Genomic DNA, 46,026 nt, shown 5'->3' on the forward strand with positions numbered 1-46,026 from the left:
GTAACTTTAGAGTAGATTACCATAGATAGATTTTTAGATTAATGAATTGAATTTCAACACTTTAATTTACTGAAAATCTATCTTTTTTGTTGCATAATAATCAAATATTATTAATCGAACTCAGGTTGTGAGTTCAACCATAGATCTATCGAATTATAGTATTGAGGGGAATGGACTTTTAGTGATTTCACCTAACTCTACAGTGTTTGAGAATGTTTATGGGGTAGTACCAGATATTTCAGTTGGTACAAACTCACCGGCAGATTCAAACGGCGATGATAACATCGCATTGGTAGACCCCTTTGAAACTATAACCGATATATTCGGTATAATAGGAGAGGATGGTAGTGGAACGAATCATGAGTTTGAAGATGGTAGGGCAATTAGGGCTATAGAGGTTGTAAATGGAAATTCTATATTTACGGCAAGTGAATGGTTTATATATAATGATACAGGTGATGCAGGCACTGTATATCAACCTCAAAATGCACCATCAGACTATACGCCAGGTGAAAGGTAATTTTAAGTTGATTTTTGAGAAGAAATTATTCTATTAATGGCACTTTCTGTTAAAGGTTTGACGATGTAATCTTTAACTAATTTATAGTCTTTCGCTTTTTCAATTAGGTCTGGGCTTATAAATGAACTGACAATATAAATCTGAATATGTTTAATTTTTTCTTCTGGAAATTCTTCAAATTCTTTTAAGAATGACCACCCGTCTCTTTTGGGCATATTTAGGTCTAGAAAAATTATTGTAGGTAGTGCTACATTTTCTACCAGTAGCCCTACTAAGCCATCAAGAGCTTCTTGCCCGCCTGTGTAGTATAAAATGTTGTCACTAAAGTCAACTTGTTTTAAAATTATTTTACTGCTTATAGAAAAAAATTCATCATCGTCAATGATACAACAACTAGAAAATACACCCATTTGAAAATAATTTTTTATTAGCCCTGCCTTTGTTTCAGATTTTATCAAATAAAGGATAAACACTATGACAAGATAACAAAATACTTACATTTTTGAGCTTGATTTAAAACGACTTACTATGTATTTATTCAAAACTATATTTCGATTGTGTGATTACATTAGGATGTTTGCAAGAAATTAAAGTTTTGTCAAAACTAAAAAGTACGGGTTATACCTTAGTTTCTCTTAAGATCTTTGCAAGGTCGCCTGGTGTTATAGGTTTTAATATATAGTCATCTACTTGCTTATAATTTTTGACTCGTTCTAAATCTCTTGGATCAACCGATGAGCTAATGATATATATAATTGTCTTTTTCGATTTATCATGTCGGCAATTTTTATATTCATCTAAAAATTCCCAACCGTTCATGATGGGCATGTTCAAATCTAAAAATATCACATCAGGTAAAAGTCCTTGCTCTTTAATGATTTCTTTAAGTCCGTCAACTGCCTCTTGACCATTATTATAAACAATAACCTTTTTTGCAAAATCAACTTCCTTTATAATTCTTTTCGTGCCATATATGAAAATGGGGTCGTCATCTATAATGCAGCAAACTTTTACGTTCTTCATAAGTTGTATTGGTTTTAGCTTTGTTTTAGTTCTATAAATATGGTAGTGCCTTGGTTTACAATACTTTCTATTCTGATATTTCCGCTCATAGCTTCAATTTGGTTTTTTGTAATGAAAAGGCCAATTCCTTTAGCGTCTTTATGCTGATGAAAAGTTTTATACATGCCAAATATTTTATCACCATGGCGTTTTAAGTCAATACCCTGTCCATTATCGGAAAATGTAATAAGTATGTTTTCCTTCTTTACTTTTGATTTTATTTCAATAACTGGGGTTCTGTCTTTAGCACTATATTTTAAAGCATTCGTAAGAATATTTAAAAATATACTTTCCAAATACGCCGGAACCGCACTTACAAAATGAGATTTTGGTACATCAATTTTTAAAATAGCATTTTGTTCATCTAGCAAGCCTTCAATACTTTTTTGTATTTGACGAAGGGTGTTCAATACACTTATTCTTTTTAGGTTTTCTAAAGTACCTGTTTTCACCTGTACTACATCATTTAAATGTGCAATAGTTTCTGCTAAACTTTCGGCAGCATTGGTAATCATACCGTTAATGTTTTTACGCTCATTTTCATCCTCTTCAACCGTTAAAAATTTGCTTAACATGGTCATATTGGTCGAATGCGAACGCAGGTTATGTGAAACAATGTGTGCAAAATTCATAAGGCTTTCATTTTGGCTTTTAGTGACTTCTAGTAATGAATTTAATTTTTTTTCAGTTTCAATTCTAGCCGTAATATCCACAGCCTGAGCTATAAAATGTGAAATACCCCCATTAATCGCTCTAACTACCGTAACCGTCAATATAACATGAACTAATTGACCTTTTTTATGAAAAAACCGCTTCTCTAATTGATAGCTTTCTCTTTTACCTTCAACTACCTCATTTAAAAGTTCTAAATCCGTATAAAGATCGTTTGGATGGGTTAATTCTTGAAACGTTAATTTTAAAATTTCTTTTTCAGTATATCCTAGACTTTTACACAAACTATTATTTGCTTTTATCCAAGCGCCATTTAAAGCTACTAATGCCATACCGATTGTAGCGTTGTCAAAAGTTTCTGTAAATGAATCCCTACTTCTTTCCAATCTAAGTTCAGTGCTTCGCAATTCAGTAATATCCCAATTCGCACCTGTCATTTTAACGGCTTCGCCATTTAAATTTTCAATGGTTTTAGATAAACCTTTAATATGCCTAATACTACCATCTTGTAATTTAATTCTAAACTCTTCATCAAAGTCTTTCACTCCATTAATGGCATCATTCGTAGCTATTAATGCTCTCTCTTTATCGTCGGGATGTAATGTTGATTCCCAAGCTTCAAAAATTCCAGAAATTTCATTTTTATTAATTCCAAATATTTTATACATCTCATCATCCCAAACTAGGTTGTTCTTTTTTAAATCGTATTCCCATATTCCTATTTGGGTGGTTTGTGTCGCAATTTTTAGTCTTTGAGATATTTCTTTATGTGCTAATTCTAACTTTTTTCGTTGATCGATATCTTGAAAAGTCCCAATAATACGAATTACATTATCATTCATCGTTTCTATCTCACCTTTGGCCCGTACCCAAATTTCGTTGCCTTTGGCAGTTTGGATAATTAATTCGGTATCGAATGGTTTGCCCTCTTCAATTGCTGAGCCAACCAATCTTGTTATTTTTTCTCGATGAATCCCCTCTTTATAAAAATTCAAGCCCTGTGATAAATCGGGAATAAAGTCTTCATCAACCTCATGTATATCTTTTGTAGTTTGAGTCCAGTAAAGTGTATTTTTTTGGAGGTCAACTTCCCAACCACCTACTCTTGAAACAGATTCCATTTTATGAAGTAATTCGATTTCCTTTTTGTCAACGGTGATATCTTCTAAGAAAATCATCAAACCACTTAAAGTGTTTTCATCATTTTTCCATGGTGAAATTTTCCATTTTAGCCATTGAACTTTTCCGCTTGGTAATATAAATTTCTGTCCATCATTGCTATTTTCTTTGCCATCTAAACCAGATTGAATCGCTTTATCGAAAAGAATGGGTCTTTCGGAAATGATATTAAAAAGCTGCTCACCTATTAAATTTATTTTGCTTGAGGTGAAATTTATTTGCCACTGGGTTGAATAGTTAATAAAGTTTAACTTAGTATCCACTAATGCGATTGCAGAGGGTGTTTCTTTTAAAAGAAAGTCTATACTTAATGTCTTCAATGGTAATCTTTTTTATTTTAAAGGTACATATTTCCTGTAAAGTAGGAAAAACAGATAGTAAGTAAGAAAATACATAATAATGAAACATATGTAATTTTCAATATTCCACAACGTATTTAATAAGATTAATAATTTGGATTATGAACGAATTCTTTTTTAAAGCAATTAGAGAAGGTAATTTCAACGAGGTAAGGGCTATGTCTGAAAAAAATCCTGTGCTTATAAATAGTAAAGATTTGCGCGGGTCAACACCTTTAATACTTGCGACCTATTATGATGAAATGGAAATAGCAATACTATTACTTGATAATGGTGCGAAAATTGATGCGGTTGATGCCTCTGGAAATACAGCTTTAATGGGGGTTTGTTTTAAAGGATTTACAGATATAGCCAAGCTGTTAATAGAAAAAGAGGCGCAATTAAATGGAAGAAATGCGATGGGGGCAACTTGTCTTATTTATTCTGCTCAATTTAATCGACTTGAAATAGCTAAATTGTTAATTGCCAATGGCGCAGATAAAACTATTAAAGATAATAGAGGTAGTTCAGCCTTAGATCATGCAAAGATTCAAGGGTTAAGTGCTTTTATAGATTTGTTAGAATAGTACACTATGATAAAGGATAATATTCGCCTTAAAATAGCATTGATTCAGTCTTCATTGCATTGGGAAAATCCCATTGCGAATAGGGCGATGTTTAGTTCGAAATTAGAGCAGATTGCTGCGGATATTGATGTAATTGTTCTGCCTGAAATGTTCACTACGGGGTTCACGATGTCGCCAGAACAAATTAGTGAAGAAGAAGGTTTACTTACGTTAGAATGGATGAAAGAAATCGCTAGTAATAAAGATTGCGCGATTTTTGGAAGCACCGTTTATAAAGAACAAGACTTTTTTTATAACCGTCTGTTTTTTGTCAAACCCGATGGGGAATATTTCACCTACGACAAGAGACATACTTTTACACTGGCGGGAGAGCATAAAAATTATAAATCTGGTTCTGAAAGATTAGTTGTTGAATATAAGGGATTTAAATTTTGCCCTTTAATATGTTACGATCTTCGATTTCCAGTTTGGAGCAGAAATACAGAGAACATAGATCTTTTGCTTTTTGTTGCAAACTGGCCAGCCCCAAGAATAAATGCTTGGGATACGCTATTGAAGGCACGAGCTATTGAAAACATGGTGTATTGTATTGGAGTGAATCGAATTGGTGTTGATAAGCAAGGACATCACTACCCAGGTCACTCAAGCGTATATGATTCACTTGGAAAATTACTTGTGCATTCAAAACAAGAAGAGATCTTAATAGTTGAGGTTACAAAAAATAGTATTGACGAAACACGCACTAAACTTCCGTTTTTAGAAGATAGGGATCAGTTTAATCTATTAAATTAAAAGTTTCTATTTTTTCCCAATTAGCTCTTAGCTCTATTAGTGTAGGGTAATAACTTACCCGTTCTGGCTGTACTTTCTTCAATAAATTTCCTGTATCCCATTTGTGATTACCATTCATATCAAAGATTACCCTAGCCATATATTTACCGGGATTTAAATTATTAAATGCAAAAGTCTGGGATTCAGTGGCGTAAATTTCCCTTTGTACATCACCCTTTTCGTTGGTCAGTTGCAGGAGTATCGGGTAGGTGATGTTAGTACCGTTAAGGTTGAGTGTGAGATTACCGTAATCAGTTTTGTCTTTTGTTCTTAAATTGTACGTAATTGTATCATTGGTGTTCTCGAAAAAATCGGTTATTGCACCTGGTAGAAGATTAAGCGCATAATTTTGACTTGGGGTAACATCGAAATCAAAATTCAACAGGTTTTTAATAGAGTCTAACACTATTGTGTGAGCTACGAATAACGAGTCTTTATCTCTTAATTGTATTTTAGTGCTATCAAAACGCATTAATGGGGTATTTATGAATAGATTGATAGGCTTGCCAAATTCAATAGTACCTTTCTGGTTCATAGATAGTTGTAAGGAATCGAAGCCTACTTTCCTGCTTTTTACATTAAAAGTGTCAGAAGTTTTTAAATTTTCATTAGTGATGGCAAAAAGAATAGAGTCCATTTTAAAAGGAGTGAACCAGAAATTTAAGGTATCCTTTTCTCTTTCTTTTACAACTACCGATTTTACGGTATCAGGCAATACGGTAATCGTCTCAATGGTCACAGATGAACCATCGCCATAATACCCAAAACTTATTTTATTATTAGCCACCATACTAGGTACAGCAACACCATAATCGGGTATTTCCTTAAAAAGGTTTAATAAATAAATAGAATCTGTAGGTAGATATATAGTGTCTTCAACAAACCCAATTTTATCTGTTTTTTGATCAAATATATTATTGCTCGCAACATCTTTAAGACCAAATAATGCGTACATGCCTTCTTTTAAATTTTTAAGCTTAAATATTACGGCACTATCAAGTGTATTCGTGATATAATTTGGAGGTCTTTTGTAAAGTGTTGAATCGGTATAACTACTATCAATTTTATACAACATCACACTTATAAATTCATCCGCTTTTTTATTAAAGGCGTCAGTAACAACCCCTGCCAATTCCAGGGAGTCTATATAATCACCTGTAGAAAATACATAGGTGAAAAAGGGTATAGCATTTTCTTCATTATTATCAACGATACCTCGTCCAAAATTCAGAGTATAAGTTGTGTTGGGGTCTAAGGTATCCTTAATTGTAATTTCCACAAATTTATTGGCATTGCCTAGTGGGGAAAGTATGGGAGCGTATTTTAAGGGAGGGGATATAATAAGCTGTTTTTGAATGTCTTTTAATTTAACCAGTTCATTAAAATACAGCCTTATCTTTTTTTCTTTAAAATTGGTTGTCATGTTAGCAGGTTCTGCCTTTAACAACTTTGGAGGGGTAACATCTTTTGGCCCACCAGTAGGGGTGCCTCTTTGGGCACATTGATATGAAACCAATAGAATGATAAAGACAAATATAAATCCAAGAAATTTTCTACTCATAAGTGCGATTATCAACCACAAAGAAACAACATATTTTATAGAAAACTATGCCTTTGGTACAACAGCCATACTAGTAATATATATGTTGACGCCTTGAATATTTTTAAAGGTATTGGCGCAAATCTCCATCGTTGCTCCTGTGGTAATAACATCATCAACCAACAATATATTTTTGTTCTCAAGTAACTTACTATTTTTTATTTCATATAATGACCGGTTATCATGCCATCTGCTTAATCTATTCTTTTTGGTTTGGGTTTTTGTATTTGCTGTTTTTATAAGCATATCATCTGCATAATCGGCATTGATGTGAAAAGCAATCTGCTTGGCGAAAAGAGCTACTTGGTTATAACCACGATGCCTTAGCTTTTTTCGATGTAAGGGAACTGGAATAACATAATCAATTAGTGCTAAGTGGCTATCGTTCTTTAAAATCTGTCCATGCCAATCACCCAAAAACTGTCCGATTTCCTCTTGGTTCTTGTATTTTAAATAGTGAATTATGTTTTTCACAATTCCAAAATCGGTGAAGAACATGAAGGAATTAGCCTTTTTAATGTTAATTCGACCATAAAAAATACGGTCAACTGCATTTTCATCGTTAAAGTTGTACTCGGTGAGTGGTAATTGATGTCGGCATGATGTACAAAGCATAACCTCTCCTCTATATAATCGTGCATTACATCCAAAACATGATATGGGTAGGAGTATGTTAATTACATCCTTTAGTATATTTGAAATTATGTTTTGCATCAAATTTTACAGATTAAATTAACCTACAGCCCGTTTTTTAAATGGATAGTCAAGATAACAAATTCAATTATAAAATACTCCTTGCCGCATTTGTGGCTGTAATCATGGCGCTATTAATTGCCTTTTATTACAGTTATGAACAGTCAGGAGCACAAATAGACTTTTTGGAACAAGAAAAGTCCATCTTAATAAAAGATCTTACCATCATGAAAGCAGATGTAGACCGTTTGTCTGCCAAGAATGAAATGAACGAAATTGAATTACAAGGTTCTAAATTTAAAGTGCAAGAGCTTTTAGATTCTGTTGGTAGATTACATTTTACAGTGCAGAAATTAAGAGAATTCAAAACTGAACTACGTAGATTAGAATCTAAGAATGATAGCTTAATTTTAAAGAACAATTTTTTACGTTATAATAATATGCTCCTTACTGATAAATATGATGAATCGGCTAAGCAGATTGAGCAATTAAGAGCTAATAGTAATTCTTTAGCAGAGGCAGAGGCTTTACAAAGAAGAAAAATACTTGAATTAAACCAAAAGTTAAAAACGAAGAGCTACTTAAAGATGGCCAATGCCGAAGGAAGTGGGTTTAGACTTATTCGAAATACAAAACCGACTAAGACCAACAAGGCTTCGACTATCGAGAAATTAAGAGGATGTGTTACTATTTTGGCTGATCAAAGTGAAGCAAATACCGATAAGGTTATTTATCTACAATTTTTAGATCCCAATAAGCAAATAATAGAGGATAATGCCAGGACTATTACGGTAAACGGAAACGTTTATAGTAAAAGGATTGAATTTGTTTTTACTGGAATGGATACCTATGTCTGTGAAGCCATTAGCATACCAGAAGGTTCTTTGTTAGGAGGCAACTACACATTAAACGTTTTTGAAGATGAACGTTTGATTACTTCTTCAGAATTTCAATTGAAATAATTATTCATATTTTTGCCGCATGGCAAAGCAAGAAGATGATTTTAAGCGTGTAATTTCTCACGCAAAGGAATACGGTTACGTATTTCAATCCAGTGAAATATATGATGGGTTAAGTGCTGTGTATGACTACGGTCAGAATGGTACTGAACTAAAAAAGAATATTCGCGAATATTGGTGGAAAGCCATGGTACAGCTCAATGATAATATTGTTGGGTTGGATGCTGCCATCCTTATGCATCCCACTACGTGGGAAGCTTCTGGGCATATTAATGCATTCAATGATCCATTAATAGACAATAAGGATTCTAAAAAAAGATATAGGGCAGATGTTTTGGTAGAAGATTACGTTGCCAAAATAGATTCGAAGATTGAAAAAGAGGTGAACAAGGCTGAAAAACGTTTTGGCGATTCTTTTAACAAGGAAAAATTCTTGGAAACGAATCAAAGGGTAGTAGACTATCAACTACAGGGAAAAACTATCTTGACTAGATTAGGTAAATCATTGCAGAATGAAGATTTGGCAGATGTTAAAGCCCTTATTGAGGAATTGGATATAGCATGCCCAATGTCTGGTTCTAAAAACTGGACAGAAGTAAAGCAATTCAACCTTATGTTTGGCACAAAGTTAGGTGCAAATGCAGAGAGCGCAATGGACCTTTTTCTTAGGCCCGAAACCGCACAAGGAATTTTTGTTAACTTTTTAAATGTTCAGAAATCTGGTCGTATGAAAATTCCTTTTGGAATTGCACAGACCGGTAAAGCGTTTAGAAATGAAATTGTAGCAAGACAATTCATTTTTAGAATGCGTGAGTTTGAGCAGATGGAAATGCAATTTTTTATTCAGCCAGGCACTCAAAAAGAATGGTACGAAGTTTGGAAAGAAAAAAGGATGAAATGGCACCTGTCTCTAGGTTTGGGACAGGAGAATTACCGTTTTCATGACCATGAGAAATTGGCGCATTACGCAGATGCTGCAGCAGATATAGAGTTTCGTTTTCCTTTTGGCTTCAAAGAATTGGAGGGAATACATTCCCGTACCGATTTTGATTTAAGTAGTCATGAGAAATTTTCTGGGAAGAAATTGCAATATTTCGACCATGAAGTTAACAAAAACTACGTTCCTTATGTTTTAGAAACGTCTATTGGTTTGGATAGAATGTTCTTGGCCGTATTCTCTAACTCCCTAAAAGAGGAAGAATTGGATAATAATACCACCAGAATAGTTCTTAAGTTGCCTGCCGTGTTAGCGCCAATTAAAGCAGCTATTCTACCATTGGTGAAGAAAGATGGTTTACCAGAGATTGCGCAAAGTATCGTAGATGACCTTAAGTGGGATTTTAATGTCACTTATGACGAAAAAGATGCCGTAGGTAGGCGTTATAGAAGACAGGATGCCAATGGTACGCCATTTTGTATTACAGTTGATCACCAAACGTTGGAAGATCAAACGGTAACTATTAGGCATAGAGATTCTATGGAGCAGGAACGAGTAGCTATTTCAGCATTAAATGGAATCATTCATGAAGCTGTAGATATGAAGACCTGGTTAAAAAAAATGGAATAGATTAAAGCGTATAGCTTAATTTTATACTACCAAAATAGTTTGTATTGTTCCCAGGGTAGAAGTACCTTGGGGCATTACCACCAAAACTACTTGCATTGATTAAAACGGATTGTGCGTATGTAGTATCCGTTAGGTTATTAATACCAAAATCCAGACCAAGTAGTAATTTTTCGAAGACCTGTTTATTGTATCCTAGTTTAATGTTCAGTAAGTTGAAAGATTCACTGTAGAGCGTGTTTGCATCAGTTAATGGAATTTCGTCTATAAATTGATGCGTGATATTTGCATACAGTCCGTTTCCGAAATTAGTTTGAAGTCCGGTATTTAATTTATGTTTGGGAACACCTGTTAAAGGATTTCCAGAATAATCTTCATTTGCTTCTTCATCAATAAAGTCTATAAATGAATGATTATTATATGTGTAGCTGATATAGGGTGTAAGTACTATTTTTTGTGATGCGTTAAACTTATAGCTCCAATCTAAATCCATCCCTTGATGTCTTGTCTTCCCTGCATTTCTTCCAATATATTGATCATCTCCAATCCTTTTCGCAACTAAAAGGTTATTTATGGGCATCAAATAAATTGCGATATCCAATTTCAAACGATTGTCCTCGCTCTTATGTTGAATACCAAGTTCATAATTTGTTCCTGTTTCTTGAATTATATCTGGATTAATTATTCCTTCTGGCGTTAATGTTTCCTCTAGGCTAGGATTTGAAAAACCGCGACTAATATTAGCATAGAGCTGACTATTGTTTGTAATGGAATAGTTTACATCTAAACTAGGTAAGAATAGTGTTTTAAAATCTCTATCTGCACTAGTATTTGTAGCTTCAGAATTATATAAATCCCTAAAATCATATTGCGTTTTATTGATGTTCATGCCCAATTGCGCTGTAAGTCTTTTAGTAAATGGATACGCTACGGTAGCAAAACTGTTTATTTGGCTTCTAAATTCTTTGTTTTGAGATAATTTGTCCCCTTGTAAACTTCCATTACCATCATTTTCCTTATAAAGGTTGTCAAAAGTTCCCCATGAATATTCGTCTTTATACAGTTCACCACCTACTGTGTAAGAAAGCGTATTGTCTGAAACAGTAAGATTGCCTGAGAATAAAGATCTAAGCCCAAACCCGTTGGTGTATTCATCTAAAATATTGAACGGACGAGGTTCATAATGGTCTAAATAGGTATAAAATAAACTAGTCGTATTTTTCAAATTAGTAGAGGCTTTATACATGTGCGATAGACCTACTAGACTATAGTTGTTGTCCTCATAACCCTTAGAAGCTTTCCATGTAAATGCAGCTTGTGTTGGGTCTTCATTAAAGTCTGCTTGGTTTATAGAACTTGCTATTTGAGCCGAATAGTCAATATGATTTACTAATAGACCTAATTCACTTTTTTCGGATAGTTTGAAAATGGAATTTAGGAGAAATCCATCACGCTCAAATCTATTATTTTCTCGGTACCCATCAATTTCCATATGTCCATATTGCAATGTCATATAAAAATCATCTTGGGTATGGGTAAATCCGAAGTTGTTTTTTAACAGGCCATAGGAGCCTATAGTTGTATTGTTTGTGAATTTGGTTGGTTGGTTACTAAGCTGTTTTGTGTTTAAAATAATTGCCCCGCCCAAATTTGTTCCAAAACCTGTACCCTTCGGCCCTTTGATGATCTCTACAGAGGTAAGGTTTTCTAGGTCATATGCTTCAATTGTGGAAAACCCTGTACCATTAGTTACCGGAATATTATTGTAGTAGAGCCTTAATTTGTCAGTTCCAAAAGGTGTTCTTGAACCCACACCTCTAATGGTAATTCTATTTGTATTTAATGCACCTGATAACGCATAGACCCCTGAAACCTGATTAATAGAGCCGATAAAATCTACCGGACTATAATTATCAAAAACGGTTGCTCCGATTATTTGCGAGGGTACTATTCCAATCGCATTTTTGGCAGTGAGCGTATCTATTACAATAACCTCATTAAGAACAGTAATACTATCTTTTACTGTTTTGGTTTGAGCGCATAAGCCTAGTGTGAAAACTAAAAAAAGAAAGGATAGGGTTGATTTTTTCATAGGGAATTAAAGTCCAAAAATACATATTATAAACGAAATCCTATGGATAGTCCGGCCTTGAACATAAAGTCATTTTGAAAATCTTCAGGATTAATATTTCGGCCTATACCTCCATTTATTTCAAGGATAAATCGCTGACTTCTAGTGGTCCATTTTGAACCGGCACCTAAACCAATGGCAGTTGTTGAGTAATCATAATTTCTACTACCCAAGCTTTTCGAAACTTCATCATCTTCTCCAGTATAGTATAAACCAAAGACTTCGGCAAAAAAACCACTACGAGGCGCATAGCCAAAATAAGCTCGTAGATTCGGGCCAATTCCAAAATTCCCATTATAGTCTGTTCCATCCCCATTAAAATATATAGTTCCGCCGATGCTAGTATCATCGTTTAAATAGTATTCATATGCCCCTTCAACCGCAGAAGTAACCAAAAACTGACCAATATTAAATTTTATTTCATGATTATTTAAGCTATTGGGATAGGCTTGTGCAAATGAATACGTTGAAAACGATATTAGTAGAACCGAAAAAACAATCTTGTTCATGAGAATAATTTTAGTAATCATAATTGCTATATAAATTTTGTTCCAAAGTTGTGAAATTAGGATTTTAATAGATTGTACACGCCTATAATCTATTACTCTTTTCTATTTTTGGTTCAAAATGATAAAAAATGAAAATCATATCGTATAATGTAAATGGAATCAGAGCCGCGCTAAAAAAAGGTTTTTTAGACTGGTTAGCTACGGTTTCACCCGACGTAGTTTGTCTGCAAGAAATAAAAGCAAATGAAGATCAATTAGACCTTTCTTTATTTGAAGAAGCTGGGTACACCTATAATTACTGGTACAGTGCTCAAAAGAAAGGGTATAGTGGTGTTGCGATACTTTCTAAATCTAAACCCGATGCCGTTGTATTTGGTACAGGTATTGAGCATATGGATTTTGAGGGTAGAAATATTAGGGCAGATTTCGGGGATCTTTCTATTATGAGTTTATACCTTCCATCTGGCACAAATATACAGCGCCTGGATCATAAGCTAATGTATATGGCAGATTTTCAAGAGTATATTAAAGAGTTACAAAAGACTAATCCAAACCTTATTATATTGGGAGATTATAATATTTGTCATGAAGCTATAGATATTCATAATCCTGTTGGATTAAAAAACACATCAGGATTTTTACCTGTTGAACGCGAATGGATAGGAGATTTTATCGGTAGTGGTTTTATAGACAGTTTTAGAGAGTTTAATTCTGAACCTGATAATTATACGTGGTGGAGTTATAGGGCAAATGCAAGAAATAACAATAAGGGATGGCGTTTAGATTATGCGATGGTAGCAGATCCTTTAAAAGACCGATTAAAGCGTTCAGTAATCTTGGCCGAAGCAAAGCATAGTGATCATTGTCCTATATTGATTGAGATAGATAGTTAGTTAATATGACCAATTTTGTTTCTAAGATGGTATTGTCTTTAATTATTGTTCTCACAATAATGCTGGGTCTTTATGGTTTTAAAGGTCCTACTATAGAAAACCTTGCTTTATCTGAATTTCGTGCTAATGAGTATGATAAGGGACAAGAGCTGGCAGCCATTTATTGTTCATCATGTCATCTACTACCTGACCTATTATCATTGGATAAAGCAACGTGGGAAATAATGTTTTGCCAAATATGGGCAGAAGGTTAGGTCTCAAGATAAATGGAAAGATTTGGAGTAGTGAATTGAGCTCTATTGATAAGTCAATAGTTTCTAAAATGAATTTGTATTCAAATACACCCATAATTACCAATCGAGACTGGGATTTGATTATTACGTAGATAATGCACCATTAATTTTGCCATTACAAGATAAGAGTAGCGTAGAAATCAACACAAATTTTCCTTTCAAAATTCAGCCATTGTCTTTAGGGTCTTCCATACTGCCACAAGTTACTTTACTGAAATATAACAAAGAGTTGAAGAAACTGTTCATTGGTAACTATTTAACTCTTTATGCTTTGGATGTTTTTGGCACTTCAGATAAAACCTGGACTATTGAGAGTCCGGCCACTGATTTGATATATGAAAACAATAGTTCTTCACCCCTTGTATTAACTATAGGTAAAATAATTCCATCGGACCAGAAACTGGGTAAAATTCATAATTTAGGAACTAATATAGACGTAAAAGGGTTTTCAGAACTTAAAAGGCCTGTAGATTTTAATTTTCATGATTTAAACGGCGACGGTAAGAAAAATCTTATTCTTAGCCAATTTGGAAATTATGGTGGTAGGTTGTCTTGGTTTGATGAAGGTGATGCTGCAAAGGAGTTTGTGTTAAGTGAAAATCCGGGTATTAGAAAAACGGAAGCTTACGACTTAAACAATGATGGTAAACTAGATATTATTGCATTAATGGCGCAAGCTAAGGAGAGGATAACTTTATTTACCAACAATGGTGATAATAGTTTTTCTGAAAGAAAACTTCTTGAATTTTCGGCTATTAAGGGTGCAAATTATTTTGAACTTACCGATTTTAATACGGATGGGTTTTATGACCTACTGGTCACCAATGGTGATAACAGGGACTATTCAAATATAGACAAACCGTACCATGGCATCAGAATCTTTTTAAACAATGGAAAGAATGATTTTAAAGAAGATTTTTTTCCCCATGTACGATTGTAGTAAAGCAATGGCTAGGGATTTTGATAATGATGGAGATTTGGACATAATCGCAGCCTCACTATTTGGAAGTTACCAAGAAAATAAAAAACCTACTGAAAGTATTGTGTATTTAATGAACAATGGCAATATGGATTTTAGCGCGTCTTATATTCCAGAGGTCATGCATGGAAATTGGTTGACCATGGAGGTAGGAGATTTCAATAAAGACAACCTACTTGATGTCGTTTTAGGAACGTATGTTTTCGATGTTCAAGAGTTGATGAAAATCATTGAAGTCAATGGAAATGCAAAAATTCCTCAAGTGCTATTATTGACCCAGTTTTAAATAGGTATAACCTTTCAATACCTAATCATAAACCCTCATTCGAGATATTAATTAGTAGATTTACACTTAACATAGAATATCAGTATTAATGATTTATAGCAAGTTGCCACACACGGAAATTGAAGTAAGTAAAATATGTTTGGGAACCATGACTTGGGGCAATCAAAACACCCAGTCGGAAGGTCATGAACAGATAAATTATGCCGTAGATAAGGGTGTGAATTTCTTTGATACGGCAGAATTATATCCAATACCTGCGCACGAGGATAGATACGCAGATACCGAGAAAATTATTGGCAGTTGGTTCAAAAAGAATGGCAATAGGGAGAATATCGTTTTGGCTTCTAAAATGGCAGGAAAGGCAGAAATGTCTAAATTCATACGCACAACAGGTTTTAATAGAGAATCGATTATTGAAGCGGTTGAAGGAAGTTTAGAAAGATTACAAACCGATTATATTGATTTATACCAATTACATTGGCCAGACCGTAGCACTAATTATTTTGGACAAAGAGGCTATACACATGACATCTCTGATTATTGGGAGGATAATATCCATCAAGTGTTGGAAACTTTGCGTGATTTAATTCGAGAAGGTAAAATTAGACATGTAGGTATATCCAATGAAACACCTTGGGGTACAATGCGTTTTCTAGAGGAAAGTAAAGTTCATGGAGCATTACCGAGAACGATTACAATACAGAACCCTTATAGTCTGTTAAATAGATTATTTGAAGTTGGCATGGCAGAAATTTCTGTTAGGGAACAAGTTGGTTTGTTGGCATATTCCCCACTGGGGTTTGGTGTACTAAGTGGAAAGTATTTGGGCGACTGTATGCCTGAAGGGTCCCGTTTAAATCTTTTTCCTCAATACAGTAGGTATAATGGTACTACTGCTGTTGAGGCTACAAGAAAGTATTACGAACTGGCACAGGCAAATGGTCTTACCTTGGCACAGATGTCTCTGGCCTTTGTAAATTCCAGACCTTTTGTTACCAGTACAATTATAGGTGCGACCACAATGCGACAATTAGAAGAAAATATTGGAAGTATAGACGTGGAACTATCAGAAGAACTCTTCAAAGAAATAGAATCAATACATAATCTAATGCCTAATCCAGCACCATAACATGGGAAGTCTTATCTTTTTAAAAATAGGTTTTTGGCAAATAGTGGTAATACTAGCCGTAGTAATTATTATTATGGTCTTTGCAAGGATAATGAGGGATAAACGTTAACCGAAAAGGGTACGGGCAACTTCTTCAATTTTAGAGGCCAATAAAATTTTTATCTTAGTTGATTTGAGGCCTATCTTATTGTTTTTGGATACTATAATGGTGGTATAACCTAATTTTTCGGCTTCTATTATGCGTTGCTCGATACGTTGAACAGGTCTAATTTCACCAGCTAGACCAACTTCTGCGGCAAAACATATTCCTTTAGAAATAGGCATGTCTTCATTACTTGATAGTATGGCTGCTACCACTGCTAAATCAATAGCTGGGTCATCAACCGAAATTCCGCCGGTAATATTTAGGAACACATCTTTTGCGCCTAATTTGAAGCCTGCGCGTTTTTCGAGAACCGCTAATAGCATATTCAAGCGTTTCGCGTTATAACCGGTAGTAGATCGCTGCGGTGTACCATATACTGCAGTACTTACTAAAGCTTGAATTTCGATAAGTAGGGGGCGCATTCCTTCAACAGTTGAAGCAATTGCTGTGCCACTTAATCCGTCATCGTTTTTAGAAATCAGTACTTCAGATGGATTATTAACTTCTCTTAGCCCACTGCCTTGCATTTCATAAATACCAAGCTCAGCTGTTGAACCAAATCTATTCTTTAAAGACCTAAGAATTCTATACACATAATTACGGTCACCTTCAAATTGTAAGACGGTATCTACCATATGTTCCAAAATTTTAGGTCCTGCAATGGACCCGTCTTTGGTGATATGTCCAATGAGAATAACAGGGGTATTAGTTTCTTTGGCGAATTTTATGAGTTCGGCTGTACATTCTCGTACTTGAGAAATACTTCCGGCAGCAGATTCGATATAATCTGAATGGAGCGTTTGAATCGAATCAATGACTACAATATCTGGCTCGGTAGCTTCAATCTGTTTAAAAATATTTTGAGTCTTTGTTTCCGTTAGAATAAAGCACGTTTCACTATTCGGGTTAATTCTATCTGCCCGCATTTTGATTTGCTTTTGGCTTTCTTCCCCAGAAACATATAGCGTTTTATAGGGTAATTTTAGTGCAATTTGAAGTAAAAGCGTGCTTTTGCCGACACCAGGTTCACCTCCTAATAATACCAAAGCACCAGGCACTAAACCGCCACCTAAGACTCTGTTGAATTCAAGGTCGAATGTATTTAAACGAATTTCTTTTTCAATATTAATTTCATTTACCAACAGTGGCTGAGAAACTCTTTTTGCTGTCTGGGAAGGTAATTTCCAATTGGCTTTCTCCTGTTTTTGTACTACCTCTTCAACAACTGTATTCCATTGTTTACAGGCAGAACATTGTCCTACCCATTTAGCATACTGTGTTCCACAATTTTGACAAAAAAATGCAGTTTTTGTTTTGGCCATCCTTTACTTTTACCGTCTGGGCTAAAGGTAGTAAGAAGTTTGAAATGTGTGAATATTTGTAAGTAAATAAGAGTTAATTATCTCTGGATTTTTCTTTTTTGTGAGCACTAAAGGCTAAGAAAAATGACGCCCATGCCATAAATAGGGCAATACCACTGTAAGGTATAATAAACTCACCTTTCAAGCCAAAATAAGTGAACAGTACTCCAGAAAACACAAAGTACATTGAATTAATTTTTATCATAATAAGTAGGTTAGGCTAATTTGGGAACTAGCTGTTTTGAGAAATTAATATCCGAAATCGACTTTTAATGCATCCATTTTTTCGAGAGCCATCTCTTTGGTTAAAAAATCTATTTCTTCCATTTGAAAAGCTTTTTCAAACGTTTTAAGTGCTTTTTTTGGCTCGCCCAATTGCTCATAGTACTCACCTTCAAAATAAAACCCAAGCATAGTTTCTGGATATTCTTTTTTGCAAAGATCAGATAAGGATTTTAAAGATTCAAAATCTTCTTTTTTTCTAGACGCGGCATAAATAGCCATAATATCATTCAATTCTACAGGCTTACTAAAACCAAATATGTCGACAATGCCTTGGTATTTATTTTGTAAATAATCAAAAACGGGCTCTTCGCTAGTAAGTATTTGAGTTTTGTATTCTTTAGGACTAATAGGTTTGAACATGCCAAAAATATTATCAAATGCTTTACCGATACCATAAGTTACAATAGATATGTGGTCGGCATTTTTATACTCATCAAAAAAGTAATGCAATGATTCTTTTTTCAAAGCCTTTATACTTTGATTCATTTGCATAATACGTTGCGTGTCCTTGTTCGGCTCACCTTCAATGATTAGTTGATAGAATAGTTGATTTTCAAAAGTGTTAAGACGCATTGGTACTCTAGTTTCCATTTCTGGAGCTAATGTTGGCGAAATACTTATATAGGCATCAAAAATCGAATTATCTTTAAAGAGCCAATAATTTTCAAAATTTGCGGTAATGTCATAGCCAATGATCATTTTGAAAGGAGCAGTGCTGTAATTTAAATCTAAATAGGGGATGAGTTCCATACCTATAAATTCATAAAATTTTCTACCTTTTTCAGAGGGTAATCCATTTTCAGGATCAAAGGCACAATCTTCGTATCGGAGTTCATTTTCACTTTGATTGATGCCTATGACAATACTTTGCGGCATACCATGAAAACGACTATAAAACTTTGAATTGGCGACTACCTGTTCAAATAGATATTCTCCGTCAAGAACAATAATGAGTGGATACTTTTTATTCTCGTCCATGTTCTCAGGAAAATAGTAATGAACATCTCTCCTTTCTTGAAGTTTAAATGATTCAAATATTTCTTGTGTGACTTGAGAATAGGATATAACACTAAATAAAAGCGTAAATATTATTGATGCATGGCGCATATAACGAAAGTTGAAAATAGTACGGTTACTATTTGATTCTGTTTAATAACGGTAATAGAAGAAAAGATATTGCACCAAAAACAACTATCATTAAGGTCTGTGCAATCCATATTATCCAACCAAAGGCATCACCAGAGACAGCGCTTATGCCGAATAGAGTCAAAGCCCCGCTTACAGCGATTGGATATAGGCCAATGCCTCCGTTAGTCGTGGCCATAGCAAATGCACCTGCAACAAAGGCAACCAGTAGTTGACTTAAAGAAAGCGAAATCGTTTCTGGGACAGTAAATTTTATAACCCAAAGCATACCGATATAACATCCCCAAATAAAAAAAGTATGAAAAATAAAGAGCCATTTATGTTTCATTTTAAAGATGCTAAAAACTCCATCTAGGAGTCCTTTAAGGAAAGTTTTTATTTTGATTGCAAATGTGCTATTTGATTTTTTAAGTAGGAAAATAAACAAAAAGAGGAACACGATTACTGAACAAGTTAATATAAGAAGTCCATTTATATTGATGCCACGTTCTAGAAGGATGCCCATGATAACATCAGTTTGTAGTAAAAAAGCGATTAGAACTATCGAAAGTAGCATGATTACGTCAATCACCCTTTCTGTAACTATTGTTCCAAAGCCTTTTTCAAATGGTATATTTTCGTAGGTGGTAAGGGCTGTAGCCCTTAATACTTCACCTGTTCTGGGAATACCAAGGTTGGCAAAATAGGAGGTTAAAATTATAAGTACATTATTAAGTAACCGTGGCTTATAGCCTAATGGTTCTAACAGATAATTCCATCTAATAGCCCTAGAAACATGGCCTAAAACTCCTAATAAAACGGAAAGGAATACATAAAACGGATTGGCTTCCTTTATGTAAAAGAGTATTTCTTTTCTGTTTTCTGCCGTGGTTGAGTTATAAGAATACCAAACCAAAAAAACTCCCAATGCAATCGGGAGTATAATCTTTAGGTTTTTTTTAAGTTGACTAGTCAAGATTAAGTCAATAGATTGTTTTCTTCATTAGGAAAAACCAAGGATGGATTGAATTTTTTTGCTTCTTCAATATCCATTCTGGCATATGAAATTAAAATAAGTATATCACCTACGGCAACTTTTCTGGCTGCTGCGCCATTTAATGTTATTTCGCCACTTTTTCTGGGTCCTGGTATAATATAGGTTTCAAGACGTTCGCCGTTATTATTGTTGACAATCTGCACTTTTTCGCCTCTAATGAAGTTTGCGGCATCCATTAAGTCCTCATCAATAGTAATGCTACCTACATAATTGAGATCAGCACCAGTAACCTTTACGCGATGTATTTTTGATTTAACTACTTCTACTTGCATAATGCAATATTAATTAATTAAGGGCTAAGTTGTCGATAAGCCTTATTTTTTCGGTATAAGCTGCGATAAAAGCCCTATATTTTATAGTATTAATTTTATTTTTGGCCGGGGTTAAAGTTTCAACATCTGTAATTTCAAAATATTCAAGTTGAAAATCCTTATTTTTCTCAAATTCATTTGAGACCCAATCCTTAACATTTACAACACTTTCTGTGCCAAATTTTTGCTTGGCAGTTTTTAAGGTCTTATAAATGAAGGCAGCTTTAAGTCGCGTACCATTGCTTAATCTTTCATTTCTTGAACTCATGGCAAGGCCATGATTTTCACGTACGATTTCGCAACCAATAATTTCTACAGGAATTTGCTGTACTTCAGTTAGTTTTTGAATAATTCGCAATTGTTGAAAATCCTTTTGCCCAAAATAGGCTCTCTTAGGAGTAATTAGTCTAAAAAGCTCTTCAACAATTGTACCTACACCATTAAAATGATTGTCCCTAAACTTGCCTTCCATGACGTTGTCTAGACCTGCGAAGTCATAATTTTTATGAATCACATTCTTGTGGTAGATTTCATCAACTGAAGGTGCGAAGATTATAATATTTTCTGAAATAGCAGAAATTAAGCTAACGTCTGTTTCTAAAGTTTTAGGATATTTTTTTAGATCATCTGGGTTATTGAACTGGGTAGGGTTAACAAATATACTAACGACTACATTTTGATTCTCAGCTACCGCCTTTTTTATTAATGATACGTGCCCTAAGTGAAGGGCGCCCATGGTAGGTACCAGACCAAGGTCTGATGCCTCATCAAATTTATTTAGTTTATCCCTTAATTCATTTCTGGTCTTAACTACCAACATTGAAAAGTAAATTAGCGAGCAAACTTACTATAATTACTGCTAATCTCTATATTTTTTGTAATTTTGCACTTGCGTTCCTGTGAAAAATAAAATATAATCTCTATGAATGGTAAAAAGATATTGTTTGTATCTTCTGAATTAGTTCCTTATCTACCCGAAAACGAAGTTTCACTTATGTCTTATGAAGCACCTAGAATGGTCAACAGCAATGGTGGTCAAATTAGGATATTCATGCCTAAGTACGGGAATATCAATGAAAGAAGACATCAATTACACGAAGTAATACGTCTTTCTGGAATGAATTTAGTCATTAATGATATGGATATGCCATTAATCATTAAGGTTGCCTCTATCCCAAAAGAAAGAATTCAGGTTTATTTTATCGATAACGAAGAATACTTCAAAAGGAAGGCCACATTTACCGATAAACAAGGTGATTTATTCCCTGATAACGATGAACGTGCAATTTTCTTTGCCAAGGGTGTTATGGAAACTGTGAAAAAGTTGAATTGGTCTCCAGATATTATTCATGTTCATGGCTGGATGGCTAGTTTACTGCCTTTGTATCTTAAAAAATACTATGCAGACGAGCCTCTGTTTGCCGATAGTAAAATTGTTTTATCTGTATATGGAAAAACTTTTGAAGGCGCACTCGATAAGGGTATGATTAAAAAAATCGCTTTTGATGGTATTCCTGAAGAAGCAATCACATCTTTAGAGGAGCCTACCTATAATAATTTGTTAAAGGTGGCCGTAGATTATTCAGATGCCATTATTTTAGCTTCGGAAGATATTCCAGAGGAATTAGAAAACCATATATCCAACCAAGAAAAACCAGTGTTGCAATATGTTCCCGTTCAAGAATTTGAAGAGGCATATGCTAATTTTTATAACACCGAAGTTTTAAAATAATCTGAATGAATTTTTTCGATAAGTACGCAGTTTCCAAGTTTTTGGGAATGTTTTTGATATTGTCTTTTTTGGTTTCTTGTGAACAGGATTTAACAACCGTTGGAGCAGGGGTTGTTGGTAATGAGCCTTTTACAACAGGTCAAGAGGTATATGATGTTTTTGTTTATAATAAGAATATTGAAGCGGTTCAGTCCAATAAACTGCCCATATATCAATTAGGTACTTATAATGACCCCATTTTCGGTAAAATGCAGGCCGCTGTAACATCACAAGTGCTACTGTCCATTACAAATCCTACGTTTGGTGGCTTGGCTCAGGACAAAGAGAATAAGGCAGGGAACTCAGGTGAAGCGATTACAACTGTTCAAGAGAATGAAACAGTCAAAGAAGTTTTTCTTTATATTCCATTTTTGACAAAATCTATAGCCATTGATAGTGATGGCGATGGCGTTAGTGATCAGTTTGACACAGAACCTGAAAATAGTGAAAACGATAATGATGGGGATGGTGTTTCCAACAGAATTGAAACTGCATCAAATACAAATCCATTAGATGCTGGTAGTGTAGATGCAGATGTAGATGGACTTAATGATCCAGATGGTGCTGCACTTTTTACAAATAATTTCGCTAAAAAAGTAGGATTAGATAGCATATATGTTAACGGTGTCAATTATGATGATATTGATTCTGCGATTTTACCTTCGTTTAATTTGAAGGTTGAAAAATCTACTTTCTTTCTCAGAGACTTAGACCCCAATGCTAATTTTCAAGAATCACAAGAGTATTATTCTTCACAAGAAGTTTCACCTTCTTTCGTGTCAGATGTATTGTTCGAAGGTATTGTTGAAATTAATAATGAGGAAATTCTACTTCCGAATACTGATGATGCGTCTACCGAAGATGTGGACGAATCTTTGACTTTTACTAAATTGAGCCCTGGGATTCGAATTCCTTTAAATAATAATTTTTTTCAAACAAATATTCTAGATAAGGAAGGAAGTTCAGAATTGTTGAGTAAATCTAATTTTACTGAATTCCTTAGGGGTCTCCATTTTTCAATTACAGATGAAGAAGGTAATGATGTATTCCTTATGTTTGATTTAAAAGATTCTAATATTACCCTAACGTATAATTACAGCAGTTACGATACCAATGGTACTGCAGATGATACTAGTGATGATACTGCAAACGTCTTAAAGGAAAGGGATTATATTTTATCATTTTTATCACAAGTACAAAATGGACTTATAAATGGTAATGCGGTAAATTCTATTATTACAGAAAACTATAGTCCACAGATAACTCAATCATTAGATAGTGATGAGAATGCTTCTAGAATTTATTTAAAAGGTGGTCCTGGTACCTATGCTGAAATCAATTTGTTTGAAGAAAATGGTGGAGAAAATATAGTTGAGCAAATTAGAAGTGAAAATTGGGTCATTAATGAGGCTAATTTAGTTTTCTATGTAGATAGAGATCAATTGAATGCTAGTGGAAGTGAATTAGAGCCCCCTAGGCTATATTTATATAATGCGGAAAACAATTTCCCATTGATTAATCAATTAACTGAGCAGAGTAATCTTGAAACTGAACCATTATTTGGTCTCTACCTCAATTATGATGGTATTTTGGAAAAATCAAATGGAAAAGGTGTTAAGTATTCTGTGAAAATAACAGACCATATCAATAATCTGGTGGTAAGGGATTCTACTAATGCGACGTTGGGGTTGACATTATCCACAAATATTCAAAACTGGAATGTTGCCGAGGCTAAGATTAATAATGGCGCAAAACGAATCGCTACTACTTCTAATTTAACTCCTTTGGGGACCATTTTATACGGTAGTAATCTTCAGGTATCAGATCCTAATTTTGCTAAACGATTAAAGCTTGAAATATTTTATACAAAGGCTGATTAATTGAAAGGTAAAATATATTTCTAATAATATATTTTTACTCAGTATACCATTTTATTGATTATTCACGTTGTATACCCTAAATGGAATTAATTTTCTAGACGTACGTATAATTTCGTGTAAGAAAATTATCAAAAAATAGTATTATGTGTGGAATTGTTGGTTATATAGGTTATAGGGATGCTTTTCCCATTATAATAAAAGGTCTTCAGCGTTTAGAATATCGTGGTTACGATAGTGCTGGGATAGCATTGTTCGACGGGAGTCAAATAAATCTTTCCAAAACTAAAGGTAAGGTAGAAGACCTAAAGAACAAGGCTAAAGGGATTTCTCAAAAAGGGAGTATCGGTATTGGTCATACACGATGGGCTACCCATGGCGTTCCAAATGATGTGAACTCTCATCCACACTATTCGAATTCTGGCAAATTAGTTATTATCCACAATGGTATCATAGAGAATTATGAAGCTGTTAAGCAAGAATTAACTAAGCGTGGGTATACTTTTAAGTCAGATACAGATACTGAAGTTTTAGTAAATTTAATTGAGGAAGTAAAAAAAACTGAAGATGTAAAACTGGGTAAGGCAGTTCAAATTGCACTTAACCAAGTTGTTGGTGCTTATGCTATTGCAGTCTTTGATATAGAGAAACCAGATGAAATTGTAGTGGCCAAGTTAGGGAGTCCGTTAGCAATTGGTATAGGTGATAATGAGTTTTTTATAGCATCTGATGCTTCTCCGTTTATTGAATTCACTAATAATGCTGTTTACCTTGAAGATGAGGAAATGGCTATTATTAGGTTGGGTAAAGAAATAAAGCTTAGAAAGATTAAAGATGATTCAGTTGCATATCCTAGAATTTTAGAATTGCAAATGAACTTAGAGGAAATTGAAAAAGGTGGTTATGACCATTTTATGTTGAAAGAGATATATGAGCAACCTAGAGCTATTAAAGACACCTATAGAGGGCGTTTATTAGCAGATCAAGGATTGATTAGAATGGCAGGAATTGACCAGAATATGGAAAAATTCCTTAATGCAAATAGAATCATTATTGTTGCTTGTGGTACTTCATGGCACGCAGGTTTAGTGGCTGAGTATATTTTTGAAGATTTAGCAAGAATTCCTGTTGAAGTGGAGTATGCTTCTGAGTTTAGATATAGAAATCCTGTTATTACGGATAAAGATGTTGTAATTGCTATTTCCCAATCGGGTGAAACTGCAGATACGTTAGCTGCAATTAAATTGGCTAAGGAAAAAGGGGCTTTCGTCTTTGGAGTTTGTAATGTAGTTGGATCTACAATTGCAAGAGAGACAGATGCAGGTGCATATACGCATGCTGGGCCAGAAATTGGAGTTGCTTCAACAAAGGCATTTACTACACAAATAACAGTCCTTACGTTGATTGCCTTAAAATTGGCAAAGGCAAAAGGTGTTTTCTCCGAATCTAGATATCATGAGTATTTAACTGAGTTGGAAACTATTCCAAGTAAAGTTGAGAGATCTTTGGAATCAAATCCACTGATTGAAATCATTGCTGATGTGTACAAAGATTCAACGAATTGTCTTTATTTAGGGAGAGGGTATAATTTTCCGGTTGCATTGGAAGGTGCTCTTAAGCTAAAAGAAATAAGTTACATTCATGCAGAAGGATATCCAGCAGCAGAAATGAAGCATGGCCCAATAGCATTAATTGATGAACACATGCCGGTTTTCGTGATTGCGACCAAAAAAGGTCATTATGAAAAGGTGGTAAGTAACATTCAAGAAATAAAATCAAGAAAGGGTAAGATTATAGCCATCGTTACCGAAGGTGATGAGCAGGTTAGGGATTTGGCGGATCATGTAATTGAGGTGCCTGAAACTTTAGAAAGTTTAACCCCCTTGTTAACTACTATTCCTTTACAATTACTTTCTTATCATATTGCGGTTATGAGAGGTTGTAATGTCGATCAACCACGTAATCTTGCAAAATCTGTAACGGTGGAATAAGTAACGAGGTTCGTTTTTCTTACCCCAGAAAACTAATTGTAAGTTTCTGTATATCAGTAGACACAACACAACTATGGAACTCTAACTATACAGAGTATCAAGAGGTATTATTCTCTAAAATAAGGGGTTTGAAAGAGGACTTTCTTACCCCTTTAGGGTATAGAAAAATTTCTAAAATTCTAAACGGGGAAGGGTTAAAAACCCCTATGGGAAAAACGTTTTCTAATAACCATGTTTTCTCGATTTATCACAAAGGTTTAAAGAGATTGGAGAGGATTAACCGTCAGGATATTGTAGAAATATCAGATTTTAACCTCGATTATTTCGAAACTTTTAAAACTTTTCATCGTTCCTATCGTGATAGGAGTAATCTAGTTTACACCCACTTTTCATTTCACAGATACCCCTAATTTTCTTAAAACAATAATCCCTATTTAATCATTCATTATTGAACTCCTCGAGTTCAGAAATTAACGGGAAGTTCATTTGTTTACTACCCAATTCACCATTTCTAATTTAATTTTATCAATATCTTCTTTTAGTTCTATGAAATTATTCAGTCCTATTTTTTCTTGTCCTCGTATTTTTGAAAAAATATGTGTTTTATTTTTGTTTTCTGGATATCGGAGTAGTAGGTGATATTGATTTGGTGATGAATTATTCATCCTAAAAACCTCTTGAAATTGATTTGTAGTATCAATATATTTTTTAATGGGGGAAATTAATGAATCAGGTAGATTCATATCATTTGAAATTTCACTAAAAAGTTCGTTTAACTTATGAGTAGGTTTCAAGGACACACCCTCCTCTTGAAGTATTCCTTTTAGTAAAAGTTCCAAACCATGGTAGAAATTAAATAGTAGGGGTACACCTATGTTTAAATCATTCCATCTCGTTTTGGATTTATATTCATCCCATGATTCTTCATCACTTTGTTTATCGTCAAACTTTGAAGTGATATTAACTTTATTACCTTCTTTAATCATTTCAGTTATGGACTCCCTCACCAGTTGATGAAATTGATAACCCATTCCTATATAATTCTTCCTTTCCATTACCTGATATTTTTTATTAAATATCATCATTTCTTAACGTTTTCTGAAACTTTCCATACTTATACACGGTACTGGTATCCATCATAGGGTAATATACCAATCACCCTACCACCATCAACAACACGATTGAGTACAGGAGTAGGGTTAGACATCGGGTAGTAATCTGTGAGATTGAAATAATATCTATTTATAACGGATGAGGTTTCTCCGGTAGTACTAAAAATAGTTTTACTATAAATCAGATATGGGTGAGAACGAACTGGTCTGAGGAAATGTAAAATTGATATCAGATAGGAAGAGAACAAAATTCTCCGAAAGGGGATTCGTGTATTTAAATTACAATGAACAATGGAATTGAACAGATATGAAACGGTAGAGAGGGTAATAAAAAAACTAGATAATAAAATCAACAAACTTCTAAATGAAGATATATTAAAATCTAAAGAATTATCAATACTTATTGATTTGAGAGGTATATATATAAAGGAATACGAGGGATTGACACGTAGTAAAAACACCCACGAGATGTTTAAAAAGGAAAATGGATATGGAAAATAATCAAAGAATAACAAAACAAGAACTAGAAAAGATATATGGGGTTGATAGAACCACAATAGAAGTCTGGAGAAAGAGATACGGACTCCCAATTATAGAAATATCATCACATTCAAAATACATCAGGAGAGAGGATTTAATCGATTGGGAAGATAGGATGAAGACGAATTTGGAGGTTGAGGTATAAAAATGAAACACCATCAAATTTCCAGTTTGACATACTATCCTTTAAATCCTATCCAAAACTTCTTTGGAAAATTCTTCTCATTCGATAACCGAAGTTCCTCTAAATGTTTATCAGATATTCCTTTGGAATCCAGAACCTCAACCAGTTCTAAATTTCTGTTTTCAAGTCTTTGAATTTCAGATTCATCAACTATTCTATTTGATTTGGAAGAATTACATCCTTTATGAGTGTAAACAAGATTCCATAAATCATCAGAATACATAAAAGACCAAGGAATAACATGGTCTATTGATATATCTCCTTCAAAATCCTCCCCACATATAAAACATTTTTTATCAGATAGAGTAAGATACTTATGGAACTTGGATAGTGATTTCCTACGGATATTTCCTCTATCAGTAATCTTTATCTTTTGTGATATCCTTGGTGAGGAATTGAAATTTTCAAGGATTTGAGACCATCTGTAATTGATTATCTCAAAGAGTAAATCCGAATACTCCTTTAATATTTCAGGATTTGGTAATACAATGATTTCTTTCCCTTTATCCAATTCGTAAAGAGAAAATTCTTTTCTATCAACTTTAAGAAACCGATAACTTACATCCTTTTTTAACTGATTATTCAAGAACTTGATATCTAAATCGATTTCATCCTCCACTCGTTCAAACTTAATGGGTTTAAACCCATTCACCTTTTGAAATTCTTTAATTTTCTCTTTCACGTAGGTTACTAAAACTGGAGGTTTTTTTGGGTTCGGACTTTGTTGTAAATCGAAGAAAATTGTTTGGTTCCAGTAATATTTGAACATATTCTTTGAAATCCTATCAAAGGATATTATAGAATTGTTTCCACCCTCCAAACAACACTCTACAATGGACTTACTCCATCCCATTTTATAAGTGTTATCTATACTTCCATTCTTTATAACCGTGAACCAGTCTTTAAGGGTATTATCCAAGGTGATTTTTCATTTCTATCAATTCCTCTGAGTGTTCCAAGAACTTTTTTTCTACTTTTTGAATGACTGTAGTTATTTTGTTTAAAAACTTATTTACTTCCTTTCTTATTTCTTCATCAGACATCGATAGAATATCTTCAAAATTAAATTTTTCTTTTTTAGAATAATTTATTGTCCATGTCCTACTCTTTGTTTCCTTAAAACCATCTATTTCTAAAAGTATTTCCTCCAGTCTATTTCTATCATATTTATCATCAGTTCGGGAAATCACTGTTTTAAAATTTAAGTTATTTGAAGTCTCGTTCATTCGAATTTCAAAAAGAAAAGTTTCACCAAAGGTCCAACCATTCCGGATCCTTTTATTATAATAGACTAAATCTTTAGTTGTTTCAGTCAAAAACCTTACAAATTGTTTGTTTTGAGAACCCAAAATCCACCCTCTTTTAGTTACCTCTTCTCTCATGATTTCACCTAAATCATCAACCAATTCAGGTCTGTGTTCTATAATGAAATCGAAAAGTTCTTTATGATTATGATATATACGTTTTGATAGTTCGGTTAATTTGTCAGTACCCATTAATTCTCTCTTAATAATTGTTATATAATATTTTACCTGATCATTTATTGAATCTCCATAAACCGAAATTATCCTTTCAAGTGTTTCAACAATGAATTCATAAGAAATTGAGAAATATCTATCAGTTTCTTCAAGTGATGAGTCTCCGAAAGGGGTTAGGTAAACAAAGGTTTTTTTATGTTCCGGGAATTGTGAATTTACAATACCTAAGTACCTTGATAGTTGATTGGAATGTTCTTTGGAAAGGACTTTGTTTTCAACACAGACTATTACATCATTAAGTTTTATTAAAACATCGATATTTTTCCACTCCCTAAAGATTTCAACCTTGGTCAAATCCATTCCCTCAACATCCACTTGGTCTACATTATCAAACTTATCAGAAGAAAAAACTTCCCTTAAAAAACGTTTCAAAAATATATCCCCAAGTTTATGGGATTGATTGGGATTGAGTAACCATGATAAAAAGTTAGAGTGTCTAATCTCAGTTTTAGAAATTTTAAGAATGGAGAAAATATTTGGGTTTTTTAAACCTAAATCCAACTTATCAAATTCTTCATCTTTTAAGAGTCCATCATACTTTTCTTTTAATTCCTGTATTTCCAACACAATTATTTCTTTGAGTTATTCTCGATTAAATAAACTTTCTTGTCTTCAAGTTTAACCTTGTTCCGATATGAGATTCCTCCGTCTTTACTTTGAATATCACTAATATCTATACTTCTTTCCTTAAACTGTTCTCTGATTACACCTAGGTAGATACTCCTAACTACACCTCATCCTCTATTATCCACTTGTTCGTTAAACCTTTCTAAAAATTCTTGGTCATTTAATAAAGATAATCTCTTTGTGAACTTTAGATATTCTTCTTTCTGATCAATCATATTTTACCCTCTCAAATCTCTATTATATTCCTTGTACATACCCTCCAAAATCATAGGGAATACCTTTGGGTTCATTATCTTTTTATAGAACTCCAATCGATCTCCATAATATTCAGAAACCTCCCCACCGAGTTCTTTTTTGAACCAATCCTTTTTATCACTCTCAGAATTATCACCCATCATTACGGAAACAAGATCCTCATTGTTTTTTAATCTCTCCGTAACCTGTTTTAAATCCACCTTGTCTTCATCCGAGAGTTCAATACCGTAAACTTCATTGATACGTAAAATGATATGGGATAAAAGATCCAATTGTTCCTCTTTTGGGATACCACCCGTACCATCTGACATTGGGTCTATTTCCCCTCCTTTATCTTCTAAGGATAACCGAGATTCACCCATCATCTGGATCCGTAACGAACCTAAATCTATGGAATCCGTAATATCTATACGTTCAGATTCTCCCTTGGGTAGTTTCTTGTTTAAGAACCTAAGGAACACATATAGTTTTTCCCAACTGATCTCAGTAAAATTAATAATCTGTGAGATATAGGAATACAACCGAATAAAGGATTGGATTTTGGATTTAAAATCCTCTCGTTGTTCATCGTTCTCTAAGTTCTTCCAGTTATCAACCACCTCCCCAATAATGGGTTGTAAACGTTCATCGGTATCCGTGTACTTATAAAACTCCATACAGAACCTATCTATGTGATCATCCGTAAAAATGGTGAAGGATTCTATTTGGTTTTGTAGATCATAGAGTTTGTCTGGTTCTGTTTCTCCTGTTAAAACGGTTGAGGTATAAAAGGGTTGGAACGATTCAACGATATCCTCCGTATCATTTACAAAATCAAGAACGAACGTATCCGTTTTACCACTCTTGGTTCTATTCAATCGTGAAAGTGTTTGTACACATTGTACCCCACTTAATTTTTTATCCACATACATCGAGTGTACCAAGGGTTCATCAAACCCTGTTTGGAATTTGTTGGATACAATGAGTAACCTGAACCGTGGATCTTTCAATCCACTTGGAATATCAGATCCTTCCAATCCATTTTCCTTGTTCAAAGATTTTTCGGTGTATTCCGTTGGATTTCCCTCTATATTCACCGTACCACTAAAACCTACCAAACACGAGTACGATAATCCTCTTTGTTTCATCTGTTTTACCATCTCTTGAAAAAAGAGAACACAATGTATACGTGAACGTACCACCACCATTCCCCTTCCTCTACCATTTATCTTTTTGGAGGTAACAGAGGTAAAATGATTTAATATAATGGTTACTTTTTGGTTGATGGTAACCTCGTGAGAATCTACATAACGTATCAGTTGTTCCATCACTTTTCCTTGTGGAACTTCTTTATCTTCCCCTTCGTTCTGTTTTATTTTAAAGTACCGTTTGTAGGTGGTGTAATGTTCCAATACATCTAAAGTGAATCCTTCAAAAATGGATTGTTTCATCGAGTAGGAATGGAATGGTTCAAACTTTCCATCTTCATTCTTTCTACCGAACAACTCCATAGTTTTGTTCTTGGGTGTACCCGTGAACCCGAAGAAGGAAATATGGGATTGTTTTCCTCTTGATTCAATTTCCTTACGGATCATTTCCTCGTAATCTATTTCACCATCCTCATCCTCTATTACCTCAACGGAGAGGGATTTTTTAAGGTGTTTGGATGTTTCCCCACTTTGGGAGGAATGTACTTCATCTATGACTACCCCAAAGGTTTGTCCCTTTAATTGGGATATGGTTTCGGAAATAACAGGGAACTTCTGAATGGTGGTAACAATGATATCCTTTCCCCTTTCCAAAAACTCCTTTAATTGTTTGGAGTTGATATCCACAGGGTTCACCACCCCATCCGTTTGTTGTAGATCTTTAAGGGTTTTTTGTAATTGGTTATCCAACACTTTACGATCGGTAATTACCAAAATGGTATCGAACATTCTTTTGGTATCTTCCTTGGTTTTATAGAGAGAGGTTAACGTATGGGATAACCACCCAATACTAAAGGATTTTCCTGATCCCGTGGTATGTTGTACAAGGTAATTATGACCGACCCCTTCTTCTTTTATCTTGTTTCTAATGGAACGGATAACATCCAACTGATGGTATCTTGGAAAAATAAGTACCTCACTTTTTTCAATGACTACTTTTTGTAGTTTCTCGTTCCACTCCTTACTTTTTTCTATGGATACGAGAACAAAGTTCTCAATAATATCCAAGAGGGATTTGGGAACTAGAATTTCGTTCCATAAATACTCTGATCGGTAATCATCTGTAACGGGTGGGTTTTCTATTCCTTTATTATAGGGTAGGAACTTTGTTTTAACCCCTCCCAAACGAGTGGTCATAGATACGTTATCGTTATCTACACAGAAATGTACCAAACACCGTTTAAACTGTAACAGGGGTTCTCCTAATGGGTTTCTATCGTACTTGTATTGGTTCTCAGAGTTCCTAATATTCTGTCCTGTGAGTTGGTTCTTCAACTCCATTGTAATAATGGGAATACCGTTCAAGAACAACACGATATCAATGGAATTTTCATTCTTGTTGGAATAGTGGAGTTGACGAACGGAAATGAACCGATTTTTCTCGTAGTTGGATTGATGATCGGGGTTTAAACCACTCTTGGGTTCAAAGTAAACCAGATCAAAGGAACACCCTCTTGTATTTACTCCTTTACGGAGAACATCTATAACCCCTCTTTTGGAGATTTGATCGTTTACAATTTTACTCAGTTGTTTATCTGTAGAGGTATCAAACTGTTTGTACAGTTTATCGTATTCCTCTTGTTGGGTAGATTTAATGAACCCAATGAGTTCTTCTTGAAGTTGACATTGGTTCTTATCGTACTCGGTATATAAACGAGAGGTGTATCCGTGTTTTACAAGGGATTGTTCTATATGTTTTTCAAAACGTTCTTCGTTGGGTTTTCTCATACGGTTTGGGATTCTAAATTCAACGAATGATCTTCTTCACAAACTCGTATTTTACCCGTGACTACTTCTAAGATAAGGGATTGACGGTATTCTTTAAGGAGTTCTATTTTATTTTGTTCTAATTGGATAAGGGTATCTATCTCCTTTGTTTGTTCATCTAAATATTCAACGATTTGTTGTTGTTCTTTTATCGGAGGATAAATAATTTCAGTATTCATGATGATTTCAGGTGATACCCTGGGTAGTTTAACACCAGTTGATTGTGAATCCAATAAATCAATAATACCTTGATTAAAAAGTATATGATAAAAGTACTTATTAAGTAAATTTTCATTGGTTCTTAAAACTATCATTTCTCCTAATGAATATCCATCGTATTCAGTAAAAAGGATTTTCTTTAAGTACAACCTTAATTTATTTAGAAGTACATCTCCACTAATAAACTTCATTCCTTCACTTCCATGTTCTGAATAGAGATTAAAACAAACTCCTGTATTTGACTCAACATTTTCAGGTGAAATCTTAATATCTAATTTATCCGGTTGATCTTTCTCGGAAATATGATTTACTCCATATTTCATTTTAAAACAACCCCAATGACTCGGAATCTCCCCAATCCATTCCACACCAGAATCTTTCATTACCACATTGGGATCAAGACCTTTGGTTACCACGTGGTTTATTAAAGAGGTTCGTTTCTCTCTAAGGATTTCTATCTTCCTTTCTTTCTTTTGAAGTAGGGAATCTATCTTTTGAGTTTTATCATCTAAATAGGATACGATTTGTTGTTGTTCTTTTAGAGGGGGAACAACCAAACTTGAATTATATATATCAGAATTTGACAAGTGTTTTACGGTTGTATAATAAGTTAAATCATTGATGACTTGTAAATCGAATGGTAAAACATAGAACAAAAACCTTCTTGAAACTGAGTTAAATTCTTTTATAGAACAACATCTTTGATTAAGTAAAACATCATTATTATCCCACCAACGGATATTAAAATCACCATCCATTCCAATTAGAAGGTCTCCTCTTTTTACTACATATTCTTCTTTATATTCTCCCTTATAAAAAGTTTCAGAACTACCAGATGTTATATCCCTTATCCTGAGAATAGGAAAACCTTCTTCTTTATCAAATAATTCAGACTTAAATGGAAAACCACTTAAAACACTAGTATGAAACTTGTATTTAGTATTTAACCAATGATTCGGAATCTCTCCAATCCACTCCACACCAGAATCCTTATAAGAACTGTATTTATTCATTTACAATCTCTTTAAAGATTCCTTCACTTTCCTTTTCCAACTCCAATAAATCCTTTGTAATATCTCCCAAACTTCTCAGAGGTTTGTATTCATAGAAATATTTGGTAAAGTTTATTTCATATCCCACTTTATCCTTATCCCGATCCATCCAACTATTGGGTAAATGGGGTTTTACTTCTCTATTGTAGTATTCCTCAATATCCTCAGTAAGTGGAATACGTTCATTATCCCTTAGTTTGGTATTGGGTTTTGGATTTCCCTTTTTATCCTTCACCACTTTATCATTCTTCATTGTAGGTTGTTCTATGGTAACCTTGGTATACCCGAAGAACTCATTATCAAAAATCTTAGAGAACTCATTTTCCTTAAAGTTGTGATAGGTTTTTATGATTTCACCTGTTTGATTAGAGGATATTTCTTTTCGTTTACTCCCCAAAGATTTTTTCATCGGTTTATAAAAAGTAGAACCATCTATCAATTGAACTTTTCCTTTTCGGTTGTGTTTCTTTTTGTTGGTAACGATCCAAATATAGGTGGAGATACCCGTATTAAAAAAGAGTTGATCGGGTAGGGAAACCACACATTCCAACCAATCCTTTTCTATGATCCATCTTCGTATTTCAGATTCCCCACTACCACCATCACCAGTAAAGAGGGGAGAACCATTAAAAACGATCCCTATACGAGAACCATCATCCTTCATTTTAGAAACAAGGTGTTGTAAAAACAACAAAGAACCATCTGAAACCCTTGGTGTACCCACACTAAATCTACCATACGGGTTTTTGGATTCCTCTTCTACAAATTCTTTTTCAGATTTCCAACTTACCCCAAAAGGAGGATTGGTAATCATATAATCGAATTTTTTACCCTCAAAATGGTCGTTGGATAGGGAAGAACCCAATTTAATACTATCTGGATCCTCTCCCGAAATCAACATATCCGATTTACAAATGGAGTAGGTATAGGGGTTTAGTTCCTGTCCTTGTAGGTTTAACCGAACCTTGTTATCTATATTATTTTCAATCCATTCCTTCCCAATGGTTAACATACCACCCGTACCACAACACGGATCAAATATGGAACGTATGATTCCCTCTCCCTTTAAGTGATCATCACTTTCCGAAAACACAAGGGAAACCAATAATTTAACCACATCTCTTGGGGTGTAATGTTCCCCACTTGTTTCGTTGGACATTTCCGAGAATTTTCGGAGTAGTTCCTCAAAAACCTGTCCCATCATGTGGTTATCAACAACGTCTGGGTGTAAATCCACCTCGGTAAACTTATCGATCAACAAATAGAGTTTGTTGTTTTTAAGAAGTTTCTCAATGGGTTTATCCAATTGAAAATTCTCCAATATCTCAAATACGTTTTGAGAAAATCCGTTGATGTAATTTGGGAAGTTTACTTTGAGACCGTTCGGATCACCCTTTAACCGTTGTAGATCGTAATTGGAGTGGTTAAAGAATTTTAACCCCGTTTGTTTTTTAATAATGGGGGTTGGATCAACCTCGTCCTTTAGTTCGTTGTAGAGTTCAAGAACCTGTTCTTTTTTAGGTTCTATGATACAATCTAACCTACGTAGAACAACAAAAGGTAAGATTACATCTCCATACTCGTGTTGTTTGAATAATCCTCTCAGTACATCATCACATACATTCCAGATAAAAGAGGAAATTTCATTATGGTTGTTCATTCATTATTGGTTTAAGGACTAAAAATAGTCAAACCAAAGAGAATATTTTACGGAATCCCTTAATCTGATAAAAAGTAACGTTCAATTTCAATCATTTATCCATCCATTCGAACATTTCATCTCCCATCTCACCAATCCAACTTAAAACCATATCAGAGGGATGTTTTGATAAATCTCCACTTTGAAATTTTTCCACACCATCTTTATGAATTTGGTATCTCACGTAACCTTTATAAATTTCACGTAGGTTATCCCTTAGATATTTTTCATTTTTCTTTTCCCATTCTACTTCTTTAATACCTGTTTTAAGTAGTACAATAACATCTTCCTTACTACCTACATATAAATTCCTTACCCAACTTTTAGATTTAGGTTCAATTCTTATATAATATTTTTCGTAGTATTTTGGTTGTGGTGGGATAAACGGTGTTTTGTACTCATTCACTTTCATACCCTGTTTGAATTCTTCGAAACTTTTTGATGGGTTATTTACATTCTTTCCATCCTTACTACCATCACCATAACTAACATCTGATTTATAGTTTTTCCTCATCATATCTTGAAAACCCTTTTCTTGATGAACAAGAGTTTTAGATTTCCTTTTTCTCAGATTTACAGAACACCAAAACTCATACTCTTTAGATAGATATCCGATTTGAGAATATCCTTCCAACATTTTATCCTTCCACCCCTTACCATCATCACTTCCTTTGATTTGGAGTTCCTTATCCTTGATCTTCTTTTTCAATTTATCAATCTCTTTTTTCCAATCCAGAATTTGTTGTTCTCCTTGATGGATGTAACGATGGTTATCCCTGTATAATTTGTAGTTCTTTCGATTTTCAGTAGATAAGTTATCAAACACTTCTTGGGGTAGAAAATCAATAAAGAACCTGTTGTCCTTACTCTTATAATCTCTCTTTTTCATAACGAATAATTTGTAATCAGGTTAAACCTGAGAATTCCACAATAGAACTAAAAGTGGTGTTGACCATTGAAATTGAAAACCATACCACCACACTTAAAACGATATCCTAGTAGAGTAATTGTGGTGGTGATGAAAATTAGATAAATAAAGTGGTGTTGAAACTAAAAATTGAAAACTATACCACCACAGTTAAGTTCTCATATTGGTAAAGTAATTGAGTGAGAGATGAGAATAATAAAGAAGATAAATAAAGTGGTGTTGATAGGGTTAAAAAATAACGATACCACCACAGTTAAACGGGTAGGTTAGTAAGGTAATTGAGTGAGAGATGAGAATAATAAAGAAGATAAATAAAGTGGTGTTGATAGTAAGAATTAGGAACGATACCACCACAGTTAAACGGGTAGGTTAGTAAGGTAATTGAGTGAGAGATGAGAATAATAAAGAAGATAAATAAAGTGGTGTTGATAGTAAGAATTAGGAACGATACCACCACAGTTAAACGGGTAGGTTAGTAAGGTAATTGAGTGAGAGATGAGAATAATAAAGAAGATAAATAAAGTGGTGTTGATAGTAAGAATTAGGAACGATACCACCAGAGTTAAACGGGTAGGTTAGTAAGGTAATTGAAAGTTAATAATTAAAAAAAGTAAAAATATGTACGGATACGGAAGTCATTTTGATAAAAGATTAGAAGAAAGATTTGGTTGGGATTGGAAATTGTTGTTAGAGGAATCAAGAGGATTAAAATATGAGATGTTTAAAACATCAAAAGAGTTGGAAGATAAATACTCTGGTTTTGGTCAAATTATCAGAAACAACGAAACATCAATTCACATAGTGAGAGAACTTAATATTCTAATGATTAGAGTTGGGTTCGAGTGGAAAACTTGTTACCGAGTTTATTAATAATGAAAATCACCAAAAAAAGTATGAGTGATAATAACTAGTAAAAACAAAATTATGGAAACCTTTAAAATCAACATTATGGAAAACAAAAACGAAATAAATTTTTCTGAAATGGAAAGTTACAAACACCTAAATAACATCCTTTATGGAGTATGGGACGAAGATTTAGAAGAAGAAACTCTTTCCTTTTATTAAGTACAGGAATTAAGTAAGAAACCTCTGAAGGTAGGTAGAGAAACCTTCAATAGTTCTTTGACATAGTGGGAAGTAAGGGATGAGGACCACCTCTATAAAAAGGGATACCTACTTTCAAAAAATGGTAATCGGTGACAGAGATTATCGAATAAAATACAAGGTGTTAAAACCTAAATAAATGAATAGTAACAAATTAAATTTTTAAAACATGAAAACAATTGTAGTAAACTTTAAAGAACCAGTAGTAATAAACAAAGTAGTAAAAAATGGAAAATTAAAACTCTCCCTTAATTGGTACGGTATGGGAAAAGGTACTTCCATCATTAGTAAAACTTCAACCGGATATAATTATGAAGATGTCGGTTTTATTAAAAGAAACTTTAATGATATCGATAGGATGATATGGGAGTATGAATTACCTAAATCCTTAAAAATGGAAATAGAGAAACTCCCAATAACCAATAGAAGGTAAAAAATCAACAATAACAATGTAAATAAATGAATATAAAAAGTAAAAACAACATGAAGAATTTAAACAACGGTGTGGATATTCAAGGAATAGGAAACACAATCGATTTAGAAAAAGTAATGACCCTTTATACTTCCAGTTTTACGGAAGGATTTATGAAAGTATTGGAAAACTACAATACTCCCTTACAAGAGTTTGAAGAAGTTAACGAGGTAATTTCACCCGTTAAACAAGTGAAATCAAAACCAAAAACTAAACCAGTAAACGAAGGATTTAACAAATTAAAATACCCTTTGTTAAGAGAGAAATTGGAGAGTAGTGAAAGTGTAACATTTAATCCTAAATCACACATCAGAGTAAGAGATTTAAGATACAAATCAATTTATGATCTTGATTCTTTAAGTAAAAAGAAATGGGTTGAATATTTCTCGAAAGGTAAAGTTTACATTGACCAAGATGTAACTTCTTCAAAGATTTCACAGAGAATTCTATTTGATAAATCAATTAAGAAATTCTTTGGTAAGAAGGTAAGTACAAACCAATGAAGAGAAAAGTTTCATACTCCTCCAACCAAAAGAAAATATGTGGTTGGGGGTAGATATGGAAAGGTTAAGGGTTTCAATTTTTATCTTCAAAAGAATGAACGATTAAAACCTTTTGAGAGAAGGAAACTCCTCTCCGAAAGTGAAATTATGATTTCCAAATTGATAGATGAGGAAGTAAATAGAATGGGTTCGATTGAGAATATCGACTCTAATATTACCCTTTTAGATTCTTCCCATTCAGATCTTGAATTAATGGAAATATGGAACAACCTCTACCAAAACTATGGATATCGATTCGATAGATTTAAAGAAAAGTGGGAGAGGGATTCAATTGGTAAAATCAAAGATTTTGGAAATAAAAAAGATGAAACAAAATCGATCACTCCTTTGAAGATTGACTGGTTAGAGGAAAGAAAAAAGAAAATCAAGTTATATGATTTCGGTTAATAATTTCGGTTAATAATTTATAAAGATTAAGGGTAAAGGATTTCTCCCCCTATTGAAAGTGAGAACCAACAATTAAATAAAATTATGAGTTACAACAGAGGAAAAAATTGGAAAACGAATTCAAACACGAAAGTATTCGTAAACGGAATTGGTATGAATATGATTCATTACCCAAACGGGTTGAAATCTAATGAGGTTTTGAACAAGATGGTGGATAGAAATGAAACTATGTTCAAGGATTTAGAATTGAATACAAGGTTTGAAATTTCCCACTCGGATGGGTTATGGGAACTTACAATAAAAAACCCGAAACGTAATATTGGTATGGTATTGAAGGAAAACCAATATATGAAAAATCACCAAAAGGTATTTCTTTATCTAAGAAAGATTGATGGGGATGGTTGTCAATGGAAGGAAGATATAGAGTATGATATTCCAAACAATAAACTGGATAAGTTCATCTACGTATCATCTCAACAAATTAGTTAGGTTGATATAAGAAAATCAAGTTTTGTAATATGGTTTAACATTGAGGGTTAAGTGTTCTCCTCCTCTTTAAAGTGAGAACCAACAATTGAATAAAAATTATGAACGAAATAACATCAAGGAAGAAATTAGTAAATAAATTAGATAAACTTTTGTTAGAAAGGTTACCCGACTATGTCAGTGATGAATTAAAATGGATTAGAAAGGAATTTGGTGATGATGAGATATCTGAATTCTTATTAAGAGAAGATAACTATTACTTAAAAAATTCAGAACGGTTAAAACAATTAAATCTCATTGAAATTCATCACTAAAATGGACTGATTTTTTCGTCGAAACATTATACCGAATCCCACTCGTAATGAGTGGGAGTAAACGGTATTTTAATTAGTTAAACTAACTCATTTTGGGGTAGGTAAGATTTTCTAACCTTAACAATTGTTTTAGGAGATACTCCAAGTCTTCCTGAAATATCCCTAACGGATTTTCCCTTTTCCAAAAGAGAAATGATCTGTTTGGATTTTGGTTTGTTCAAAAATGTTTGAACGTTTTCGTTCGTTCCAACTTTTCTACCCAATTTACCTCCATTGATTACGTACATCTTCCTACCCATTTCGGTACGTTCCAAAATTTGTTCCCTCTCTAATTCATAAATGGAACTCATAACCGAGGTAATCAAATTCCAAATAGGGTTCTTCTTTCCGTTTACCTGTGATTGAAGATTTCCCATTCCCCTAACAACAACGTTCACTTCCTTTTCCTCTAACCAATGTAAAGTAGAAAGTACGTCTATGGTATTCCTTCCCAACCTTGAAAGTTCCTCAACAACTAATTCCTGAACCTTACCATCTTTGATCAAATCAGATAGTTGTTTTCCCTTCTCCCTATCATTGAACGGAACTTTTCCACTCACTCCCTTATCAAAAAGGACTAAATCATAATTATCCTTATCTAACTTAAATCTCTCTCCATCTTGGTTGATGGTGGATGTACGGTTGTATTTTACTCTCATGGTGTTTCCTTTTAATATTGAATATTAATTTACGGAAAATACCCGAGTCAAACAAGAATAATCAACTGTCTTACAGGGTTTTAGATGTGATACTTTTATTTACGGATAAAAGGGAATCGAGATTATCTCCTTAATTCTTAACCCATTTGCAAATCACAATTATTTGATTTATTTTTCCAATATGAAAGTTCTAATTTCCAAACTTAACCATCACCCTAAGAATAAAGAAATCTACAATCTTTCCTCAATTGAGGAATTGATGGATAGTATCTCTGAATTAGGACTATTACAACCGTTAGTAATTGATCAACATAACCAGATTATAAGTGGGAATAGAAGATTTGAATCCATCAAAAGACTAGGTTGGAAGGAAGTCACAGTTGAACTAAGAAACGTTAATGATGGTGAGGAAGAGATTTTATTGGTTCATTATAATAAACAGAGAGTAAAATCCTTTAGAGAAATTCTCAATGAATACCTTGTTTTGAAAAAACACTTCGAAGTTGGACAAGGTAAAAGAACAGATCTAACTTCTGTTCGTTCGAACAAAAGTTCAAATGGGAGGGATACTGTTTCAGAACAAATTGGAATATCGAGTTCTCAACTTGGAAAGTTATTATTCATACACAAACATCAACCCCATCATATTGAATTACTGGACAAAGGGATTCTAACGGTGAATCAATCCTATCTACAGGTAAGTAGGGAGGTTAAAGAATTTCAAAGTAGAAAGGAATCCAACATTTCAACTTCTAAGTCCCTTCCCAACACTTGGAGATTTTTTCATAAATCATCACATAATATGTGTGAAATAAAAGATGAAGAAATACAAACTATTTTTACGTCACCACCTTACTGGAACAAAAGAACATATTCAGAAAACAAAGGATTAGGGAATGAAAAAACATCGGAAGAATTTGTTGTTAACCTCTCTGAACACCTAAGAGACTGTAAACGAATCTTAAAAGGTACTGGAAGTTTCTTCTTAAACCTTGGAGATACTTTTTATAAAGGAAATCTTCAAAACATTCCACATAGAATCGTTTTAAACCTTCAAGAACAAGGGTGGATACTCAGAAATACAATCATTTGGTCTAAAACCAATCCCAAACCATCTTCCACTAAAACCAACCTGACTCCATCTTATGAGTTCATATTTCATTTAACTAAATCAATGGAGTATGATTATAATTCAACGTTAACTTCACTTAGTGAGAAAACAAAACCTTCATTACCTCCAAGACATCGTTCAACAAATGGGAATTATTCGGATTCGGTATCTCCATACATCCCAAGTTCTAAAGGGAAAAATATGGGAGATTTCTGGAATGATGAAATTGTAAGAACATCAGTGGCAAATCAAAAGTTGGACATCGATGGAGAACACCCTGCTCCATTCCCTGAACAAATAGTTTCATTACCAATTCTTCAAACTAGTAAGGAAGGGGAAACTATTCTTGATCCATTTTGTGGAAGTGGAACTGTTGGTAGAGTTTGTGATAAAATAAAAAGAAACTTTGTGGGATATGATACTCAAAAATTTATTTAACATTGAAATAAGACTTATCGATTGAATACGATTTTATCCTTTTATCTAAATCTGACTTTTTAGAATTAATAACGTCCTTTGTTATTCCTAAAGTAGAACTTATTTTAAAATTAATTTCTTCAATAGTTTCTTTAATTACTCTAGTGTTATGCCCATAATTCAGGTCTTTTTTATTATGTATTTCCATAATGTCACTAAGAGTAACTTCCTCAGTCGATGTCAATAAAAGTTTTATAATAGATACTCTAGTCTCATCAAGTGGTATAATTCTTTTGTTAAATATAAGTTTTCCTTTATCGATTATAATTTTATTTCTATTTCGATAATTACTTCTTAGTATTCTGTAAACAGGAATTGAAATAACAACTAGAAATAAAAACCCAATAAAATAATAAACTCTCTCATTATTGTAATAGACTGACCCTTCTCTGATTAATTTATCAAAAAAATCATCTTCACTGATTGTGATAAGTTTGATTTTGGTTTCATTATCATTCTCTGTTACAAAACAGTAAAAAACCCCGTCCATATAAAAAGAATGCATCGAGGACACTATTTTTTCCTGAATAGGTTTTTTCTCGTATGTTTTCAATTGATTGTTAACAACATCTAAAAGGTATAATGTATTACTTTCATCAATGAAAATCTGTTTATTTTTATAAGGGATAAAGTGCTCGAATTCTGGTAAATTAGATTCCAACGATCCTAAATTTTTCCAAGATTTCTTGTTCGATTCGAATTTCCATACCTCCTTGTTTTCTATAAAATTTAAAGGATTGAATTCATCTGTGGAAATACCTCCGTAAACATAAATAGTATTCTTATCAACAGTAATAATTGAACTATGTGATCCTTTTGGAAGTACATCACTACCCTTTGGTGGTATTATTCTCCAATCCTTAGTGGTTTTATTAAAATAGGTGAAAAAATTCCGATGTGACCAAAAACCATAACCACCATACCTATATATGGTATCATTATATGGGAAAATCGTGGAACTGATTTGCATCCTATGGTCATATGATTTATCTATCCTTGATATTTTATCATTCTTTAACCTAAAGACCAACCCTCCTAAAGGATGTAAAAAATAAACTTGGGAATCTATATTAATTATTGGAAATTTTAAATTAAAATCTTTTTTGGGGTAACTTATTTTAGATTTTGATTTTTCCTTTAATGTAGTTAAATCGATAATTGATAGACTATCGTTTGAATAAAAAACAAATAGTTCTTTATTTTTTTTATCCACAAAGGTGTTTTCCAATGTTTTCAGTTCACCTAAATCAATTGATTGAGAAAAGGAATTAAAACTCAAAATAAGAAACAGGAATAATATTTTTCTCATGTATTGAATTAGATAGATAAACAGATGGATATACTTCCGAATAACCATTATACTCTCCAATGAAGGGATATAATATAAAATTTAAAATAACCACCAAAATAAGAGTTTCTACTTTAAAATCATAGATAAATAGATGAGGTAATATTAGTTGCAATACGTTGTATCTAGTTTTTTAGTGTGAAAAACAACAATATTCGTTTTTTTACCCAAACCATTTTAAATATAACAAATATGAAATTAGTATTGAAAACAACTATGATTTTATTATTTATCACAATGATTACTTCCTGTAAGGACAATTCTACAAAAAAGGAAGACAAACCACTTCCATCACTTTGTGAATGTTTAACATCTAAAAAATCTAGTTTTAATCAAGGAACGGAATGTCGGGAAGTATATAAAAGGAAATACGGGACATCTTATCCGGATGCTCAACTAACAACTAATGATTATTTTGATTGTGGAGGAAACTAAATAATTTAAAATTATAATCTATTCCTTTATCTATTATCTGTCAAATTAAATAAAAAATAAATTTATGAAGAATTTAATAATCTTATCAGTATTAAGTTTTTGTCTAACATCCTGTATGTCGGACGAGTGTGAATTAGATGGTTGTGAAAGAAAATCAATTGGATGGGAAAACAGTTTTAGGTGTGCTGAACTAGGATACTCAGCTTGTAAAATATACGATTCAGGAGGATATTGTTCAAAAGCTCATGCATTAGAGGATTTATAAATCTTATTTTGTCTTAATTCCAAAATTGTAAATCAACAGATTCAATTAATACTAGAATTTACTATCATCAATCATAATAGTATATTCTAGATGAACTTGATTAAAAACGTGTTATGTAGTTCAAAAAATGTGAGGAAAAAGTTAATGAAATGACAACTTCCGAACAACGAGAATGGAATATAGAAGTTGTTAAATGTGTTAATCCTATTCCGAGATAATACGTATTATTTTAAAATGTTCTAAATATTTTTATATGGCAAAAGAAAAATGTCCGAACTGTGGTCAGTTCAAATTTGAGGAGTCAAGGGGATTTAGATTAGGATGTGGTGTTGTTCTCACATTCGTCGTTCCGTTTTTATTATTTCTCGCTCCTGGAAGTGCACAATCTCACGGTGGATACCTTGACGGGAGTGCTTTGCCAACACTTGTCATTGGTTCGGTTTCTATTGGGGTTATTTTAATTTCGTTATATTTTATTTTTCCTCCTAAAACTAGATTATTTAAATGTGAGAATTGTGACTTTCAACAACATTACGAGAAGTAATAATAGTTGATGAATAATGACCTTACATACTACTTAGTAAATGATTTATTTTATCATACGAAACAGTCTTATGAATAGTTTTAATTTTAATGGAATAGGAATTTTATTCACTTTTTAATCTTTATTCTGTTTAGGAGAAAGTGAATAATAACAGACAAAATGAAGTTAATCATAAATTGGGATTAATTGAATACATCATGTTTTTCTCTTAACGTAAGATATCTTTTATCCTTTTAATAAACATAATTTAATCAAAATGAAACATGTATTTTATTTTTTTAAATTAATTTTAATATCAACTCTTTTCTCATGTTCTAATCGTGATGATCATGATGAATATATATCAGAATTGAAAAACATTTTCAATTTAGAGTGGTCAAATTCGGGAGGAAATCAAAGTGGAAATTTGACAGTGTAGTCTTCCCCGTCTTAGGACACCTCTAAATTCGATAAATAATTATTATTTAGGTCAGGTTTGATGAAGAATTTAAATTCTTCATCAAACCTGGGCATACACTCTTTAGGTGATTTATTACCTAAAGATTTATGTGGGTGGTTGAAGTTAT

The 46,026-nt window shown here is 33.4% G+C and carries 45 protein-coding genes; 24 read left to right on the top strand and 21 right to left on the bottom strand.

Annotated features, from left to right (window positions below; all coding sequences use genetic code 11):
* Positions 1–127: 127 nt before the first annotated feature.
* Complete coding sequence (locus ES765_RS17260) at positions 128–520, top strand: hypothetical protein (protein ID WP_138115596.1); 393 nt, start codon at positions 128–130, stop codon at positions 518–520.
* A 2-nt stretch (positions 521–522) separates the two neighbouring features.
* Here ES765_RS17260 and ES765_RS17265 read toward each other — a convergent pair whose 3' ends face one another.
* From ES765_RS17265 to ES765_RS17275, 3 genes are all read right to left on the bottom strand, one after another.
* The gene (locus ES765_RS17265) at positions 523–930 is read right to left on the bottom strand and encodes a response regulator (RefSeq protein WP_138115597.1); all 408 of its coding nucleotides are present in this window, start codon (positions 928–930) and stop codon (positions 523–525) included.
* Between the two features lie 208 nt (positions 931–1,138).
* Positions 1,139–1,543 (bottom strand): response regulator, encoded by a 405-nt coding sequence (locus tag ES765_RS17270; RefSeq protein ID WP_138115598.1) that lies wholly within the window; start codon positions 1,541–1,543, stop codon positions 1,139–1,141.
* 14 nt (positions 1,544–1,557) lie between these two features.
* On the bottom strand, positions 1,558–3,753 hold the full coding sequence (locus tag ES765_RS17275) for a PAS domain-containing sensor histidine kinase (RefSeq protein WP_138115599.1): 2,196 nt from the start codon (positions 3,751–3,753) through the stop codon (positions 1,558–1,560).
* Between the two features lie 140 nt (positions 3,754–3,893).
* Between ES765_RS17275 and ES765_RS17280 the strand changes: the two genes are divergently transcribed.
* Both ES765_RS17280 and ES765_RS17285 read left to right on the top strand, forming a co-directional pair.
* A complete protein-coding gene (locus tag ES765_RS17280) occupies positions 3,894–4,358 on the top strand; it encodes an ankyrin repeat domain-containing protein (RefSeq protein WP_138115600.1) in 465 nt (154 codons plus the stop codon).
* 6 nt (positions 4,359–4,364) lie between these two features.
* Complete coding sequence (locus ES765_RS17285; RefSeq protein ID WP_138115601.1) at positions 4,365–5,150, top strand: amidohydrolase; 786 nt, start codon at positions 4,365–4,367, stop codon at positions 5,148–5,150.
* Here ES765_RS17285 and ES765_RS17290 read toward each other — a convergent pair.
* Complete coding sequence (locus tag ES765_RS17290; protein WP_138115602.1) at positions 5,134–6,750, bottom strand: Ig-like domain-containing protein; 1,617 nt, start codon at positions 6,748–6,750, stop codon at positions 5,134–5,136. The genes ES765_RS17285 and ES765_RS17290 overlap by 17 nt on opposite strands.
* A 45-nt stretch (positions 6,751–6,795) precedes the next feature.
* Positions 6,796–7,503 carry a ComF family protein gene (locus ES765_RS17295; RefSeq protein ID WP_171017348.1) on the bottom strand — a complete coding sequence of 236 codons (708 nt, stop codon included), beginning with the start codon at positions 7,501–7,503 and terminating at the stop codon, positions 6,796–6,798.
* Between the two features lie 41 nt (positions 7,504–7,544).
* On the opposite strand from ES765_RS17295, the gene ES765_RS17300 reads away from it, so the two are divergent.
* Both ES765_RS17300 and ES765_RS17305 read left to right on the top strand, forming a co-directional pair.
* Positions 7,545–8,444: a hypothetical protein gene (locus ES765_RS17300; RefSeq protein ID WP_138115603.1), complete on the top strand. Its 900-nt coding sequence runs from the start codon at positions 7,545–7,547 to the stop codon at positions 8,442–8,444.
* A 19-nt stretch (positions 8,445–8,463) separates the two neighbouring features.
* On the top strand, positions 8,464–10,008 hold the full coding sequence (locus ES765_RS17305; RefSeq protein ID WP_138115604.1) for a glycine--tRNA ligase: 1,545 nt from the start codon (positions 8,464–8,466) through the stop codon (positions 10,006–10,008).
* A gap of 1 nt (position 10,009) precedes the next feature.
* Here the strand turns inward: ES765_RS17305 and ES765_RS17310 are convergent, their stop codons facing one another.
* Positions 10,010–12,097 (bottom strand): TonB-dependent receptor, encoded by a 2,088-nt coding sequence (locus ES765_RS17310; RefSeq protein WP_138115605.1) that lies wholly within the window; start codon positions 12,095–12,097, stop codon positions 10,010–10,012.
* A 26-nt stretch (positions 12,098–12,123) separates the two neighbouring features.
* A complete protein-coding gene (locus ES765_RS17315; protein ID WP_138115606.1) occupies positions 12,124–12,645 on the bottom strand; it encodes a hypothetical protein in 522 nt (173 codons plus the stop codon).
* A gap of 128 nt (positions 12,646–12,773) precedes the next feature.
* Here ES765_RS17315 and ES765_RS17320 point away from each other — a divergent pair, with 128 nt between their 5' ends.
* The 4 genes from ES765_RS17320 to ES765_RS17335 all read left to right on the top strand — a co-directional run bounded on the left by ES765_RS17320 (position 12,774) and on the right by ES765_RS17335 (position 16,225).
* Positions 12,774–13,538 (top strand): exodeoxyribonuclease III, encoded by a 765-nt coding sequence (locus ES765_RS17320; protein ID WP_138115607.1) that lies wholly within the window; start codon positions 12,774–12,776, stop codon positions 13,536–13,538.
* A 402-nt stretch (positions 13,539–13,940) separates the two neighbouring features.
* Positions 13,941–14,771, top strand: a complete 831-nt coding sequence (locus tag ES765_RS17325; protein ID WP_171017349.1) for an FG-GAP repeat domain-containing protein — start codon at positions 13,941–13,943, stop codon at positions 14,769–14,771.
* Positions 14,731–15,096, top strand: coding sequence for an FG-GAP repeat domain-containing protein (locus ES765_RS17330; RefSeq protein ID WP_171017350.1), 366 nt, complete (start codon positions 14,731–14,733; stop codon positions 15,094–15,096). The genes ES765_RS17325 and ES765_RS17330 overlap by 41 nt, the downstream gene beginning before the upstream one ends.
* Before the next feature lie 88 nt (positions 15,097–15,184).
* A complete protein-coding gene (locus ES765_RS17335) occupies positions 15,185–16,225 on the top strand; it encodes an aldo/keto reductase (RefSeq protein WP_138115610.1) in 1,041 nt (346 codons plus the stop codon).
* Positions 16,226–16,330: 105 nt separating this feature from the next.
* On the opposite strand, the gene radA is transcribed toward ES765_RS17335, so the two are convergent.
* From radA to panC, 5 genes are all read right to left on the bottom strand, one after another.
* Positions 16,331–17,692: a DNA repair protein RadA gene (gene radA / locus ES765_RS17340; RefSeq protein WP_138115611.1), complete on the bottom strand. Its 1,362-nt coding sequence runs from the start codon at positions 17,690–17,692 to the stop codon at positions 16,331–16,333.
* 288 nt (positions 17,693–17,980) lie between these two features.
* Complete coding sequence (locus ES765_RS17345; protein ID WP_138115612.1) at positions 17,981–19,123, bottom strand: alpha/beta hydrolase; 1,143 nt, start codon at positions 19,121–19,123, stop codon at positions 17,981–17,983.
* Positions 19,124–19,151: 28 nt separating this feature from the next.
* Positions 19,152–20,117, bottom strand: coding sequence for a YbhN family protein (locus ES765_RS17350; protein WP_138115613.1), 966 nt, complete (start codon positions 20,115–20,117; stop codon positions 19,152–19,154).
* A 2-nt stretch (positions 20,118–20,119) separates the two neighbouring features.
* Entirely contained in the window at positions 20,120–20,470 is a 351-nt protein-coding gene (panD, locus tag ES765_RS17355; RefSeq protein ID WP_138115614.1) for an aspartate 1-decarboxylase, read from the bottom strand.
* A 13-nt stretch (positions 20,471–20,483) separates the two neighbouring features.
* The gene (gene panC / locus ES765_RS17360; protein ID WP_138115615.1) at positions 20,484–21,329 is read right to left on the bottom strand and encodes a pantoate--beta-alanine ligase; all 846 of its coding nucleotides are present in this window, start codon (positions 21,327–21,329) and stop codon (positions 20,484–20,486) included.
* Between the two features lie 102 nt (positions 21,330–21,431).
* On the opposite strand from panC, the gene ES765_RS17365 reads away from it, so the two are divergent.
* From ES765_RS17365 to glmS, 3 genes are all read left to right on the top strand, one after another.
* Positions 21,432–22,241 (top strand): glycogen/starch synthase, encoded by an 810-nt coding sequence (locus ES765_RS17365; protein WP_138115616.1) that lies wholly within the window; start codon positions 21,432–21,434, stop codon positions 22,239–22,241.
* A gap of 5 nt (positions 22,242–22,246) precedes the next feature.
* Positions 22,247–24,160: a DUF4270 domain-containing protein gene (locus ES765_RS17370; protein WP_138115617.1), complete on the top strand. Its 1,914-nt coding sequence runs from the start codon at positions 22,247–22,249 to the stop codon at positions 24,158–24,160.
* Between the two features lie 143 nt (positions 24,161–24,303).
* Positions 24,304–26,148, top strand: coding sequence for a glutamine--fructose-6-phosphate transaminase (isomerizing) (glmS, locus tag ES765_RS17375; RefSeq protein ID WP_138115618.1), 1,845 nt, complete (start codon positions 24,304–24,306; stop codon positions 26,146–26,148).
* Positions 26,149–26,630: 482 nt separating this feature from the next.
* Here glmS and ES765_RS17380 read toward each other — a convergent pair whose 3' ends face one another.
* On the bottom strand, positions 26,631–27,203 hold the full coding sequence (locus ES765_RS17380) for a HEPN domain-containing protein (RefSeq protein ID WP_171017351.1): 573 nt from the start codon (positions 27,201–27,203) through the stop codon (positions 26,631–26,633).
* Between the two features lie 348 nt (positions 27,204–27,551).
* Between ES765_RS17380 and ES765_RS17385 the strand changes: the two genes are divergently transcribed.
* A complete protein-coding gene (locus ES765_RS17385; RefSeq protein WP_138115620.1) occupies positions 27,552–27,761 on the top strand; it encodes a hypothetical protein in 210 nt (69 codons plus the stop codon).
* Positions 27,751–27,945 carry a helix-turn-helix domain-containing protein gene (locus ES765_RS17390; protein ID WP_138115621.1) on the top strand — a complete coding sequence of 65 codons (195 nt, stop codon included), beginning with the start codon at positions 27,751–27,753 and terminating at the stop codon, positions 27,943–27,945. The genes ES765_RS17385 and ES765_RS17390 overlap by 11 nt, the downstream gene beginning before the upstream one ends.
* A gap of 34 nt (positions 27,946–27,979) precedes the next feature.
* On the opposite strand, the gene ES765_RS17395 is transcribed toward ES765_RS17390, so the two are convergent.
* The 6 genes from ES765_RS17395 to ES765_RS17420 all read right to left on the bottom strand — a co-directional run bounded on the left by ES765_RS17395 (position 27,980) and on the right by ES765_RS17420 (position 37,217).
* Positions 27,980–28,903, bottom strand: a complete 924-nt coding sequence (locus ES765_RS17395; protein WP_138115622.1) for an HNH endonuclease — start codon at positions 28,901–28,903, stop codon at positions 27,980–27,982.
* Positions 28,896–30,086 (bottom strand): PD-(D/E)XK nuclease family protein, encoded by a 1,191-nt coding sequence (locus ES765_RS17400; protein WP_171017352.1) that lies wholly within the window; start codon positions 30,084–30,086, stop codon positions 28,896–28,898. The genes ES765_RS17395 and ES765_RS17400 overlap by 8 nt, the downstream gene beginning before the upstream one ends.
* Positions 30,087–30,367: 281 nt before the next feature.
* Positions 30,368–33,319 carry a type I restriction endonuclease subunit R gene (locus ES765_RS17405; RefSeq protein ID WP_138115624.1) on the bottom strand — a complete coding sequence of 984 codons (2,952 nt, stop codon included), beginning with the start codon at positions 33,317–33,319 and terminating at the stop codon, positions 30,368–30,370.
* Entirely contained in the window at positions 33,316–34,590 is a 1,275-nt protein-coding gene (locus tag ES765_RS17410; RefSeq protein ID WP_138115625.1) for a restriction endonuclease subunit S, read from the bottom strand. The genes ES765_RS17405 and ES765_RS17410 overlap by 4 nt, the downstream gene beginning before the upstream one ends.
* On the bottom strand, positions 34,583–36,289 hold the full coding sequence (locus ES765_RS17415) for a class I SAM-dependent DNA methyltransferase (RefSeq protein ID WP_138115626.1): 1,707 nt from the start codon (positions 36,287–36,289) through the stop codon (positions 34,583–34,585). The genes ES765_RS17410 and ES765_RS17415 overlap by 8 nt, the downstream gene beginning before the upstream one ends.
* A 91-nt stretch (positions 36,290–36,380) precedes the next feature.
* Complete coding sequence (locus ES765_RS17420) at positions 36,381–37,217, bottom strand: hypothetical protein (protein ID WP_138115627.1); 837 nt, start codon at positions 37,215–37,217, stop codon at positions 36,381–36,383.
* 657 nt (positions 37,218–37,874) lie between these two features.
* Here ES765_RS17420 and ES765_RS17425 point away from each other — a divergent pair.
* The 7 genes from ES765_RS17425 to ES765_RS17450 all read left to right on the top strand — a co-directional run bounded on the left by ES765_RS17425 (position 37,875) and on the right by ES765_RS17450 (position 40,582).
* Positions 37,875–38,126, top strand: coding sequence for a hypothetical protein (locus tag ES765_RS17425; protein ID WP_138115628.1), 252 nt, complete (start codon positions 37,875–37,877; stop codon positions 38,124–38,126).
* Between the two features lie 54 nt (positions 38,127–38,180).
* On the top strand, positions 38,181–38,321 hold the full coding sequence (locus ES765_RS21865) for a hypothetical protein (protein WP_171017353.1): 141 nt from the start codon (positions 38,181–38,183) through the stop codon (positions 38,319–38,321).
* A 208-nt stretch (positions 38,322–38,529) separates the two neighbouring features.
* A complete protein-coding gene (locus ES765_RS17430) occupies positions 38,530–38,793 on the top strand; it encodes a hypothetical protein (protein ID WP_138115629.1) in 264 nt (87 codons plus the stop codon).
* Positions 38,794–38,819: 26 nt separating this feature from the next.
* Complete coding sequence (locus tag ES765_RS17435; protein WP_171017354.1) at positions 38,820–39,335, top strand: hypothetical protein; 516 nt, start codon at positions 38,820–38,822, stop codon at positions 39,333–39,335.
* Between the two features lie 147 nt (positions 39,336–39,482).
* Complete coding sequence (locus tag ES765_RS17440; protein ID WP_138115631.1) at positions 39,483–39,782, top strand: hypothetical protein; 300 nt, start codon at positions 39,483–39,485, stop codon at positions 39,780–39,782.
* 84 nt (positions 39,783–39,866) lie between these two features.
* Positions 39,867–40,271: a hypothetical protein gene (locus tag ES765_RS17445; protein ID WP_138115632.1), complete on the top strand. Its 405-nt coding sequence runs from the start codon at positions 39,867–39,869 to the stop codon at positions 40,269–40,271.
* Positions 40,272–40,369: 98 nt separating this feature from the next.
* Positions 40,370–40,582: a hypothetical protein gene (locus ES765_RS17450; protein WP_138115633.1), complete on the top strand. Its 213-nt coding sequence runs from the start codon at positions 40,370–40,372 to the stop codon at positions 40,580–40,582.
* 77 nt (positions 40,583–40,659) lie between these two features.
* On the opposite strand, the gene ES765_RS17455 is transcribed toward ES765_RS17450, so the two are convergent.
* Positions 40,660–41,280 carry a recombinase family protein gene (locus tag ES765_RS17455; RefSeq protein WP_138115634.1) on the bottom strand — a complete coding sequence of 207 codons (621 nt, stop codon included), beginning with the start codon at positions 41,278–41,280 and terminating at the stop codon, positions 40,660–40,662.
* 181 nt (positions 41,281–41,461) lie between these two features.
* Here ES765_RS17455 and ES765_RS17460 point away from each other — a divergent pair, with 181 nt between their 5' ends.
* On the top strand, positions 41,462–42,829 hold the full coding sequence (locus ES765_RS17460; RefSeq protein ID WP_138115635.1) for a DNA modification methylase: 1,368 nt from the start codon (positions 41,462–41,464) through the stop codon (positions 42,827–42,829).
* Here ES765_RS17460 and ES765_RS17465 read toward each other — a convergent pair.
* Positions 42,822–44,177: a hypothetical protein gene (locus ES765_RS17465; RefSeq protein ID WP_138115636.1), complete on the bottom strand. Its 1,356-nt coding sequence runs from the start codon at positions 44,175–44,177 to the stop codon at positions 42,822–42,824. The genes ES765_RS17460 and ES765_RS17465 overlap by 8 nt on opposite strands.
* A 231-nt stretch (positions 44,178–44,408) precedes the next feature.
* Here ES765_RS17465 and ES765_RS17470 point away from each other — a divergent pair, with 231 nt between their 5' ends.
* Complete coding sequence (locus ES765_RS17470; protein ID WP_138115637.1) at positions 44,409–44,651, top strand: hypothetical protein; 243 nt, start codon at positions 44,409–44,411, stop codon at positions 44,649–44,651.
* 518 nt (positions 44,652–45,169) lie between these two features.
* On the top strand, positions 45,170–45,460 hold the full coding sequence (locus ES765_RS17475) for a hypothetical protein (protein ID WP_138115638.1): 291 nt from the start codon (positions 45,170–45,172) through the stop codon (positions 45,458–45,460).
* The last annotated feature ends 566 nt before the right edge of the window (positions 45,461–46,026 follow it).

The organism is Maribacter sp. ACAM166 (assembly GCF_005771495.1).
Classification (GTDB): Bacteria; Bacteroidota; Bacteroidia; order Flavobacteriales; family Flavobacteriaceae; genus Maribacter.

Bases quoted from the DNA above. Each gene is read 5' to 3' on its own strand.
- ES765_RS17290 (WP_138115602.1), bottom strand. From the start codon at position 6,750: ATGAGTAGAAAATTTCTTGGATTTATATTTGTCTTTATCATTCTATTG.
- ES765_RS17445 (WP_138115632.1), top strand. From the start codon at position 39,867: ATGAGTTACAACAGAGGAAAAAATTGGAAAACGAATTCAAACACGAAA.
- ES765_RS17405 (WP_138115624.1), bottom strand. From the start codon at position 33,319: ATGAGAAAACCCAACGAAGAACGTTTTGAAAAACATATAGAACAATCC.
- ES765_RS21865 (WP_171017353.1), top strand. From the start codon at position 38,181: ATGGAAACCTTTAAAATCAACATTATGGAAAACAAAAACGAAATAAAT.
- ES765_RS17455 (WP_138115634.1), bottom strand. From the start codon at position 41,280: ATGAGAGTAAAATACAACCGTACATCCACCATCAACCAAGATGGAGAG.
- ES765_RS17465 (WP_138115636.1), bottom strand. From the start codon at position 44,177: ATGAGAAAAATATTATTCCTGTTTCTTATTTTGAGTTTTAATTCCTTT.
- ES765_RS17470 (WP_138115637.1), top strand. From the start codon at position 44,409: ATGAAATTAGTATTGAAAACAACTATGATTTTATTATTTATCACAATG.
- ES765_RS17285 (WP_138115601.1), top strand. From the start codon at position 4,365: ATGATAAAGGATAATATTCGCCTTAAAATAGCATTGATTCAGTCTTCA.
- ES765_RS17270 (WP_138115598.1), bottom strand. From the start codon at position 1,543: ATGAAGAACGTAAAAGTTTGCTGCATTATAGATGACGACCCCATTTTC.
- ES765_RS17440 (WP_138115631.1), top strand. From the start codon at position 39,483: ATGATTTCCAAATTGATAGATGAGGAAGTAAATAGAATGGGTTCGATT.
- ES765_RS17310 (WP_138115605.1), bottom strand. From the start codon at position 12,097: ATGAAAAAATCAACCCTATCCTTTCTTTTTTTAGTTTTCACACTAGGC.
- ES765_RS17450 (WP_138115633.1), top strand. From the start codon at position 40,370: ATGAACGAAATAACATCAAGGAAGAAATTAGTAAATAAATTAGATAAA.
- ES765_RS17420 (WP_138115627.1), bottom strand. From the start codon at position 37,217: ATGAAAAAGAGAGATTATAAGAGTAAGGACAACAGGTTCTTTATTGAT.
- glmS (WP_138115618.1), top strand. From the start codon at position 24,304: ATGTGTGGAATTGTTGGTTATATAGGTTATAGGGATGCTTTTCCCATT.
- ES765_RS17365 (WP_138115616.1), top strand. From the start codon at position 21,432: ATGAATGGTAAAAAGATATTGTTTGTATCTTCTGAATTAGTTCCTTAT.
- panC (WP_138115615.1), bottom strand. From the start codon at position 21,329: ATGTTGGTAGTTAAGACCAGAAATGAATTAAGGGATAAACTAAATAAA.
- ES765_RS17315 (WP_138115606.1), bottom strand. From the start codon at position 12,645: ATGAACAAGATTGTTTTTTCGGTTCTACTAATATCGTTTTCAACGTAT.
- ES765_RS17305 (WP_138115604.1), top strand. From the start codon at position 8,464: ATGGCAAAGCAAGAAGATGATTTTAAGCGTGTAATTTCTCACGCAAAG.
- ES765_RS17415 (WP_138115626.1), bottom strand. From the start codon at position 36,289: ATGAACAACCATAATGAAATTTCCTCTTTTATCTGGAATGTATGTGAT.
- ES765_RS17385 (WP_138115620.1), top strand. From the start codon at position 27,552: ATGGAATTGAACAGATATGAAACGGTAGAGAGGGTAATAAAAAAACTA.
- ES765_RS17320 (WP_138115607.1), top strand. From the start codon at position 12,774: ATGAAAATCATATCGTATAATGTAAATGGAATCAGAGCCGCGCTAAAA.
- ES765_RS17475 (WP_138115638.1), top strand. From the start codon at position 45,170: ATGGCAAAAGAAAAATGTCCGAACTGTGGTCAGTTCAAATTTGAGGAG.
- ES765_RS17410 (WP_138115625.1), bottom strand. From the start codon at position 34,590: ATGAATAAATACAGTTCTTATAAGGATTCTGGTGTGGAGTGGATTGGA.
- ES765_RS17335 (WP_138115610.1), top strand. From the start codon at position 15,185: ATGATTTATAGCAAGTTGCCACACACGGAAATTGAAGTAAGTAAAATA.
- ES765_RS17300 (WP_138115603.1), top strand. From the start codon at position 7,545: ATGGATAGTCAAGATAACAAATTCAATTATAAAATACTCCTTGCCGCA.
- ES765_RS17280 (WP_138115600.1), top strand. From the start codon at position 3,894: ATGAACGAATTCTTTTTTAAAGCAATTAGAGAAGGTAATTTCAACGAG.
- ES765_RS17330 (WP_171017350.1), top strand. From the start codon at position 14,731: ATGATTTTAAAGAAGATTTTTTTCCCCATGTACGATTGTAGTAAAGCA.
- ES765_RS17380 (WP_171017351.1), bottom strand. From the start codon at position 27,203: ATGGAAAGGAAGAATTATATAGGAATGGGTTATCAATTTCATCAACTG.
- ES765_RS17345 (WP_138115612.1), bottom strand. From the start codon at position 19,123: ATGCGCCATGCATCAATAATATTTACGCTTTTATTTAGTGTTATATCC.
- ES765_RS17425 (WP_138115628.1), top strand. From the start codon at position 37,875: ATGTACGGATACGGAAGTCATTTTGATAAAAGATTAGAAGAAAGATTT.
- ES765_RS17295 (WP_171017348.1), bottom strand. From the start codon at position 7,503: ATGCAAAACATAATTTCAAATATACTAAAGGATGTAATTAACATACTC.
- radA (WP_138115611.1), bottom strand. From the start codon at position 17,692: ATGGCCAAAACAAAAACTGCATTTTTTTGTCAAAATTGTGGAACACAG.
- ES765_RS17390 (WP_138115621.1), top strand. From the start codon at position 27,751: ATGGAAAATAATCAAAGAATAACAAAACAAGAACTAGAAAAGATATAT.
- ES765_RS17430 (WP_138115629.1), top strand. From the start codon at position 38,530: ATGAAAACAATTGTAGTAAACTTTAAAGAACCAGTAGTAATAAACAAA.
- ES765_RS17370 (WP_138115617.1), top strand. From the start codon at position 22,247: ATGAATTTTTTCGATAAGTACGCAGTTTCCAAGTTTTTGGGAATGTTT.
- ES765_RS17265 (WP_138115597.1), bottom strand. From the start codon at position 930: ATGGGTGTATTTTCTAGTTGTTGTATCATTGACGATGATGAATTTTTT.
- panD (WP_138115614.1), bottom strand. From the start codon at position 20,470: ATGCAAGTAGAAGTAGTTAAATCAAAAATACATCGCGTAAAGGTTACT.
- ES765_RS17435 (WP_171017354.1), top strand. From the start codon at position 38,820: ATGAATATAAAAAGTAAAAACAACATGAAGAATTTAAACAACGGTGTG.
- ES765_RS17460 (WP_138115635.1), top strand. From the start codon at position 41,462: ATGAAAGTTCTAATTTCCAAACTTAACCATCACCCTAAGAATAAAGAA.